The sequence below is a fragment of the Acidobacteriota bacterium genome, assembly GCA_030949985.1.
In the GTDB taxonomy this organism is placed as follows: Bacteria; Acidobacteriota; Polarisedimenticolia; order J045; family J045; genus JALTMS01.
Map to the genome: position 1 here is coordinate 172,137 of JAUZRX010000023.1, position 57,671 is coordinate 229,807.

At 69.8% G+C, this 57,671-nt stretch carries 49 protein-coding genes and 1 tRNA gene (2 of these 50 cut by a window edge); 16 read left to right on the forward strand and 34 right to left on the reverse strand.

Translation table 11 applies throughout. The features are described from left to right. Positions 1-1,675, reverse strand: the 5' portion of a protein-coding gene (gene nifJ / locus Q9Q40_06500) for a pyruvate:ferredoxin (flavodoxin) oxidoreductase (protein ID MDQ7006865.1). The gene continues 1,898 nt to the left of window position 1, outside the view; only the first 1,675 of its 3,573 coding nucleotides appear in the window; the start codon lies at positions 1,673-1,675; its stop codon lies off the left edge, out of view. A 278-nt stretch (positions 1,676-1,953) separates the two neighbouring features. Then, positions 1,954-2,253 carry a hypothetical protein gene (locus tag Q9Q40_06505; protein MDQ7006866.1) on the reverse strand — a complete coding sequence of 100 codons (300 nt, stop codon included), beginning with the start codon at positions 2,251-2,253 and terminating at the stop codon, positions 1,954-1,956. A gap of 299 nt (positions 2,254-2,552) precedes the next feature. Between Q9Q40_06505 and Q9Q40_06510 the strand changes: the two genes are divergently transcribed. Next, positions 2,553-3,233 (forward strand): SOS response-associated peptidase, encoded by a 681-nt coding sequence (locus tag Q9Q40_06510; GenBank protein MDQ7006867.1) that lies wholly within the window; start codon positions 2,553-2,555, stop codon positions 3,231-3,233. Positions 3,234-3,272: 39 nt separating this feature from the next. On the opposite strand, the gene Q9Q40_06515 is transcribed toward Q9Q40_06510, so the two are convergent. Then, positions 3,273-4,061 carry an SDR family NAD(P)-dependent oxidoreductase gene (locus Q9Q40_06515; GenBank protein MDQ7006868.1) on the reverse strand — a complete coding sequence of 263 codons (789 nt, stop codon included), beginning with the start codon at positions 4,059-4,061 and terminating at the stop codon, positions 3,273-3,275. 84 nt (positions 4,062-4,145) lie between these two features. Between Q9Q40_06515 and Q9Q40_06520 the strand changes: the two genes are divergently transcribed. Further along, positions 4,146-4,649, forward strand: a complete 504-nt coding sequence (locus tag Q9Q40_06520) for an EVE domain-containing protein (GenBank protein ID MDQ7006869.1) — start codon at positions 4,146-4,148, stop codon at positions 4,647-4,649. Between the two features lie 117 nt (positions 4,650-4,766). Next, positions 4,767-5,159 carry a hypothetical protein gene (locus Q9Q40_06525; GenBank protein ID MDQ7006870.1) on the forward strand — a complete coding sequence of 131 codons (393 nt, stop codon included), beginning with the start codon at positions 4,767-4,769 and terminating at the stop codon, positions 5,157-5,159. Between the two features lie 63 nt (positions 5,160-5,222). On the opposite strand, the gene Q9Q40_06530 is transcribed toward Q9Q40_06525, so the two are convergent. From Q9Q40_06530 to Q9Q40_06550, 5 genes are all read right to left on the reverse strand, one after another. After that, entirely contained in the window at positions 5,223-5,771 is a 549-nt protein-coding gene (locus Q9Q40_06530) for a 4Fe-4S dicluster domain-containing protein (GenBank protein MDQ7006871.1), read from the reverse strand. 16 nt (positions 5,772-5,787) lie between these two features. After that, positions 5,788-8,022 (reverse strand): molybdopterin-dependent oxidoreductase, encoded by a 2,235-nt coding sequence (locus Q9Q40_06535; GenBank protein ID MDQ7006872.1) that lies wholly within the window; start codon positions 8,020-8,022, stop codon positions 5,788-5,790. An 87-nt stretch (positions 8,023-8,109) separates the two neighbouring features. Continuing rightward, positions 8,110-9,831 (reverse strand): DUF3373 family protein, encoded by a 1,722-nt coding sequence (locus tag Q9Q40_06540; protein ID MDQ7006873.1) that lies wholly within the window; start codon positions 9,829-9,831, stop codon positions 8,110-8,112. A 28-nt stretch (positions 9,832-9,859) separates the two neighbouring features. Further along, positions 9,860-10,213 (reverse strand): cytochrome c, encoded by a 354-nt coding sequence (locus Q9Q40_06545; protein MDQ7006874.1) that lies wholly within the window; start codon positions 10,211-10,213, stop codon positions 9,860-9,862. Between the two features lie 196 nt (positions 10,214-10,409). Further along, positions 10,410-12,164 carry a sigma 54-interacting transcriptional regulator gene (locus tag Q9Q40_06550; protein MDQ7006875.1) on the reverse strand — a complete coding sequence of 585 codons (1,755 nt, stop codon included), beginning with the start codon at positions 12,162-12,164 and terminating at the stop codon, positions 10,410-10,412. Positions 12,165-12,287: 123 nt separating this feature from the next. On the opposite strand from Q9Q40_06550, the gene Q9Q40_06555 reads away from it, so the two are divergent. The 8 genes from Q9Q40_06555 to rpsT all read left to right on the forward strand — a co-directional run bounded on the left by Q9Q40_06555 (position 12,288) and on the right by rpsT (position 18,281). Then, positions 12,288-12,959 (forward strand): molecular chaperone TorD family protein, encoded by a 672-nt coding sequence (locus Q9Q40_06555; protein MDQ7006876.1) that lies wholly within the window; start codon positions 12,288-12,290, stop codon positions 12,957-12,959. A gap of 121 nt (positions 12,960-13,080) precedes the next feature. Then, positions 13,081-13,791, forward strand: coding sequence for a MotA/TolQ/ExbB proton channel family protein (locus Q9Q40_06560; GenBank protein MDQ7006877.1), 711 nt, complete (start codon positions 13,081-13,083; stop codon positions 13,789-13,791). Continuing rightward, a complete protein-coding gene (locus Q9Q40_06565) occupies positions 13,792-14,250 on the forward strand; it encodes an ExbD/TolR family protein (GenBank protein MDQ7006878.1) in 459 nt (152 codons plus the stop codon). It begins immediately after the preceding gene. Continuing rightward, positions 14,247-15,011 carry a TonB family protein gene (locus Q9Q40_06570; GenBank protein ID MDQ7006879.1) on the forward strand — a complete coding sequence of 255 codons (765 nt, stop codon included), beginning with the start codon at positions 14,247-14,249 and terminating at the stop codon, positions 15,009-15,011. The genes Q9Q40_06565 and Q9Q40_06570 overlap by 4 nt, the downstream gene beginning before the upstream one ends. 14 nt (positions 15,012-15,025) lie before the next feature. Further along, the gene (tolB, locus tag Q9Q40_06575; GenBank protein MDQ7006880.1) at positions 15,026-16,348 is read left to right on the forward strand and encodes a Tol-Pal system beta propeller repeat protein TolB; all 1,323 of its coding nucleotides are present in this window, start codon (positions 15,026-15,028) and stop codon (positions 16,346-16,348) included. A 77-nt stretch (positions 16,349-16,425) separates the two neighbouring features. Continuing rightward, a complete protein-coding gene (locus Q9Q40_06580) occupies positions 16,426-17,055 on the forward strand; it encodes an OmpA family protein (protein MDQ7006881.1) in 630 nt (209 codons plus the stop codon). After that, a complete protein-coding gene (locus Q9Q40_06585) occupies positions 17,052-17,903 on the forward strand; it encodes a tetratricopeptide repeat protein (GenBank protein MDQ7006882.1) in 852 nt (283 codons plus the stop codon). The genes Q9Q40_06580 and Q9Q40_06585 overlap by 4 nt, the downstream gene beginning before the upstream one ends. Positions 17,904-18,017: 114 nt before the next feature. After that, positions 18,018-18,281 carry a 30S ribosomal protein S20 gene (gene rpsT / locus Q9Q40_06590; protein MDQ7006883.1) on the forward strand — a complete coding sequence of 88 codons (264 nt, stop codon included), beginning with the start codon at positions 18,018-18,020 and terminating at the stop codon, positions 18,279-18,281. Between the two features lie 27 nt (positions 18,282-18,308). On the opposite strand, the gene Q9Q40_06595 is transcribed toward rpsT, so the two are convergent. The 4 genes from Q9Q40_06595 to Q9Q40_06610 form a co-directional block, all read right to left on the reverse strand. After that, the gene (locus tag Q9Q40_06595; protein MDQ7006884.1) at positions 18,309-19,766 is read right to left on the reverse strand and encodes an RtcB family protein; all 1,458 of its coding nucleotides are present in this window, start codon (positions 19,764-19,766) and stop codon (positions 18,309-18,311) included. Beyond that, positions 19,766-20,197, reverse strand: coding sequence for an archease (locus Q9Q40_06600; protein MDQ7006885.1), 432 nt, complete (start codon positions 20,195-20,197; stop codon positions 19,766-19,768). The genes Q9Q40_06595 and Q9Q40_06600 overlap by 1 nt, the downstream gene beginning before the upstream one ends. After that, positions 20,194-22,422 (reverse strand): ribonuclease R, encoded by a 2,229-nt coding sequence (gene rnr, locus Q9Q40_06605; protein MDQ7006886.1) that lies wholly within the window; start codon positions 22,420-22,422, stop codon positions 20,194-20,196. The genes Q9Q40_06600 and rnr overlap by 4 nt, the downstream gene beginning before the upstream one ends. Before the next feature lie 177 nt (positions 22,423-22,599). Further along, positions 22,600-23,127 carry a porin family protein gene (locus tag Q9Q40_06610; protein MDQ7006887.1) on the reverse strand — a complete coding sequence of 176 codons (528 nt, stop codon included), beginning with the start codon at positions 23,125-23,127 and terminating at the stop codon, positions 22,600-22,602. A gap of 544 nt (positions 23,128-23,671) precedes the next feature. Between Q9Q40_06610 and Q9Q40_06615 the strand changes: the two genes are divergently transcribed. The 3 genes from Q9Q40_06615 to Q9Q40_06625 all read left to right on the forward strand — a co-directional run bounded on the left by Q9Q40_06615 (position 23,672) and on the right by Q9Q40_06625 (position 27,939). Then, positions 23,672-26,509, forward strand: a complete 2,838-nt coding sequence (locus tag Q9Q40_06615; GenBank protein ID MDQ7006888.1) for a fused MFS/spermidine synthase — start codon at positions 23,672-23,674, stop codon at positions 26,507-26,509. 209 nt (positions 26,510-26,718) lie between these two features. Next, positions 26,719-27,387: a hypothetical protein gene (locus Q9Q40_06620; protein MDQ7006889.1), complete on the forward strand. Its 669-nt coding sequence runs from the start codon at positions 26,719-26,721 to the stop codon at positions 27,385-27,387. Positions 27,388-27,852: 465 nt separating this feature from the next. Further along, positions 27,853-27,939 (forward strand) — tRNA-Leu (locus Q9Q40_06625). A gap of 115 nt (positions 27,940-28,054) precedes the next feature. Here the strand turns inward: Q9Q40_06625 and Q9Q40_06630 are convergent. The 4 genes from Q9Q40_06630 to Q9Q40_06645 form a co-directional block, all read right to left on the reverse strand. Next, positions 28,055-28,606: a DUF4388 domain-containing protein gene (locus Q9Q40_06630; protein ID MDQ7006890.1), complete on the reverse strand. Its 552-nt coding sequence runs from the start codon at positions 28,604-28,606 to the stop codon at positions 28,055-28,057. A 68-nt stretch (positions 28,607-28,674) separates the two neighbouring features. Continuing rightward, positions 28,675-29,268, reverse strand: coding sequence for a class I SAM-dependent methyltransferase (locus Q9Q40_06635; protein ID MDQ7006891.1), 594 nt, complete (start codon positions 29,266-29,268; stop codon positions 28,675-28,677). Positions 29,269-29,290: 22 nt separating this feature from the next. Next, positions 29,291-29,683: a polymer-forming cytoskeletal protein gene (locus Q9Q40_06640; GenBank protein ID MDQ7006892.1), complete on the reverse strand. Its 393-nt coding sequence runs from the start codon at positions 29,681-29,683 to the stop codon at positions 29,291-29,293. Positions 29,684-29,909: 226 nt separating this feature from the next. After that, a complete protein-coding gene (locus tag Q9Q40_06645) occupies positions 29,910-30,977 on the reverse strand; it encodes a HEAT repeat domain-containing protein (GenBank protein MDQ7006893.1) in 1,068 nt (355 codons plus the stop codon). Positions 30,978-31,072: 95 nt separating this feature from the next. Between Q9Q40_06645 and Q9Q40_06650 the strand changes: the two genes are divergently transcribed. Further along, positions 31,073-32,608 carry a GWxTD domain-containing protein gene (locus tag Q9Q40_06650; protein MDQ7006894.1) on the forward strand — a complete coding sequence of 512 codons (1,536 nt, stop codon included), beginning with the start codon at positions 31,073-31,075 and terminating at the stop codon, positions 32,606-32,608. On the opposite strand, the gene Q9Q40_06655 is transcribed toward Q9Q40_06650, so the two are convergent. From Q9Q40_06655 to Q9Q40_06675, 5 genes are all read right to left on the reverse strand, one after another. Next, entirely contained in the window at positions 32,589-33,173 is a 585-nt protein-coding gene (locus tag Q9Q40_06655) for a hypothetical protein (protein MDQ7006895.1), read from the reverse strand. The genes Q9Q40_06650 and Q9Q40_06655 overlap by 20 nt on opposite strands. Next, positions 33,173-34,759: a GldG family protein gene (locus tag Q9Q40_06660; GenBank protein MDQ7006896.1), complete on the reverse strand. Its 1,587-nt coding sequence runs from the start codon at positions 34,757-34,759 to the stop codon at positions 33,173-33,175. The genes Q9Q40_06655 and Q9Q40_06660 overlap by 1 nt, the downstream gene beginning before the upstream one ends. A gap of 4 nt (positions 34,760-34,763) precedes the next feature. After that, positions 34,764-35,525, reverse strand: coding sequence for an ABC transporter permease (locus Q9Q40_06665; protein ID MDQ7006897.1), 762 nt, complete (start codon positions 35,523-35,525; stop codon positions 34,764-34,766). Next, positions 35,522-36,523, reverse strand: a complete 1,002-nt coding sequence (locus Q9Q40_06670; GenBank protein ID MDQ7006898.1) for an ATP-binding cassette domain-containing protein — start codon at positions 36,521-36,523, stop codon at positions 35,522-35,524. The genes Q9Q40_06665 and Q9Q40_06670 overlap by 4 nt, the downstream gene beginning before the upstream one ends. 87 nt (positions 36,524-36,610) lie before the next feature. Beyond that, on the reverse strand, positions 36,611-37,057 hold the full coding sequence (locus Q9Q40_06675) for a DciA family protein (protein MDQ7006899.1): 447 nt from the start codon (positions 37,055-37,057) through the stop codon (positions 36,611-36,613). A gap of 72 nt (positions 37,058-37,129) precedes the next feature. Here Q9Q40_06675 and Q9Q40_06680 point away from each other — a divergent pair, with 72 nt between their 5' ends. Next, on the forward strand, positions 37,130-37,357 hold the full coding sequence (locus Q9Q40_06680) for a hypothetical protein (protein ID MDQ7006900.1): 228 nt from the start codon (positions 37,130-37,132) through the stop codon (positions 37,355-37,357). Positions 37,358-37,420: 63 nt separating this feature from the next. Here Q9Q40_06680 and mltG read toward each other — a convergent pair whose 3' ends face one another. The 13 genes from mltG to Q9Q40_06745 form a co-directional block, all read right to left on the reverse strand. Then, on the reverse strand, positions 37,421-38,452 hold the full coding sequence (gene mltG, locus Q9Q40_06685) for an endolytic transglycosylase MltG (protein ID MDQ7006901.1): 1,032 nt from the start codon (positions 38,450-38,452) through the stop codon (positions 37,421-37,423). After that, complete coding sequence (ruvX, locus tag Q9Q40_06690; protein MDQ7006902.1) at positions 38,449-38,880, reverse strand: Holliday junction resolvase RuvX; 432 nt, start codon at positions 38,878-38,880, stop codon at positions 38,449-38,451. Before ruvX ends, mltG begins: the two co-directional genes overlap by 4 nt. Before the next feature lie 63 nt (positions 38,881-38,943). Further along, positions 38,944-45,090 (reverse strand): translocation/assembly module TamB domain-containing protein, encoded by a 6,147-nt coding sequence (locus tag Q9Q40_06695; GenBank protein MDQ7006903.1) that lies wholly within the window; start codon positions 45,088-45,090, stop codon positions 38,944-38,946. Further along, entirely contained in the window at positions 45,087-46,262 is a 1,176-nt protein-coding gene (locus Q9Q40_06700; protein MDQ7006904.1) for a class I SAM-dependent rRNA methyltransferase, read from the reverse strand. The genes Q9Q40_06695 and Q9Q40_06700 overlap by 4 nt, the downstream gene beginning before the upstream one ends. A gap of 11 nt (positions 46,263-46,273) precedes the next feature. Then, on the reverse strand, positions 46,274-46,663 hold the full coding sequence (locus tag Q9Q40_06705) for a TraR/DksA family transcriptional regulator (GenBank protein ID MDQ7006905.1): 390 nt from the start codon (positions 46,661-46,663) through the stop codon (positions 46,274-46,276). A 138-nt stretch (positions 46,664-46,801) separates the two neighbouring features. Beyond that, complete coding sequence (locus tag Q9Q40_06710) at positions 46,802-48,136, reverse strand: PhoH family protein (protein ID MDQ7006906.1); 1,335 nt, start codon at positions 48,134-48,136, stop codon at positions 46,802-46,804. Positions 48,137-48,214: 78 nt separating this feature from the next. Beyond that, positions 48,215-50,971, reverse strand: a complete 2,757-nt coding sequence (ppdK, locus tag Q9Q40_06715) for a pyruvate, phosphate dikinase (GenBank protein ID MDQ7006907.1) — start codon at positions 50,969-50,971, stop codon at positions 48,215-48,217. Between the two features lie 73 nt (positions 50,972-51,044). Next, entirely contained in the window at positions 51,045-53,156 is a 2,112-nt protein-coding gene (glyS, locus tag Q9Q40_06720; GenBank protein MDQ7006908.1) for a glycine--tRNA ligase subunit beta, read from the reverse strand. Further along, complete coding sequence (locus tag Q9Q40_06725; protein MDQ7006909.1) at positions 53,153-54,064, reverse strand: glycine--tRNA ligase subunit alpha; 912 nt, start codon at positions 54,062-54,064, stop codon at positions 53,153-53,155. Before Q9Q40_06725 ends, glyS begins: the two co-directional genes overlap by 4 nt. Before the next feature lies 1 nt (position 54,065). Continuing rightward, the gene (locus tag Q9Q40_06730; GenBank protein MDQ7006910.1) at positions 54,066-54,812 is read right to left on the reverse strand and encodes a DNA repair protein RecO C-terminal domain-containing protein; all 747 of its coding nucleotides are present in this window, start codon (positions 54,810-54,812) and stop codon (positions 54,066-54,068) included. Continuing rightward, positions 54,809-56,194: a magnesium transporter gene (mgtE, locus tag Q9Q40_06735; GenBank protein ID MDQ7006911.1), complete on the reverse strand. Its 1,386-nt coding sequence runs from the start codon at positions 56,192-56,194 to the stop codon at positions 54,809-54,811. The genes Q9Q40_06730 and mgtE overlap by 4 nt, the downstream gene beginning before the upstream one ends. 69 nt (positions 56,195-56,263) lie before the next feature. Then, on the reverse strand, positions 56,264-57,181 hold the full coding sequence (gene era / locus Q9Q40_06740; protein ID MDQ7006912.1) for a GTPase Era: 918 nt from the start codon (positions 57,179-57,181) through the stop codon (positions 56,264-56,266). Further along, positions 57,174-57,671: the 3' portion of a hemolysin family protein gene (locus tag Q9Q40_06745; GenBank protein ID MDQ7006913.1), read on the reverse strand. 792 nt of this gene lie beyond the right edge of the window; only the last 498 of its 1,290 coding nucleotides appear in the window; its start codon lies off the right edge, out of view; the stop codon is at positions 57,174-57,176. Before Q9Q40_06745 ends, era begins: the two co-directional genes overlap by 8 nt.

Here is a 57,671-nt window from a genome sequence, read left to right on the forward strand (position 1 = left end):
CTTCTTCGGCCACCCTGTAGGCATCGATCACGTAGACCTTGAGCTGCTTGTCGAGGATCCGCTTCTGGTGGATGCGCTGCAGGTGGGACCAGGTTTCCTCGGGCGAATAGGGGCTGTTGAGCAGGAACGTCGCCCCCTTGCGGGCCTTGTCCAGCAAGTCGAAGCGCTCGAGGAAAACCCACTGGTGACAACCGATGAAGTCGGCCTTCTCGAGCAGGTAGGTCGAGCGGATCGGCTCAGACCCGAAGCGCAGGTGGGAGACGGTGACCGCCCCGGCCTTCTTCGAGTCGTAGACGAAGTACCCCTGGGCGAAGTTGTCCGTACCCTCGCCGATGATTTTCACGGAGTTCTTGTTGGCCCCCACCGTACCGTCGGAGCCAAGGCCGTAGAACAGGGCCTGAACCATCTTCCCCCGCGGAATCTCGAACGCCTCGTCGACCTCGATGCTGTTGTGGGTCACATCGTCGACGATACCCACGGTGAAGTGGTTTTTCGGGCGTTCCGCGCTCATCTCGTCGAAGACGCCCTTGATCATCTGCGGGGTGAACTCCTTGGAACTCAACCCGTAGCGGCCGCCGATCACCAGCGGCTGGGTTTCGAAGGGCAGCTCGCCCCGGCCCGCCGCCTCGAGAATCGTGGTCGCCACGTCCTGGTAGAGGGGTTCGCCGACGGCGCCCGGTTCCTTGGTCCGGTCGAGGGTGGCGATGATCCTGGTCGTGGCCGGCAGGGCCGCGAGAAGGGCCGAGGACGCAAAGGGCCGGTAGAGCCGGACCGCCACGACCCCGACTTTCTCACCGCTGGAGGCGAGGGACTCGGCGGTCTCTTCCGCCGCCTGGGCTCCACTTCCCATCAGGATGATCACCCGCTCGGCGTCCGGTGCCCCGTAGTAATCGAAAAGGTGGTAGGAGCGCCCGGTCACTTCGGCGAAGCGGTCCATCGTCTTCTGCACGATGCCGGGACAAGCCTGGTAGAAGGGGTTGACCGCTTCACGGGCCTGGAAGAAGACGTCCGGATTCTGGGCCGTCCCCCGCACGCAGGGACGATCCGGATCGAGGCCGCGCCGGCGGTGCGCGATGACCTTGTCTTCGGGAATCATCGCCTGGATCTCGTCATCGCCGAGGGCGGTGATCTTGTTGACCTCGTGGGAAGTGCGGAACCCGTCAAAGAAATGCACGAACGGCACCCGCGCCTCGAGGGTCGCCGCCGTGGCGATCAGCGCGAAATCCTGCACTTCCTGCACCGAGCCCGAAGCGAGGAGCGCGAAGCCCGTGGTGCGGGCCGCCATCACGTCGCTGTGGTCGCCGAAGATCGACAGCGCGTGAGTCGCCACGCTGCGCGCCGAGACATGGAAGACCGTCGAGGTCAACTCGCCGGCGATCTTGAACATGTTGGGGATCATCAGCAGCAGACCCTGGGAGGCCGTGAAGGTGGTGGTCAGCGCTCCGGTCTGCAGGGCTCCGTGCACCGCGCCGCTCGCCCCACCCTCGCTCTGCATTTCCATGACGTGGGGAATGGTGCCCCAGATATTCGTCTGCCCACGGGCCGAAAACTCGTCGGCCAGCTCACCCATGCCCGAAGACGGCGTGATGGGATAGATGGCGATGACTTCGTTGACCTTGTGAGCGATTCGTGCGGCAGCCTCGTTACCATCGATGGTGATCATCGGCCGATGCATCTTCGCGGCCCTCCCAGCCCCCGGCGTGCACCTGCCGATCGCGGATCGCGGCCCCGCCTCCGGTCCTCAGCAGCCCGCACGCGGAGGCGCCAGCCGCGCCGCGTCGCGCTTGGGGGCAGGGACAAGGGGCAGTCTCGCCTGATCTCGAGCCAATCTCCGCAGCCTGGCCGGCCTTCCGGTGCTGTTACGCAAAGGAAACGGTAGGTCAGTGACAAACTAAACAGTAATGCAACTGCCCTGCCCCGTCAAACGCCCGGAGGGCATCATTTAGCGCCCGGCTACCCCGGCGTTCGCCGCACCGCCCTGACCTGTTCTTCCTCTTCCGCCGTGATCCGCGCCAGTTCTTCCTCCAGTTCGCGGCTGCGCCGCTCGAGGACCTCGGCGTCGCCGTCCTTGCCCAGTTCGGCCAGTTCCCGCTGTCCCTGGAAACGCACCTCGTCACGGCGGGCCGCAGCCTGCCTGCGGATGCGCTGGATCTCTTCCTTCTGGGCCCGGCTCAGGCGGGCTCCCTCGTCGCCCCCGGCTCCCAGGCGTTCGAGGGCCAGTTCGTAGGCCGATTTCAGCTTCTTCTTCGCCATCGCGTACGTTTCTCCTCTGGAACTCCCGTCTGGGACTCCCGGATCGCGTATTCTAACCGGCGAGATTCATGAGCCCCGCGGCCGCAACGTCGCCAGCGCGCGCTGGCCGGACCCGCCCGGACGCGATACCGAGGGTCGGGCGGAGCCCGGGTTCGGTCGCGTCCCGGCGTTGGCCTCTGCCCGCAGGCCTCCAGCATGCGACGTCGGCCTCGGCAGCTCGAAAGGTTCAGGAATCCCGCGGGGCGACCTGCCGGCGGCGTCGCCTCGCCGACGCGCCCCGCCCCGGAGGGAACACTCTCGTGTGCGGCCGCTTCGTCCAGTCCTCTTCCGCCCGGTTGCTGGCCCGGTTGCTGGGCCTCGACCCCCCGGCCCACCTCGCCCCGCGCTACAACCTGGCCCCGACGGAAACGGCCGCCGTGATTCTCTGGGAGGAAACCGGACCCGCCTTCGCGCACCTGCGCTGGGGATGGCCCGCCGGCGGGGAACGCCCGCGAATCCTGCACCAGGCCCGGGCCGAGACGGTGGCCCGGCTCCCGGCTTTCCGGCAGGCCTTGGCCCGTCGGCGGGCCCTGGTCCCCGCCGACGGCTTCTACGAATGGAGTGGCCGCCGGGGTCGGCGCCAGCCCTGGTGGATCCATCCGCCCCGGCCGGGCACCTCCCTCTGCTTCGCCGCCATCTGGGCCGACCGACCGGGGTCCGGCGGCAGCTTCGCCCTGCTCACCCGACCGGCCGCCGGCCCCCTCCGCCGCCTTCATCACCGGATGCCGCTGATCCTCCCGACCTCCCGCCTCAACGCCTGGATCAACCCCCGGAGCGATCCGCAGGCCCTCGTCGACAGGATCTGCCGGGAGGATCCGCCGCCCCTGGAGTTCTACCGGGTATCGCCGGAAGTCAACCGGGCCGGCCCCGACCACCCGGGTCTGACGGCGCCGATCGCCCCCCACCACCCTTCCCTCTTCGACGCCCCCCCGGGCGGATGAAGCCGCGCCCCCCGCGCGAAGGAGCTTTTCAACGGGCTGCTAGCCGCCGGAGGAGGACAGGAGACGTCGCGCCAACGCCAGCTGGAGGCCCACGGGAAGCACTCTCGGCCCCCAGGTCAGGACCTTGTTCACCAGACCGGGAACCACCTCCCGCCGTCCCCTGGCGTAGGCCCCGAGCGCGGCTCCCACCACGCGCTCGACCGCCATGAAGGGCTTGGGGTAGTCGAAGCTCATGCGGGCATGTTCACCGAACTCGGTGGCCACCGGACCGGGGCTCAGGCACAGCACCCGGGTTCCGTTCTCGCGGCCCTCGGCCGAGAGCGCCAGCGACCAGCTCCGAACGAAAGCCTTGGTGGCGGCGTAGACGGCGAAGTGGGGCAAGGGCTGGAAACCGGCGACACTCGCCACGTGGATCACCCCCCTCCCCGGCACCCGGCCCAGGTCGGGCCACAGGGCGTAGGTCAACCCCGCCATGGCCGTCACGTTGAGTTGGATCATCTGCTCGTAGTCGTTCCAGGGGAAGCGCTCGATCGGCCCGAAGCGACCGAAACCGGCGTTGTTCACCAGCAGGTCGACCTCCCCTTCGACCCGTCCGATCAATCTCTCCACGCCGTCCGGAGCGAGCAGATCGCAGTCTATGGTGGCCACGCGCACCGGGCCTCGCGCCTCGAGCGCTTCGGCCAGCCGGCGCAACCGATCGCCCCGCCGGGCGGTGATCGTCAAGCGCCGGGCGCGGGGAGCCAGAGCCCGGGCGAAGGCCTCCCCGATCCCCGCGGAAGCTCCCGTGACCAGGCAATGTTCGTACCGGGGTGCGGGCCACTGGCTCAAGGCTGTTCCTCCTGCATGATCGTCTCCGCGCGGTAGTATGCGCCCTGGCGTCGGCGGCGTCCGCCGCCGGAAAGGGAGGAAAGCGTGGCTCGCGCCCGACATTACTGGCTTGTCAAGTCCGAACCGGCCAAGTACTCCATCGACGACCTGGCCGCCGAGGCGGGTCGCCGAGCCTGCTGGGACGGCGTACGTAACTACCAGGCGCGCAATTTCATGCGCGACGGCATGCGGCTGGGAGACCAAGTGCTGTTCTACCACTCGGCTGTGCAGCCTCCCGGGGTCGCCGGCTGCGCCCGGGTCGTCCGCGAGGCCTACCCCGACCCGACTCAGTTCGACCCCGCCTCCCCGGCCTACGATCCCCGATCCCGGCCCGAAGACCCGCGGTGGCTGATGGTGGACCTGGAACTGACCTGCCGCTTCGACCGCCTGATCCCCCTGGCGGAACTGCGCGCGACCCCCGGCCTCGAGGAGATGTTGCTGCTGCGTCGGGGCCAGCGTCTGTCGGTGATGCCGGTGACCCCCGCCCAGTGGCGCATCATCCTGGGCCTGGCCCGGCCCGCGCCCGGCAGCACGTTGCCCCCCGTCTAGCAGCTTGCAGGCAAACATCAAGCGAAAGCACCGCGCCCCCCCACACCCCCGGCCGATTCGGTTAGAATGACCGAGGAAGAGCCCATCCGGGCGGCGTCCAGCTTCAGGGGGAGCCTCGTGGAACCCACGACCCTCAGCCTGGTTCTCGTTACGCCCCGCCAGCACCTCTTCGAACGCACTCTCGATCTGCTGGCGGAGGCGCGGGACGCGTGTTTCCGCCTCTCCTGGGTCCGCGACCTGACAGAGGCCGAAAAGGCCCTGACCCACGGCTGCGATCTCTGCCTGGTGGACGCCTACTGCTTCGACGCCGGCCCCGGCCCGCGGATGGCCATTCAGCGGCGGCAGGTCCCGATCGTCGCCCTGGTCACCGGTGAAGACCACCGCCGTCCCATTCCGCCGGACCTGCCCCGCCTCGAACTCGACGGGCTGACCCCCGTCGACGCGGCCCGGCGGCTACGGCAGGTGGCCCGCCCCGCCCCGCCCATGGCGGGCCTCGCCTCGGCGGAGTAAACGGGCCCGGTCGCCCCCCCCCGGCCCCTCTCCGAACCCACCGCCCGCCGGCATGGACCCCGCTCAGTCGACGATGTAGTGGTTGTTGGGCCGGGTCTGCGCCTCGGGCTTGGGGACCACCGTCCTGCGGGTCGCCAGCAGCCTGGCCGCCGCGCTGGAGGGGTCGTTCAGGTCGCCGAAGACCCGGACCTTGGTCGGGCAGGTCACCACGCAGGCCGGCTCGAGCCCCTGCTCGACCCGGTGCCGGCAGAAGGAGCACTTGTCGACCTTCTCGGCCTGTTCGTCGTAGTAGCGCGCCCCGTAGGGACAGGCCTCCATGCAGAGCTGGCAGCCGATGCACTCTTCCCGCGTGATCTGAACCATGCCCCCCTCGGCGAAATGGCTCGCACCGGTGGGGCAGACATCGACACAGGGAGCCTCGCTGCAATGGTTGCACTGGCCGGGCTCGATCACGGCCCGCAACTCGGGGAACACACCCTCCAGGGTGTGATGGACCCAATCCCGGCTCGCTCCCGGGGGAACACCGTTTTCCGCCTTGCAGGCGACCACGCAGGCCTTGCAGTCCAGGCAGGAGCGGGCGTCGATCACCATACCGTATTGCGTTTTCGCCATGGTCCCTGCTCCTCTCTCAGGCCTTCTCGACGGTGACGAAAGTCTCGTGCAGCGCCGCGTTCCCCGTGATCGCATCGGTGGCCGAGGCGATCAGGTCCTGATCCGAGGCTCCCTTCCCCACGGCCTGGTGCAAACCGGCAGAACGCTGACCGAAACCATGGGGCAGGTGGACGCAGTCTTCACGAATCCCCTCGGTCACGTGGGCCTTGACCCGCACCTGGCCGACGGAACTCTTGACCAGCACCTCGTCGCCCTCGGCGATACCCCGACGTCCGGCCACCTTCGCGTTGATCCACAAGGCGTTTTCCGGACACAGCTCGTGGAGCCAGAGGTTGTTCTGGTTCGCCGCGTGGGTGAAGTAGGACTGCTTGGCCGGGAGGAGCCGGAAATGCCCCTCCGGTGGCTGTGCCGGCGGAACGTAGACCGGCAGGGGGGCGTAGCCCCGGCGGCGGAAACGCTCGTTGGCCAGCTCGATCTTCCCGCTCGGCGTGCGGAAGCGATAGTCCGGGGACAGGGTCTTGCCGTAACTTCTCGCGCTGCGGTCGCTCCAGACGCCCGTCTCGTCGAAGACCTCCCGACTCAGCCCCGGCTTGGCGAGCTGGATCGAGACGTACTCGTCGATGTCGTAGTCGAAGTACTTCTCGATGCCCAGCCTTCCCGCCAGGCCTTGCATGATTTCGAGGCAGGAGCGGGTCGCGAACCGGGGCCGGACCACCTGCCGGCGCCAGGCCAGGAAGGCATAGGGCTGGTGAAAGCCCTCGACGGGATCGGTACGTTCGAGATAGGTCGACTCGGGCAGGATCACGTCGGCCATCCAGGCCGTGTCGCTGGGCACGATGTCGATCACCGCCACGAATTCCATCTGCTCGAGCATCTTGCGGGTCCTGGCCCGATCCGGCAGCGCATGCAGCGGGTTCTGCTTGTAGATCATCCACCCCTTGACCGGGTAGGGCTGGCCGGCGAGCACCTGCTCGCGCAAATCCACGTAGACACCGTCCTCGATTCGGGCCAGGGGGTGTCGCTCTTCGATACCGTCGACCCGCTCCTCGTCGGGCCAGGGCAACTCGGGGATTTCGGGCTTGCCCAGCGCGATGGACTCCTTGGGCACCACGCCGCCCTCACGGTCCCAGTTGCCGACCAGGGCATTGACCAGCGCCATCGCCTGGCGCATGTGGGTATCGTTGCCGTACCACGAGGAGCGACGACCTCGATAGACCACGGCCCGCGGCGCCGCGGCGGCGAATTCCCGCGTGATGCGGCGAATCTCACCCGCGGGAATCTCGGTTTCCCGCTCCGCCCATGCAGGCGTGAAGGGCTTGACATGCTCCACCAGCTCGTCGAAACCGTGGGTGTAGGCCGCGACGAATGCCGCGTCGTAGAGCTTCTCGTCGATCAGCACGTGCAGCATGGCCAGGTAGAAAGCCATGTCGGTGCCGGGCCGGATCGGCAGCCATGTGCCGGCCCGGGCCGCGGTCACGCTGAACCGGGGGTCGAGGTAGACCAGTCGCATCTGGCCCCGGCGCGCTCGAGTCATCATGTCGATGGTGTCGGGAGTGATGAAGGCCTCGGCCCGATTGGCCCCCGAGACGATCACATACTCGCAGTGCTCGAGGTCGTACTCGGGAACCGTGCCGAAGGTGGCGAAAAAGGCCACGTTGCCCGAGGCCAGGCAGAGACTCGGATGCCGGACCACGTTCGGCGAACCCCAGGCCGCGCCGAAGGTGCGGAAGAAGCGTTCCTGGAAGCCCTCGGTGGAACTGAAGAGCATCCCGTGGGGACCATACTTCTCCTTGATCTCCATCATCCTCCGGGCGGTGAAATCCAGCGCCTCGTCCCACCCGGCCTTGCGCCACTGGCCCGAACCCCGCGGCCCGGTGCGGATCAACGGATGCTTGAGCCGGTCCGGATCGTGGACCACCTTCACCCCGGCATTCCCCTTGGCGCAGAGCATGTTGCGCGACTTCGGGAAGTGCGGATTCGGCTCGAGCTTGACGACGCGCTCTCCCTCGACCCGCGCGATGAAGCCGCACTTGTTGACACAATTGCCGCAGATGCTGGCCACCTGCCGAACCGCGGCCGGAGAGACGCTCTCCGACGCCGGATCGGCGACTTCGAGCAGCCGCTGACGCCCGGCGCAGCCGTAGAGCGTGGTCCCGAGAATCCCGGCGCCGAAGACGCCCAGGAAACCCCGCCGATCCAGCGTCAACGTCTCCCGGCGCCGCCGGGGATGGGGCCCCCTTCCGACAGGCATTCGCGGACTCGATGACATCTCGCCTCCCATTTTTCACGGACCCGGCATTCAGGCGGGGAGGCGGCAGCCGCCGCCTCCCCGACGCCGCTAGTATTTGATGGTCAGCGCCAGCCGGACGTTGAGCACATCGTCGTACGTGGGAAAACCCAGTATCGGCGTGGCCGAAAGATCCTTCGGAGCGCCCACGTGCCAGCCGGAGCCGGAATAGTCGTACTTGTAGTCGAGCACCGACAATCGCAGCCGGGCCCGGCTTGCCAGCTCCTGGTTCCAGTAGAACTCCCAGACATCGCCGCGGGTGGCCAGCTTGGAAAGCACGATGTCGTCCGCGGCGTGGGTGAAGTTGAACCAGTACTTGGAACCGTGGTTGTACTCCACACCGAGCTGGGTCGAACCGTTGGGCAGATCCCAGCGGAAACCGGCATAGACCGACGAACCGCTATGACTTTGCGGCGTCTCGAAGGGGTCGCTGAAAAGACCACCGAAGGGCGTCGTGACGTTCTTCGGATCGGAAGAGACGCTGGCCATGGAAACGAACCAGTGCACGGGGCCGTCGTGGCGCTCGACGAGCAGGGCCAGCAGATCCAGATCACCCAGGTTGGCACTGGGAGTCATGCGCATCACGGCCGGACCGGGAGCCGGGTTGCCGGTGACCGGATCGACCGGCATGACGATCAGGGCGTTGAAACCGTCGGTGACGTCGAACGCCCGAAACGCCGTGGCCTGGACGAACATCCGCGGCGAGCTGAACACGTCGATGTTGAGTCCACCGAGGTTGACATCCTTGAGCCTGTCGGCCGGGGCCTGGAGTTGCTCACCGTTGCCGAAACCGCTCTCGTAACCCACGCCGTAGCAGAAGCGCAGAACGCTGTTCCACTTGTTGCCGACCACCCAGCCGAGGGTAGCCCCGTCGAACTGGTAATCCACCACGTGGCCGGTCGGTGTGCCACCCCGCAGCCGGCCCTCTCGAATTTCCAGCGGCGGGCCCGCCGTGGAAGGCCGCCTGCCCAGGGAAAGATAGAACCCGGTGCCCCCGATGTGGTTCCAGGAGAAGAAGGCCCGGTCCACGTGCACCAGGTCGCTTCCCGGAACCCCGACGGTGGTGCCATCCACGTTCATCGTGTTGGGCTGGCCGTTGAAGACCTGCACCCCGGTGCTGTCACCCCAGACCTTGTACATGGTCAGCCGGCCGTGGAACTTGAGATTCGGGCTGATTTCGGCCTGCATGTTCATCCGCAGGCGGGTGGTGTACATGATGTCATTGGTGTAGTCCCGAGCCGGGACGTAGGTCCCCGGAGTCAGAAGCTCCATCAGCGCGGCGACCTCGTCGGGCGGAAAACCGCCCACCGCCTGCTTGAGGTCATCGAAACCCAGGCGGCTGGTGAAGTAGAGATACTCGCCATAGTTGGCGGCGACATTCTGTTCGAGCAGTTGGTAGATCGACTGGGGATCGGCGGGATCCCAGGCCGGGTCGTAGACCGGCGATCCGTAGGGGCTGGTCTGGGTGTAGAACAGGGTATCCACCAGCCCCTTCTGCAGCATCATGCCGTTGTAATAGGCCGGCTGAGTGCCGTCGATGGAATCGGCGGCGATGCGCAGTTCGCCCGTGAAGAGCAGGCGATCCATGGCGCTCTTCCGCTCCACCTGGTCCAGGCGCGCCGGGATTTCCTCGTCCTCGATCAACTCCTTGAGCTGCTGAATCTGCTTTTCCAGTTCCTCGATCTTGCGGGCCGTCCCGTCTTCGGCGGCGAGACTCGGGCCGAAGCCCCATGGCAGGGCCAGTGCGAGCAGCAGAGATACGCTTCGTTTCATGCTTGCCTCCCTCCTTACTTCTGCCGGGCTACTCTCCGCAGGTCTCTGGCTGGTCCGAATCGGCGGCATGGGAAACCAGGAAGAACGACATGTTCCTCAGGTCCTCTTCACTGAGCTTGGTCCCGCTTTTCTGCTCCACCCGCTCGACACAGGCGCCGATCTTCTTGGAGTTCTTGAAGAAGCGTTCCCACTGGGCCTGGGTCTTGCTCAGGGGCGCGAGGTTCTTCGCCTCGCCGCCCTCCACGTGGCAGAGCTTGCAGGTGGCCTTGTAGACCGATTTGCCGCGATAGGGATTGGGGCGCTTGCCGGCCCAGGCAGTGGTGGTCGCCAGGGCGAGGGAGGCCAGGAAAAGGACTCCCACGACAAAGGGCTTGGTCTTCATGGTGGCTCTCCTTGGGCCTTCGGGCCCACGGCCCCGTCTTGGGGCGGGCCAGCTTGAGAGCAAGGGCCATGCCAATCAGGAGAACCGGCACGATAACCTAGAAGCTACTGAAAACAAAAAACTTGATATTCTGGCACGGGTCCCGGGCGGAGGCCCCGGCGAGCCGGGAAACAAACCGTTCAGTAAGTCTGAAACATCACATTTCACAGCCCGGGTCGTAACGCCGGACCCCGTAGCGCTTCATCCGGCGCCACAGGGTGGTGCGGGAAATGCCCAGTTCACGAGCGGTGCGGCCCACGTTCCACCGATTGCGCTCGAGAGCCTCCACCAGGGCCGCCGCGCCGTTCCCCGGGCCCGAGGCCACCCCGCCCCCCGCTCTTCGAGGACCACCGACGCCGCGGATCACGGCGGGCAGAAAGGCCCGCTCGATACGATCCTCCCGAGCGGAGATCAACGCGTATTCGATAGCGTGCTCGAGTTCACGCACGTTCCCCGGCCAGGGATACTCCAGCAGCATCGCCAGCGCACGGTTCGAGATGCCGCGAAACGCCCGGGAGCGTTCACCCAGGTAACGCGGGGCGTACTTCGCGATGAAGTGATCGACCAGCAGGGGAATATCGTCCCGCCGCTCCCGGAGCGGCGGGACCCGGATCGGCACCACGGCCAGCCGGTAGTAGAGATCTTCCCGGAAGCACCCGGCGGCGACCCGTTCCCGCAGATCCCGGTGAGTCGCCGCCAGAACCCGCACATCCGCCTTCCGGGTGCGGGCGTCACCAACCCGCTCGAAGGTCTTCTCCTGGAGGACCCGCAAAAGCTTGGCCTGCATGGCCGGCGAGGTGTCGCCGATCTCATCGAGGAAGACCGTCCCCCCTTCCGCCATCTCGAAGCGACCGACCTTGTCCCGCACCGCCCCCGTGAAGGCGCCCTGCACATGACCGAAGAGTTCGCTCTCGAGCAGGGTCTCGCTGAGCGCCGCACAGTTGATCACCACGAAGGGGGCCTGGCGCCGGGAGGAACCGTAGTGAATGGCCCGGGCCACCAGTTCCTTGCCCGTGCCCGACTCTCCGCTGATCAGCACGGTGGCATCCGTCCCGGAGACGGCCTCCACCACCTGGAAGAGTTCCTGCATCGCCCGCGAGCGCCCGATGATCTTGCGGAACGAATAGCGTTCTTCCAGTTCGCGGTGCAAACGCTCCACTTCGCTGCGATCGCTGACGACACCGGTCAGGCCGACCCGCCCCCCCTCGTCGTCGAGAAGAAAGGCCGTGGTGATCGCCACCGGAAGATCGCGTCCACCGACCCGCAACACCTCCCGGCAGCCATCGACCACCCGGCCGTGCTCGATCGACCAGGTCAGGGGACAGTCGCTCTCGCACTTGGTGCCACGCAGAACTTCCCGGCAGGGCCGGCCCACGGCGGCCTCCCGCGGAATGCCCGTGATCTCTTCCATCTTGCGCGAGAAGGAGAGAATGTTGCGCTCTTCGTCGACGGTAAAGATCCCGTCGCCGATGGAGTTGACGATCTGCTCGGTCCGCCTGCGCTCGGATTCGACGGCGGCGTTGACCTCTCGCAGGCCCAGGATCACGTCGCGCAAGCGGTCCATGCCGCGGAAATTCTCGAGCAGAGCCACCAGCCGGCCCTGGTCGTCCCGCACCGGGCAGGCGGTAAAGCAATACGAGCCCTGGCCACCGTCGGGCCGGGAGAGGCCCACGTTGAAGTGCGCGACGGGCTCGTCGCCCAGGGGCAGGAGATTCCGGGGAGTCACCTGCCGGACCTCGCTCCGGGGAAACAGGTCGGCCAGGCGAAGCCCGGGCAACGCCTGCCGGCTTCGGCCGACCATTTGCCCGAAGGCCTCGTTGGCGTAGAGAATCTTGCCGTCGAGGTCGACGAGAACCAGGCCATCGCTGATATGGCGCAGAATCAGATCCGCGGAAAGGAGCAGGTTTTCCACGCCCAAGACCGGCCTCCCGCCCCGGGGTTTCACCGGGGGCCGGGATCATGCTATCAATGGAAGCTTTCCCGGGCACGGGCTCCGGTCGGCATCCCGCCGGCCAGGGTCCCCAAAGGAGCAGGCATGAACGATCGAACGGCGGCGGAGCTGCCGCCGGACCTGGAATTCGACCTGAGGATCCGCATCTGGGTCTACGAAAACGTGGGTCCCCTCTTCCACGAGCTTCCCGAACCGACGGACGACGACGCGGAGAGCCCCGGGGAGCGCTATCGCCAGTCCAAGTTCGATCGCCGGATGACGGCCTACTCCGGGACCCTCGAGGCGGTCGAGAGCCTGCTCGAACTGTTTCCGATCCGCGACCTGACCAAGGCCCGCAACGAACAGGTTCGACTGTTCGTCAACACCCGCAAGGGTGTACCGGCCCCGCCCTACGCTTCGTGGTACATCGACGGCAAGCTGCTCGGCCCCTCGACGGAATGGGTCCAGGAGCGCTACAGGGAGCAGGGCCTCGACGCCTCCGGCGCGGACGAGCCCGTGGACTTCATCACCACCGAGTTCGAGTTCATGGAGCACCTCTGCCGTCACGAGCTGGCCGCCCGTCAAACCCAGGACCGCCAGGCCCTCCAGCAGGTCCTGGACGCCCAGGGCCACTTCGTCGGGGAGCATCTCGCCCGCTGGCTGCCCCTCTTCGCCCGGGCGATCCGCAAGGGGGAGCCGATTCCACTCTTCGCCCGCCTGGCACGCATTCTCGAGGTCTTCGCCGAAGAAGAAGCCGCCCGTTCCTTCTCTCCCTGAGAGCCGGCCCGGGGCTGTTCCGGTTTGCCCGATTCCCGGCGGCCATGCTAGCTTCCGAACGGTCCGGGTGGCTTCGCCCCATGAGCGCGAAGATGGCACCTGCGGCTCGTGGAGAGGCAACGTGCTGAGTGCATTTCCCCTCGCCCAGGCGGGTCCCAGTGTGCTCGACCTGGTACTCGACGCGGGCATCGTGGCCAAGTTCGTCCTGCTGCTGCTGCTGGCGGCCTCGATCGCCAGTTGGGGCATCATCGTCGCCCGGGCGCGGGTCTTCCGGGCCGCAGCCCGCGAAACCCGTTCCTTCCTCGGCCGCTTCCACGGCGGCGCGCGCCTGGCGGAGTTGCGGGACCTCGCGGAGAAGTGGCCCCATTCCCCCGTCGTGGCCCTGTTCAAGGCCGCCTTCCACGAAGTCAGCCAGCTCTCCCTCGAGTCTCCCCAGGGGGGCGGCAGGGTCCTCGACGAAGAAGCCATCGCCGACGTGGAGCGCATGATCGCCCGCACGGCCGCGGCCAACACTCGCGACATGGAGCGTTCACTGACCTTCCTGGCCACCACCGCGAGCACCGCCCCGTTCGTCGGCCTGTTCGGCACGGTGTGGGGCATCATGAGTTCGTTCCAGAGTATCGGCATGACCGGGGCGGCGAGTCTCGAAACCTACGCTCCAGGCATCGCCGAGGCCCTGATCGCCACCGCCGCGGGACTGGTCGCCGCCGTCCCCGCCGCCGTGGCCTACAACTACTTTCTCCGCCAGGTCCGCGTACTCGGCATCGAGATGGAGGAGTTCCAGTACGACTTCACCCATCTGCTGCAGAAGCGGCGGCGGCGGGTGGGCTGAATGATGGCCGGCCCCGGCCGATCGGGCCCCCGAACCGCACTGGCCGAAATCAATGTCACCCCGCTGGTGGACGTGATGCTGGTGCTGCTGATCATCTTCATGGTCTCGGCGCCCATGCTGACCCGCGGTATCGACATCAGCCTGCCCCAGGCCGTCTCCGCCGAAGCCATCGAAGAAGAGCGGGTGACGATCCAGATCGACCGGGCCGGCCAATACTACGTGGCGGGCTCTCCGGTGGTGGACGACCTGCTGATCGAGGAAGTCCGCCGGCGGGGCGGTGACCGCCCGAACGCCGCCGTCTTCCTCGAGGCGGATGCGGCCGTGGCCTACGGACGCGTGCTCGCCGCGATGGACGCTCTGCGCACGGCGGGCATCTCCCGGGTCTCGATGGTCACCGAGCCGATCGTGGGCCCGCCGGCCGCCAATCCCTCTCGAGGAAGCGCCGCCGGTCGCCGATGAGGGTTCGCCTGCGAATCCTGCTGCCCTCGCCGATGGAGGCCGGCTCCGTCGGGATCTCCCTCGCGGCCCACCTGCTGCTGATCACAGCGGTCTTCGTCGCCGGGTCCCGCCAGGGCCTGACCGGACCGCCTCCCCCGGCGATGGTGGTGCGCCTGGCCGCCGCCCGGCCCGCGACCCCGGCCAAGCCCCGGGCCGCCAGGCCGGCGGCGGCGACCCGGGCTGCCCGCCCCGTCCCCAAGCCCAGAACCCCACCCCGGAAGGCCCCCCGGCGGCGCCAGGCCGACGCGCCCCGGACGGTGGTGAAAAAACCCCGGGGCGTCACCGCCCAGCCGGAGACCTTGCCGGTGGAGAAGGAAACGCCCCCCCCGCCGAGCCCCGAGCCCGCGCCGGAGACGCCGCCCCCCGGACCGACGGACGGCACGCCGATCCCCGGTGGTGTCGCCGGCCTGGAGACCGACGAGCCCTTCACCGCGGACTGGTACGTGGGATTGATCACCGCCCGCCTGGGCGAGGCCTGGCGCGACCGCCCCGTGCTGCCGTCCACCTCGGCACCCCGGCGGGTGGTCATCGCCTTTACCATCGACCGCAGCGGAACCGTCAGCGGCGCGCGCGTCCACGTGCCCAGCGGCTACGCCCCCCTCGATTTCTCCGCCCTCCGCGCGGTTCGCTCCCTCGGCCGCTTGCCGCCCCTGCCCCGCAGCTACGAGAGAGAGTCCCTCTCCGCCCGCTTCGTCTTCGAGTTGATTCCCTCCGGACCGTGACCGGGAGACCCACGATGCCCCCACTGCGCCACATGCCCCGCCCCCTTCCTGGATGGATCGTCGTCGGCCTGCTCTGGTTTCTCCCGCCCTGGATGCTGGCCCAGGGTGATCCCGGCGAGCTGACCGGAGTGATCTCCGGCCGCGCCGCCGCGAAGATCTCCATCGCGGTTCCTCCCACCACGGTGACCGGTGGAGCCCGCGCCGCCGACGCCGCGGAAATGGGCCAGGTGCTCAGGGACGACCTGGATTTCTCCGGCTGGTTCGGCCTGCTCGACCCCCGGGGAGAAGGGCGCATTCCCGCCACCCGTCTCGACGACGCGGCGGCCTGGAAGGAGGTTGGCGCCGCCTACCTGCTCAGCAGCACCCTGCGCCAGCGGGAAGGGCGGGCGGTGTTCGAGGTTCGACTGCTGGAGACCGGCGGCGGTGAGAAGCTCCTCCACCGCCAGTGGGGCGGCCTTCTGCCCGACGATCTGCGCCGGCTGGCCCACGCGGCCTCGGACGCGGTGGTGACGGCCCTGACCGGCCAACCGGGGCTGGCGAGCACCAAGATCGCCTTCGTCTCCCGCCATGGAGAGGGCAAGGAGGTCTACCTGATGGACTACGACGGCGCCCGGGTCCGCCGCCTGACCACCACCGGGGCGATCAACCTCTCCCCGTCGTGGTCCGCCGATGCCCGCCGGCTGACCTTTCTTTCGTACCTGGGCCGCAAGCCATCGATCTACCTCCTCTCCGAAAAGGGCGAGGTGACCACGCTCCATCCCAAGGGCGGCGACCTCAACGCGGCTCCCGACTTTTCTCCCGACGGACGCCAACTGGTTTTTTCCTCGGACCGGGACGGCAACACGGAGATCTACCTCTACGACCTGGAGACCGGCAGGGAAACCCGGCTGACCCGCAACTCCGCCATCGACACCGCCCCGTGCTGGTCCCCGTCCGGCCGTGAGATCGCCTTCACCTCCGACCGTTCGGGAACCCCGCAGATCTACCTGATGCAGGCCGACGGCAGCAACCAGCGGCGTCTGACCTGGGAGGGCCGCTACAACGAATCGGCCGCCTGGTCCCCGGACGGCAGTCGCCTGGCCTTCGTCAGCCGCATCGCCGGGAGATTCGAGATCGTGATCCACGACCTGGCTTCGGCCCGCGAGACGGTGATCACCTCCGGCCCCGGCAACAAGGAGAACCCCCGCTGGGCGCCGGACGGACGCCACCTGGTCTTCGCCTCCGATCGGACGGGAATGTACTCGATCTACACCATCCGCGACGACGGCAGCGATTTGCGGCGGCTGACCCGGGGCCGGGAGTCTTTCACCCCGGATTGGAGCCCTCTCCGCAAGTAGACGATTGCATCCCGTGGCGAGGCGGCCAAAATAGGGCGGTCCGGGCGCGATTCCCGATCGCTCCCCAAGGAGGACAGATGCTTTCAGAGCGCAGGATGCGGGGCGGGGTCATGGTCGTGGCCCTGCTGGCCCTTGTCATGGTGGGATGTCCACGCCCCTCGACCACACCCGTGGTGGACACTCCGTCGCCCTCCGACGGCCCCGGTGCCGAGGGCGCCCCGGAGTGGGGCACGCCGGCTTCCGCCGGCGCCGACGCGGCCGCCGGGGAAGAGAAGCTGGCCGGCGAGGGCTTCGCCGAACCGGAACTGGTTCAGCAGGGCATGGACGAAGCCGTCCAGAGCCTCGACGAGGAAGTGGCGGAAGCCCGCCAGGTCCTGCAGCCGGTCTTCTTCGCCTTCGACAGTTCCTCCCTCTCGGACGTCTCCCTCCGGACCATCGAGGCCAACGTGCGCTGGCTGACCCTGCACCCGGACCTGCGGGTCGTGGTCGAGGGTCATTGCGACGAGCGCGGCACCATCGAATACAACCTCGAGCTCGGCGCCCGGCGGGCACGGGCCATCCGCGAGCACATGATCCGCCTCGGCCTCGACGCGGCACGCATCGAGACCCTCAGCTACGGCGAGGAGCGCCCGGCCGACCCCGGCCACGACGAGGCGGCCTGGGCCCGCAACCGGCGCGCCGAGTTCCGCGCGGAGCCCCTCCGATGAGCGTCCCCCGTGTCGCCGGCATCCTGCTCCTGGCCCTCGCCCTCGGAGCCTGTGTCCCTCCCGTCCCCGGAGGAGCGACCACCGCCGACGCCGGAGAGATCCGCGATCAGCTCTTCAAACTGCAGAAAGACTCGGCCCGCATCCTCGGTGAAATCGAACAACTCAAGCAGCCCGCAGGGCAGGGCGAAGAGCGCCCCCTGTGCGCGGAAGCCGTCACCCGGATCGGCGAACTCCAGCACCGGCTCCAGGTGATCGAAGAACAGCTCCTGGCCACCCAGAAGCGTCTCGACGAGACCCTGGCCGAGGTCCGCCTGCTGCGCCGCACCCCCCCGCCCTCCTGGCTGCCCCCCTCCGCCGACGGGGCCCGGCCCGGCGCCGAAGCTCCTGCCGCGCCCCCGGGAGCCGCGACCGAGCCCCGGGCCGAGACCGCGACGCCCGCCCCCGAAGAGTCGACCGCCGCGATCGCCCCCGAAGACCTCTTCCACGGGGCCTACGCGGACTACTCCCGGGGCCGCTACGAGTTGGCCCTGGCCGGCTTCGAGGGCGCCCTCCGGGCCGATCCGGCCGGCCCCCTGGCCGATGACTGCCAGTACTGGATCGGCGAGTGCCTGGTGGCGCTCCACCGCTACCCCGACGCGGTCAAGGCCTTCGAGCACCTGATCACGGCCTATCCCGAGAGCGACAAGCTGGCCCGGGCCTGGCTCAAGAAGGGTATCGCCCAGTTCGAGGCCCGGCGGCGGGTGGAGGGTGTCGAGACGCTGGAGACCGTCATCGCCACCTGGCCCGACTCCGACGAGGCCCGCATCGCCCGGGAGTACTTCCGGCGCAAGGGGATCCTCGACGATTGACCTCGCCGGCGGCTTGACAGCCCCGGCCGCTTGACCCACAATACCGGCTCTCCGCGCGGGGCCCTTGTCTGCGCTCTGTGGTGGTGTGCCCGTAAGTCGCAAGGATGGAAGAAGATGGCGAATCACAAGTCGGCGGCCAAGCAGGCCAGGAGAAACGAAGCTCGGCGCCTTCGCAACCGTTGGTGGCGCTCGCGTCTGCGTTCCGCGCTGAAGACCTATCGCGCCGCCGTGGAAGCCGGAGAGAAAGACCGGGCCGGATCCCTGCTGGCCTCCACCCTCGGCCTGGTGGACCGCACCGCCAAGGCCGGCGTGATCCACGACAACGCCGCCGCGCGCACCAAGTCCCGCCTCCAGGCCGCCTACAACAAGCTGGGCTGACCCTCTCCCGCCCCGGGGACCCGGCCGTCAGCCCTTGATCACGGCGACGGGCCGGAGGCGGGCGACCGGCGCCGCCAGGCCCGCCCCCTCCACGGCGGCGACCACCCGGGCCACGTCCTTGTAGGCCTCGGGGATCTCCTCGACCACCGTCCGGGCACCGGCGGCCCTCAACTCGATGCCCCTGTCCTCCATCTCGCGACGGATCGCGCGCCCCCTCGCCGCCTTGCGCGCCGCGCCCCTCGAGAGCCGGCGCCCGGCGCCGTGGCAGGCCGAGCAGAAGGCTTCGGCGGATCCCTCCCGCCCCGCGAGGACGAAGGAGTAGCGCCCCATGTCCCCGGGAATCAGCACCGGCTGTCCCCACGGCCGGTAAGCCTCCGGCAAGCCTTCGCGCCCCGGGCCCCAGGCGCGGGTGGCCCCCTTGCGATGCACGCAGAGGCGACGCAGACGGCCCTCCACCCGGTGGGTCTCCAACTTGGCGATGTTGTGGCAGACGTCGTAGACGGTCCGCAGGCCGTGGGTCGCCGGGGGAAGGCCCAGGTCTTCCTCGAACACCCGCGCCACCTGGTGCGCCATGATCTGGCGGTTGGCGAAGGCGAAGTTGGCCGCGGCGGCCATGGCGCCGAGATACTGCCGCCCTTCGGCGGAATCGAGGGGCGCGCAGCAGAGCTGCCGATCCGGCAACTCGATGCCATGGCGCCGCGACGCGGCCAGCATCACCCGCAGGAACTCGTCGCAAACCTGGTAGCCCAGCCCCCGGGATCCGGAATGGATCGAGACGGTCACCTGCCCTTCGAACAGGCCGAAGGCCGCCGCGGCGCCCGGATCGAAAATGCGATCCACCCGCTGCACCTCGAGAAAGTGATTCCCCGAGCCCAGGGTGCCCAGCTGGCGACGACCCCGCTCCCGGGCCCGCGGGGAGACCCCCGCGGGGTCCGCGTAGGTCAGACATCCGCCCTCTTCGATCCGTTCGGCCTCTCCCGGATCGCCCATGCCCCGCCCCACAGCCCAACCGGCCCCCTCGGTGAGCACGCGGTCCATCTCGCGCTGGCCCAGGTCCAGGTCCGGCCGCCGGGAGCCGACTCCCGCCGGCACCCGCCGGTAGAGGGCGTCGGCCAGGACGCCGGCCCGCGACTCGATGGCGTCGCATGCGAGATCGGTGGCCAGCAGCCGCACACCGCAGTTGATGTCGTAGCCCACGCCTCCCGGCGAAATCACCCCCGTATCGGCGTCGAAGGCCGCCACGCCGCCGATGGGAAAACCATAGCCCCAGTGGATGTCGGGCATGGCCAGCGAGCGGCCGACGATGCCCGGCAGACAGGCGACATGGGCGACCTGCTCGACCGCTTTCTCGCCCAGCACGTCTTCGATCAGCCCCGCGTCGGCGTAAATCAGCCCTTCGACCCGCATTCCACCCTGCCGTGGAATGCGCCAGCGCCACGGGTCGATCGGCTCCACGCCCCATCCCGCTTTCCGCGAGGCACTCATCACAGGTCCACGATGACCCGGGCGCGCCAGCCGTCACCCCGCGGCTCGAGAACCAGGCCGTGATGGGTGACGGCCTTGATCTCCGTGCGAAAAGCATGACGCTCCACGTCGAGGGCCTCGCCCCAAGCCCTGCCGGAAACCCGCCCGGAATCGAGACTCTGCACTTCGAAGGCGCAGAAAACCATGTCGCGGCTCATGGCCACCGACAGCAGTTCCGACAGCCAGGCGACCAACAGCGCGGCGAGGTCGGGGCCGGCGGCCCGCACCGCCACGGGCTCGGGGTCCATCCCTACCCGGGAGAGATCCGCCATCATGCCGAAGAGGGCCGCGGCGGCGGTTTCGAAGAGCGCGCCGATCCCGGCGGCTTCCACCGCGAAGCCCGCATCGGCCGTATGCTCCACCTCGCGCCACGGCACGGGACCACGGATCACCGCCGCCTTCCCTTCGGCCGGGGTGCGCGCCGCCGGGCCCCGGCGCGGCCGCCCCGCCGACCCCGGCCCCGACCCTGCCCCGGACGCGTGGGCCCGGGCAGCCGGGCGGGAGCGAAATCCACCAGGTGCCGCAGCAGGTCCACCCGATCGACCCGAATGCGAATCGGCTGGCCGAGGCGATAGACCGTGCCTGTGTCCTGGCCTACCAGGCGCCGTCGAGCCGTGTCGTAGCGGAAGTACTCCTGGCCGAGGCGGGCGATGGGGATCATCCCCTCCACGTAGGGCTCGCCGAGCAGGACGTGCACCCCGTGGGGAGCCACCTCGACCACGGTACCGTCGAACTCTTCCCCCAGGCGGTCGGCCATGAAGGCGGCCATCTTCCAGGCGATCGCCTCCCGCTCGGCGGCCTCCGCCTCGCGCTCCAGCCGCGAACATTCCACGGCCAGTTCCGGCATCCGCGCCTCCCTCTCGGCCCGCGCGCCGCCGCTGCCGGGATCGGAACGCAGCACCCGCCGCAGCGCCCGGTGAGCCAGCAGGTCCGGGTAGCGCCGAATCGGCGAGGTGAAGTGCAGGTAGCGGGTCAGGGCCAACCCGAAATGGCCCAGGCAGGCCGGGTCGTAGCGGGCCAGGGCCATCGCCCGCAGCACCAGGCGCTGGACCAGGGGATGCTCCGGCCGTCCCTCGCTGGCGGCGATCACTTCCTGCAGCCGACCCGGCTCGATCCGGCCCTGGCGGCTCACCGGAAAGCTGTAGCCCAGTCCGTCGAGGGCCTCGGCCAAGCGCTGGAGCCGATCGAGGGGCGGCTTTTCGTGGACCCGGTAGAGCACGGCCTCCTGGCGGGCGAGCAGGACTTCGGCCACCGCCTCGTTGGCCGCGATCATGAATTCCTCGATCATCCGGTGGGCCGGATTGCGGCCCCGGGCCTCGATGCCGATGGTGGCGCCCTCCACGTCCATCAGGATCTCCGGCTCCGGCAGGTCGAAGTCCACCGCGCCCCGCCGGGACCGGGCCCGCTCCAGCCGGGCGGCCAGCGCCAGGGCTCTTTCGAGCATCGCCACCACCTCGGGGTCCACGCCGGCCAGGGACTCGCGCCCGCCTTCGGCCAGGGCGGCCACCTGCTCGTAGGTCAGTCGCGCCCGGGAGCGAATCACCCCCTGGTGGAAACGGGTGGCCAACCGCCGGCCTTCTCCGTCGAACTCGAGGGTCACGCCCTGGGTCAGGCGCGGCCGGTCCGGACGCAGAGAACACAGATCGCAGCTCAAACGTTCGGGGAGCATGGGTACGGCGCGGCCGGGGAAGTAGACGCTCGTGCCCCGGCGCAGCGCCTCCACGTCGGTCGCCGAACCCTCGGGCACGAAGGCGTCCACGTCGGCGATGAAGACGTGCAGGAGGGTCTTGCCCTCCCGCTGCTCGACGCAGATCCCGTCGTCGAAATCCCTGGCGGTGGCCCCGTCCACCGTGGCGACGATCCTGTCCCGGAAATCCTCCCGCCCCTCGAGAGACCAGCCCGAAAGATCTCCCGGCAAAGACGCCACTTCCTCCAGCACCTCGGCGGGAAACTCCGGATCGAGACCGTACTTGCGGATCAGGACCTCGACCTCCACACCCGGGTCGTCGGGCCGGCCGAGGCGCTCGACCACGGTGCCCGTGGCCGGCTGCCCGGGCTCCGCGAAGCGCTGAATCTCGATTCGCACCAGCTCGCCGCTCCGGGCGTCGGCGGTCTTCTGGGCCGGCACCAGCACTTCGAAGCCGAAGCCGCTGTCGAGGGGGTCGACGATCGCCGCTCCCGAATAGGTCCGCTGCAGCAGGCCCACCAGGCTCCGCGATCGGCGCTCCACCACCCGCAGGATCCTGCCCGCCTGCCTCCCGTCGCGCTGGATCTCCACGATCTGGGCGGCGACCAGGTCACCGTGGAGGGCGTCGGCCTGGGCATGGGGAGGAATGAACAGATCCTTCTGCTGGGGATCGTCCGGCGCCACGAAGCCGTAACCCGCCGGCAGCCGGGTGAAACGGCCCACCACCTGCCCCAGGTCCCGCACGGCTCCGAAACGCCGCCCGCGGGCCATGACCAGGGATCCTTCCTTGACCCATTGCTGCAGGCGGCGGCGCAGGGAGGGGCGCTGTTCGGGAGACAGCCCCAGCCGGTCCGCCAGTTCCCGGGCGGTCAGCATCTCCCCGTCGGCGAGGAGCGCCTCGATCTTCTCGATTCCAGGCAAGCGCAACATGGCCGTAGGGTACTCCGAGCCATGGCGCCGGGGAAGAGCCGTCCCCGCCTCGAGGCATCCGTCCACGCGGCGCCGGAGCCGGCCGGGACGGGGAAGTCCGGCTCGGCCTGGAGTCGTCGGCCCCCACGAAGGAGCCGCCCCGCGTGCGGGGCCGACGACGCGGTTCGCAGGCCCCTGCTAGAGGGAAAACTCCAATCCAACGCTCACCGTCCACAGCGTGTCGATGTCGGCGTCGAACCAGTCGAACTCACCACGAATCGCGATGCGGTCGGTGCTCTGGTAGCGCAGCCCCGCCCCCAGCGTCAAACCGCTGTCATCTTCGCTCAGGGTCACCCCGAGCACGGTGGCATCGGTGTCGTTCGAGAAGAAACCGCCCTTGAGAAACACGCCGAGCCGATCGCCGAGGGCCAGTGAGCCCCGGCCCACCAATGTGTAACCGGTCACCTCGACGTCGATCTTCTCGCCGAAAAGAGAGTCCGAAGCCGTTCCACTCTCGAAATATGAAAACTCCATCGCGAACATGTCGGTGAACGCGTATCCACCGAAGACCTTCCAGCCCATCGCACTGTCCGAGAACACCAAATCCACGTCCGTGTCATCGACCTTCGTAGAACCGAGACCCAGGCCGGCATAAGGTCCCTCGACCGCGAGGACCGGTGTTCCGACCAGGATCAGGACGACGAGAAACAAAGAAACTTTCCGCATTGTGACGTACCTCCAACCATGCGCCGGTAAGACCCGAAGCGACCTCACCGGCAACCACCATCAAACAAAAAAACCCGCGAACCGCAACGGTAGGCTATCCAGCGCGGAAAAGAATGTCAACGCTCACGACGCACGCGGCGCCCCCCGGTCACACTTTCTCCTCCGCGACCGGGGCCACCCGGCCGGCGGCCCCGCGCTCCCTGGCGCAAGGCCCATGCGTCTTGCGTCGCTCCCGGTTCGAACACCCCCGGTCACGGAGCGGAGAGGTCGAGCCGGCCGAAGCTCCGGTGACCGTCTCCATCCTTCTTTTTTGCATGTCGTCGACCGCTCGGCGTCACGGCTTGCGCGGACGCGCGCCGAACGGATCGCGAGCCGGAAAGCCTCGCCGCCTGGCCGCGCCACCAGCCCGGGAAAGAGAACGCGGGTCTCCCGGCGCCGGGAAGCCGGGGCACTCCGGCGGCGCCCTCTCCCGGTCACCGCCACGGCGACGAGAGCGCCGATTGGGTAGGATGAAGTCCGTTTTTCAACAGGGAGCGAGCCGAGCATGGGGCGCAGCCAACCAAGCCGGAAACCGAGAGCCGCCGTCGGCGTACGCCTGGCGGTCGCCCTGCTCTTCGCCGCCAGCGGCGTGGCGGCGCTGGTGGACCAGGTGGTCTGGACCCGCTGGATGGCACTCTCCCTCGGCGCGAGCAGCTACGCCGCCGTGGTGGTCCTGGCGACTTTCATGGCGGGTCTCGGCCTGGGCTCGGGTATCGCCGGCTGGATCGGCGACCGCCGGCCGGAGCGCGACCTGGCTTTCTTCGCCGCCGCCGAGGCCGTGGTGGGCCTGTGGTCCCTGCTCTCCATCCCCCTGGTGGGGCAGATGCTGCCCGGCTGGGCGGCGCGCCTGGCGGGCCCCGGAGGTCTGCCGGCCGGCGCGCGGGGCCTTCTCGCCGCCGCCTGCCTGCTGATCCCCACCCTGGCCATGGGAGCCACCCTTCCCCTGTTGGCCCGATGGGCCGTACAGGCCGGCGGCCTGCCCGGGAGCGACGTGGGGCGGCTGTACACCCTCAACACCCTGGGGGCCGCCGCCGGCGCCCTGCTGGCTGCCTTCGTCCTGATCGACGCCCTGGGCCTCTCCGGTTCGGTCGCCCTGGCCGGCGGGATCGACCTGGCCGTAGCGGCGGGAGCCCTGCTTCTCGCCCGCCGGGCCAGGCGCCAGTCCCTCTCCCCGGCACCCGCCCCCCCCGTGGCCCTGCACCCTCTGCCCCGGGGAGCCTTCGCCCTGACCGCCGCGGCTTTCTGCGTCAGCGGCCTGGCCGGCCTGGGGCTCGAAGTGGTCGCCCACCGCATCCTGGCGGTGCTGGCCGGGTCGAGCGCCTACGCCTTCGCCACGATGCTGGCCGCCTTCCTGGTGGGCATCGCCCTGGGATCCCTGGCGGCGGGCCGCCTGGCCGACCGCACGGCCTTCCCCGGCTGCTGGGTGGCCTACTCCCTGGGAGCCCTGACCCTGGGCCTGGGCCTGGCCCGCCTGAGCTTCGACTCCGGGTTCTACCGCAGCGCCGGACGGGGGCTGGCCCGGCTCGTCGGACTGGGTGCCTGGGCCTGGGGAGGCGAGCTGGCCGGGAGCTTTCTCGCCCTGCTGCCGGCGAGCCTGACCCTGGGCTTCGTGGTGCCCATGGTGGCGCGCATCGCCGCGGCCAGGCCCGAAAAAATGGGCCGACGCTTCGCCCTGGCCTACGCGCTCAACACCCTGGGAGCCGTGGCGGGAGCCCTGGCCGGCGGCCTGTGGGCCCTCCCCCGCCTGGGCAGCGCGGGCACCCTGAGCTGTCTGGCGGCGCTGACGGCGGCGGCGGGACTGGCCGTGGCCGCCGCCGCCGTGCCCGCCGTCCGGCGCCGCCGGACGCTGGTGATCACCGCCGCCCTCTGCCTGGGGGGCGCTCTGAGCGCCCGGGGCACGGATCCCGTGCGCCACGGCCTGCTCGGTCGCTTCGCCGCCGACCAGGTGCTGACCTTCACCGAGGGGCCGGTGCAGACCCTCGCCGTGGTCGAAGAGGACAACCCCCAGCAACTCCGCTTCCGGCGACTGATCACCAACCAGACCAGCCTCACCGGCACCCACCTCTATGCCCGCCGCTACATGCGCCTGCTCGGCCACCTGCCGGTGCTCTACGCCCGCACGCCCCGCCGCGCCCTGGTGATCTGCCTGGGCACGGGCATGACCGGCGCGGCGGTGGCCAGTCACCCGCAAATCGAACGCATCGACATCGCCGAGATTTCCCCCGGGGTGGTCGACGCCCTGCCCCTGTTCGAGGCGGTCAACGGCGATCTTCTCTCCGATCCCCGCACGAAGCTCTGGGTCGAAGACGGCCGTCACCTGATGCTCTCGCGACAGCGGCGCTGGGACCTGATCACCCTCGAACCGCCGCCGCCGCGGGATTCCGGCGTGGTGGCGCTCTACACCCGTGATTTCTACGAACTCGGCCTCGAGCGCCTCAGTCCCGGCGGCGTCTTCGCCCAGTGGATCCCCCTCCACTCCCAGTCCGACGCGGAAGTCGCGATGCTGGTCCAGGCTTTCCTCGGGGCCTTCGAGCACGTCCTCGGCTTTCTGCCGGTGGAGCGCGAGCTACTGCTGCTGGGCAGCGCCTCCCCGCTGAAGGTCGACCTCGCCACCCTCGACCGGCGCCTGGCCCCCGCCCCGGTCCAGGCTTCGCTGGGAGAGATCGGCCTGGCCGACGGCCCCTCCCTGCTGGCCGCCGCCTGGCTCGATCGCCGGGGACTCGAAGCGATCGCCGGGGATGCGGCGATGGTCACCGACGACCGGCCGCGGGTGGAGTACTTCGCCCGCCACGGCCGCCGCCCGGCCCTGCCAAGGGTCAGCGACTGGATCGGCGCCCCGCCGGCGGCGAAGAGCCTGCTGACCGCCCCTCCCCCTCCGGGCTGGACCCGGCGCCTGGAAGCGGCCCGGACGGCCCTCGGCGAGATGCTCCGCGGCGCGTGGGCCACCGAAAGCGGAGATCGCCGCCAGGGTGAAGCGTTGCGGCTCCGCGCCCTCGCCCGGCGCCCCCGCGACCCCTACCTGCAGTGGGTCGCCGGGGTTTCCGACGAACACCTCGAGCGCCTGCGTCGGCGCACCGAACGCCGACCGAAGAGCGTCGCAGCCTGGCGCCTGTACGCCCTGCGCCTGGGAGACCGGGGCCGGCTCGACGCCGCCTTCGAAGCCTACAAGACGGCCCTCGAGCTGAATCCCGACGACCCGGAAACCCTGCTCGCCTTCGGCAATTTCCTGATGGGCCGCGGCCGTCGCCCGGACCTCGGCCGACGGGTCCTCCGCCGCTTGCTCGCGGTGGCGCCCACGCACCCCGCGGCTCCCGCGATTCGGCGCCTGCTCGGCGGTCGCTGAGTCCGGCGCCACGCCCCCGCCCACCGGCTCCCGGTCGCGCCCGCCGGGCGCGTTGACAGGGTCGAGCGTTTCCCCAGAAAATGGGCGGGGCCATCGTCTCCCGGGGGAAAGCACACATCGCTCGGTCCGTCGGCCCGCCGATGGGAGCGGCCGATGGAAGTGGCCGATGGAAGTGGCCGTCTTCGAACCAGGGGTCTTGGAGGACAGACGTGAGCACCCTGCCGCTGCGCTGGCGTAACGACCACATGTTTCTCGAGGTGGAGGACGGTTTGTGGCTGCTGGACACCGGGGCGCCGACCAGTTTCGGCGCTTCGTCCACCCTGGCCTTCGCGGGGGAGGAGTTTCAACTCGACAACAGCTATTTCGGCCTCACCCCCGACACCCTTTCCGGCTACGTCGGCATGGCATGCGCCGGCCTGTTGGGCGCCGATGTCCTGGGGCGCTTCGACTTCATCTTCGATATTCCCGGCGAGCAGGTGGTCCTTTCCGGCCAGCCGCTGGAGCACGACGGCGTCGCCGTGCCGCTGGACTCGTTCATGGGCATCCCTGTCGTCTCGCCCCGTATCCGGGGCACCGCCTACCGGATGTTCTTCGACACCGGCGCGCAGGTCGGCTATTTCCAGCACGATTCCCTCGCCGACTTTCCCTCCGCCGGACGCATCGACGACTTCTACCCCGGCATCGGGTCATTCGAAACCGAGACCTACCACGTGGACGTCCAACTCGGCGGCATCGACTTCACCCTCCGCTGCGGCGCCCTCACCGGCCTGCTCGGCGCGACCCTCGAGCTCGCCGGAACCCAGGGCATCATCGGCAACCAGCTACTCCGCGACCGCCGGGTCGGCTACTTCCCGCGCCGCCATCTGCTGGTCCTTTGAGCCGCGGGGAGAAACCCCCGGGATCTCTCTCCGCGCTCCGTGAAAGCGCCACCGGATCCTTGCCCGCGGAGGATGAAGACAATCCGCTGACAGGGTTTTCCGTATTCACGCATATATTTCATTGATAAATTCAAGAATCGCTCGCACGAACCCCGAAACGCGTTGCCCGGACAGAGACCGTCCTCGACCGCAAGACCGGCGGACCCCATGGCAGGACCCGCCGGCGGGAACATGAAAAACCCGGCAACGGGTCCGCCGCCCCCTCGAGATCGGCATCCCCGGCTGATGGGCTCGAACCGCATGCGGCGGTTTTGGCGACATAAGCGAGCCATGCCGGGGAAGAGCACGGAAGCCTGACCTCGCCGCCATCCCGTGCTGGCAGGCTCGGCCCCCCGGAAAATTCACGATCCTCGTCTGCGCCAAGGTTGACGAGTGCGAGAGCCCCGTCTAGACTCTGGCGTCGTTGCCGAAGTGGCGGAACTGGCAGACGCGCATGGTTCAGGTCCATGTGGGCGCAAGCCCGTGGAGGTTCGAGTCCTCTCTTCGGCACCATGAAGCGGCAGCACCCATCGGCCGGGGCCCCAGCGGGCTCCGGCCTTTTTCGTGAGCCCGCGCCGGCCGGAGACGGGTCCCGGCCGCAAAGCCCCTCGCCTCCCCTCGCTCAAGCTCAGTGCAGGACCCGCTCCCGGCAGAGGTCCTCGTCCCAGCGGCGGGCGGCCTCCAGCAGGATCTGCTGGGTGTCGAGAGCCACACCGAGCACGGTCTGCTCTGGGCGCGGCCGGGTCGGGGCCGGCGTGCGGAAACGGAACACGCCGCTCTTCCAGGAGAGGATCACGGCCACGGCCTCTTCGATCTGCTCGGCCAGGCCCTGGGCCAGGTCACCCGGCTCGAGGGCGCCCATTTCCAGCAGCACCGTCCCCAGGGGTTTCCACGGGGCGACGGCGGCCTGCCGCTCGAGAGCTTGTCCGAGGATCTGGGGGTCCACCGCCCGCCGCCGCAGCAGGACGGCGCCGAGACGCTCGGGCGCCGGCGAGAGGGCCGCGCGCACGATGCGGCCGTCCTCCATTTCGATTTCTCCCCGCTCGGGAGGCTCCTCCTGCTCCACCTGGAGGATCCCGCTGCGCCGGGTGGCTCCGAGGATCTGCAGGACCTCGGCCAGGCCAATGGCCTCGAGCCGACCCGCAAAGGCCAGCGAGGGGTGAGTCGGATTCGGGGACATGGATCGTTTCCCTCCTGGACACTCCGAAAGGAAACGTAGGTTGGGAAGGATGGGCGGGCAAGGCCGGCTCAGGTCGGCCGCTTGTAGACCACCTCCCGCAAACCATCCCGCCGCAGAAGGATCTCGTCGACGATCAGCGGCTCGAGCAGGCGCTCGAGGGCCCGGTTGCCCCGGCTGATCAGGCGCGAGCGGGTCCCTGCCCGGGGCAAGGCCCTTAGGGAGGCGTCTTCCAGCACCTCGAGGCGCTCTGCCGACGACAGCCGCGCCGCCCCGGTCCGGGAAACCAGGAAGACCTTCCCGCCGGGGACCAGCACGCGGGCCCACTCCGCGCCCAGCGCGGCGGCCGTCTCGTCCTCCAGCAGGTCCACCAGGTCCAGCCCCACCACCAGGTCGAAAGCGGCGTCGGCATGGGACAGGGGCAGTTCCGGCCAGTCCTCACCGTCCACCGTCACCCGGGCCCCGTGCCGCGAGAAGGTCTCGATGGTCCGGCCGGAAGGCGGCCCCACGATCAGCACCCGGTAGGCAGAGCCCTCCTCGCTCCGACGCTCGATCTTCTCGAAGACTTCCAGCAGGAAGCGGGAAGCACCGCCGGTCACCGGCGCCGCGGGATCCTCACCCGGGGGAGAGGAGCCCGAGGACCGGCGACGCAGCCATGAACCCATGGCGCTCGGACCCCGGGGCCGGTCAGTGGCTGACCGAGGCCGACTTGGGCGCCGCCGCGGTCTTGTCCTTGGCGGACGCCTGGGGAGACTTGGAGCGATCCATGTCGACGCTGCCCTTGAAGCGCGCTCCGTCGGCGATGCTGATCCGCGGCGAGGCGATATCGCCCTTGACAGAGCTTCCAGCCATCAGCTCGACACGCTCGCCGGCGACCACGTCGCCGATCACGCTGCCCTCGATGCGGATCGCCTTGGCCTCCAGCGTCGCCTCGATCTTGGCCTTGGAGCCGATGGTCAGGTGATGGTCCAACAGGCGCACCACGCCTTCGACGTGCCCTTCGATGACAAGGTCTTCCTTGCCGATCAGTTCGCCCTTGATCTGGATCGACGGTCCGATGATCGCCTTGGTCGTGTCCATCACTGCTCCCTTTCTCGGAGACGCCGCCTGGGGCGCCTGCCGGTCGGCCGTGGGTGCCGGTGTCGGGCTACTGGGGGTGTTCACCGGCCTGATATCGTCCTGGTCCTTGCGGCCCCACATACCCATTTGCGAATCTCCTCGTGGAACGGAAAACCGGCCGCTTTCCTGCGGCGGCTTTCCCTCCACCGACGTTGCCCGACCCTCGAGCGAGAGATCGGGAGCTGGATCAACCGGCGTCGCTGCCGTCGGACGGGAAGCGCGCCAAGAGTTTCTTGATCGCCACCGCGGCCTCGCGCTGGACCAATCCGTCGCGGTCCTCGCGGAAGGCCCGGTCGAGCACGGAAATCGTCTCCTTGCGGCCCACCTCTCCGAGCACCCGGGCCGCCTCGGCGCGAGCGAAGTTGTCCCGGGCGTGGAGGGCCCTGTCCTCGAGGAAGGGGACGGCCTCCTTGCGCCCCAGCAGGGCCAGGGCGTGAGCCATCACCACCGCGGGCATGTCGTCTTCTTCGACGGCCAGGCGCTCGGTGAGCACCGGGGCCGCCTTCTCGCCGTCCATCTGCATCAGCGCCCAGGCGGCCTTGCCGCGGCAGACGGGGTCGAAGTCTTCCAGCGCCTCCAGGATCACCTTCCGGCCCCGCTCGTCGCCGATCTCGCCCAGCGCCTCGACGGCCCACGAACGGTTCTTCTGGTTGTCGGTGTGGAAGACGTCGATCAACACGTCCACCGCCCGGGGGTCGCCCAGGCGGCCGAGGGTCTGTACCGCGGCGTTGCGGATGCCCTCGTCGGCGTCCTTCTCGAGACGTTCGACCAGGAATTCCACGCCCACCGGCTGCTGCACCACGGCCAGCGAGGTCACCACCGCCGCCCGCACGAGCAGGTCGGGATCCTTGTCGGGCCCCTGGGGCAGGGTCTTCTTGCCCATTTCCACCAGCACCTCGGCGGCCTGGGGATAGGCCGAGGGATCCACGTCCCGCAGGGCCTGGGCCACGGCCTGGCGCACCAGCCGCGAGTCGGCATCGATGAATTCGGAGAGGGCCGCGACCGCCTCCACGGTGCCGATCCGGCCGAGGGAGGTCGCGGCCTGGATCTGGACCATTTCCTGGTCGCGGCGCAAGGCCTCGACCAGTGGGGGGATGTTCTCGTTGGCCCCGTTGACACCCAGCTCGGCGGCCGCCAGCGAGCGCGCGTCCGGCGTATCGCCGGGCAGCCCCTGGGGCGCACACGCGACGAGCAGGGCCGCCGCCAGCACCCAGGCCGCCAACGCCGCACTCGGGACAGGTCGGTTCACTTTCATTCGGTCGACTCCTCCAGGGGTCCGGTATCGAGAGCGTGAAGGCCCCCCCGTCCCCTGGACCGGCGGGCTGCCTCGAGAGGGGTTATCTTAGGCCCGTGAATCGGCGAGGGTCAACATTTCGCGGCCTGGTCGGGTCCCTGGTCCTGCTGGCGCTGCTCCTCGCGGCCCCCTTCGCGCCCGCCGCGAAAGGCCGCAAGGGACACCAGCCCACCAGCCTGCGGGAGTGGCACAAGGGTCCCGTCCGTTACCTGATGAACCGCAGCGAGGCGCGGCTCTACCGCCGGCTCGACAGCACCGCCGAGCGCCTGGCCTTCATCCGCCGCTTCTGGGACCGCCGGGATCCCGATCCCCGCACCCCCGCCAACGAGGCCCGCCTGACCTTCTGGGCCCGCGTGGCGGAGGCCAACCGCAAATTCGACGACACCCCCCTGCCCGGCTGGAAGACCGACCGGGGCAAGATCTACATCCTGCTCGGCCCTCCCAACGACACCGAACAGCGGCAGGACTACGACACCGGGGAGCGCAACACCATCAACCGCGGCCTGCTGCGCTGGCACTACCAGGGCCTGCAGAACGCGGCCACCCGGGCCCACACGGTCATCGCCTTCGTCCGCGACGACGACAACGACTGGCGGCTGACCCGCGATCCCCGGCTCAACAGCGTCTTTCTCGACATCAACGACGTCAACTCCACCGAGGGACTCCCCAAGTCGATCGAGCGCCTGATCCGCAACGTCCCGTGGGGCGGCGGCACCCTGGCCACGGCGATGGACCTCGGTCGCCTGCAGGAGGTTCCCACCGAGGCCGACCTGCTGCGGGCGGTGGTGCGGGCCGAAGCCTTCGTCGGCTCCTACCAGGGCACCTTCGTCGCCACCCCCATCACCACACCGGCGGGAGACTCCCTGCTGGCGCTGACCCTCGCGGTGGCGCGCAGCGACCTGGCCCCTGCCTGGGACGGCTCGGCGATGGGCCTTTCCAGCCGCCTGGCCGCCACCGCCGAATTGCGCCCCCTCGGCGAACCGGACGGCCGGCCCGCCCGCATCGAGTTCGACGAGGCCGCCTTCGGAACCGAACCGGCGCCCGCAAGCCGCGGAGACGCCTGGCTGCGGCTGCAGGCGGTCAAGGTCGTGCCCCCGGGTCGCTGGAAACTCTCGGCCCTGGTCTTCGATCGCCGGGGCGGAGGGGCCGCGCCGATCTACGGTGAGGTGCGCGTCCCCGCGCCGCAGCCCGCCGCGCCCCGCTTCACCGGTCCGCTGCTGGCGCGTCGGATCGAAGATCCCGCCCGCGACGGGCAGGAATACTCCCCCTTCCGGATCCACGGCAGCCTGGTCGTCCCCCGCCTGGACACCGAACTGAGCGCCGACGATCCCTTCGCCCTTTTCGTGGAGGTCACCCCGCCCCCGGACGCCCCGCAGGTGCCGATCCTCGAATGGCAGCTCGAGCGCGCCGACAACGAACAGGGGCCCTATCAGCCCCTCGGTGCCGCCGGCCGGGACCCCCACGGTCTCGGCCCGCGCGCCTGGCGCCTGCCGGCGGGCAAGCTCGAGCCCGGCCACTACCGGATCCGCTTCGGAGCGACCCTCCCCGGCGGGGAACGAACCGAGCGCGTGATTACCTTCGTGGTTCGCTGATCAGGCTCGGCAGGCCGAGGGCCTCCCGCCCGGAGCCCTGGACCAGGTCCGCCGCGTCCGCCGAGATCAGCACGACCCGGGGAAAGCCGTCGATGCGCGCATAGAACGCCGGCTTCAACGGCGAAGGCAATCCCACCTCGAGCCGCGCTTCCCGCGCACCCTCGCCTTCCCCGCCTTCGGGGGCGCTCAGCTGCGCCACCAGGGAAACGATGGGCTCCGCCAGGCCGTAGCGTTCGAGATCGTCCCCGGTGGGATGCTCGTCGACGCTCTCGACGAAGCGGATCCGGCTCCAGGCGCTCAGCAGGTCGGGAGCGAAGGTCACGTCGGCGCCCGGCGTGCCGGAAGCCACTTCCCAGCCCTCGGAACCGCGTCGAAAATGCACCTTCCCGCCGGGCTCCGAACGCAGCTCGAACTCGTAGTCCGTCACCCGGTAGGTGCCCCAGGGAAAGATCACCTCGGAGGGCTTGAGGACGCCCTCCTCCACGTCCCGGCGGCGTTCGCGGGCGACGAAGACCACCAGCAGGGCCAGGACGATCACCGCCGCCAGAACGCCCTTGCTGCGCATCAGCGGGTCCTCCGGAAGAACCAGACGATCCAGCCCACCAGGAAGATACCCAGCGCCTCGAGGACGACGATCATCCGCACCAGGCGGCGCTGGCCCGGCTCGATCTGCATCGCCAGCTTGGCCACCTTGGCCTCCCCCTGGCGGCGGATCAGCACTTCCTCCCCCGTCAGCCAGCGCACCAGGTTCATCGCCAGCTCCGAGTTGGACAGGGCATCGAAGAAATCGTCTTTCAGGAAGTCGGCGTCACCCACGACCACCATCCGCGCCACACGGCCCAGGTCACCGGGGTCACGCTCGTCGGTGTACTTGCGGAAGGCCGCCACGGCCAGTACCGGTGGACGGTCCAGCCAGGGCTCGAGGGCCTGGGGGTCGATCTCCCGCACCCGTCCCGCCCGCTCCAGGTCACTCTCCACGTAGGTGCCACGGCCCGCGCGCAGCAGCACGTGGTGGAAGATCTGCTGATCGCTCATCACCTGCGAAAACTCGACGGGGCGGACCACGTTCATCAGCACGCGCTGCCCCTCGAGCCCCTGCACCGTCTCGTGCACACCGAAACGATCGGCGATCACCGTCAGAGGCTCGGGATAGTCCGCCAGCTTCGACTCGCGGGCATCGATCACCACCGCCGGCATCGCCCGGATGCCCCAGCGCTCGAGCAGTCCCGCCAGGGGGTGGGGCTGGCCGTCGGCCTGCTTGAAGTCCGCGTCGACCAGGGCCAGCAGGCGGCCTCCCGCCCGCAGGTAGGCGTCGTAGAGCGCGGTCTCCTTCTCGCCGACCGGACGCCGGGGATCGGCCAGCACCAGCAGCGAAGCGTCCCCGGGCACCGGCTCGCCCGGCCCGAGGGAGATCGTGCGTAACTGGAGGAAGTTCTTGGTCAGCTCGCTCTGCAGCCGCAGGTAGCCTTCCCCGCCCTGGGCGTCGACGCTCCTCTCCCCGTGCCCGATGACCCAGTAGACCACCTTGGGCTCGTCCCGGGCGACTTCCATCAACGCCGCGACCAGCTTGTCCTCGCCGTAACCCGGGAAATAGCTCACGCGCTCGCCGTACTTCACCACCGTCATCCGGTTGCCGCTGACACCGGCCTCGGACAACAGGTCGGGCCGCTGGTTGGGATCCGCCATGGTCAGGTGGATCTTCGGCTGGTGAAAGACGAAGGTCCCGTAGAGTTCCTTGACCGCCCGGAACTCGAGGGCATTGCGTTCGGGGAAGAAAGCGTAGACGTCCACGTCGCCGCTGATCTTTTCGAGCACCCGCAAGGTGGCCGGGTGCAGCGAGAACGAACGGGTCCGTGTCAGGTCCCAGCGCTGGTGATAGCGGGCCGAGATGAAGTTGATCAGCAGCACGATCAACAGGCCGACCACCGCGGAGAGCAGGAAGCCGGCGCCGAAGCGCACCCGCTTGCCCCCGACCCGGTCGAAGAGAAAGGCCCGGCCGCCCCACAGGCCGGCGGCGGAAAGGAGGAGCCCCAGCCCGATCAGCGCCTGGTAGGCCACCGGCATGACCCGCGACGCCATCACCCCCCAGCCCACCCCGACCACGAGAAGAGCCAGGCCGAACGGCCATGCCGCGTAGAGAAAGCGTTTCATGCCCTCACCTCCACCGCTGGCTGTCGACGACCCGCGAGGTCAGATCGAGAACGAAGACGATCGCCGCGGCGAAGAAGACCAGCGGCTGGGTGTCGATCACGCCCCGGGCCAGCAGGTTGAGATTGGCCGAGGGGGTGAACTGCTCGAGATTTTCACCGATGAAGGGAATCTTCACCGCCAGCACACCGCCGAGATTGACCAGCGCGACCATCGCCAGGGCCAGGAAGGCCGCGATCATCGAGCTGTCGGTCAGGCTGGAGGCCAGCAGGCCCAGGGCCAGGAGCAGCGCACCGTAGAGAAACGCGCCGAGATAACCGCTGATCATCGGCGCGGGATCGATACGCCCCCAGGCGAGCAGCAGCGACGGCATCCAGGTGGTGATCAGCAGCATCACCGCCAGCACCGCGCAGGCCCCGAAGAACTTGCCCAACACCAGGTGCCGGGTCGTCATCGGCGCCGTCAGCAGCAGTTCGGCGGTGTGCTGTTTCTTCTCTTCGGCCAGCAGGCGCATGGTCAGCAGGGGAACGATCACCAGCAGCGTCCAGATCAGGTCCTGCCCGAGGAAGGAGCGCACGATCATCTCGCCGCCGGGCACCTCCATCAGGGGGTTCGACGCCGCCCGCAGGCGCAGGCTTTCGTACTGGCCGAGAGCCATGAAGAAGAGCACTCCCTGGAAGGCCACGAAGACGGCCATCGCCGTGTAGGCCAGGGGGGAAACGAAGTAGGACTTCAGTTCCCGGCGGAAGATCGCCCAGACGAAGTTCATGGAGCCGCCTCCTCGAGGACCACGTCGCGAAAGACCTCTTCGAGGCTGGTGGTCTCCGAACGGACCTCGTACAGCCCCCAGCCGCTGGCGGCGAGGGCGGCCACGACGGCCTCCCGCCGCTCGGCGCCGGCTTCCAGTTCCAGGCGGAACAGCCCCTCGCCCTGGTCCTCGACACTCTCGACACCATCGAGGGCTTCGATGGCCTTCCCGTCGTCCGGTGGACGCCGCAAGCGCACCAGGACCCGTTTCTCGCCCCCGGTGGCGAGGATCTCGTCCATCCGACCGTCGGCCACCAGGCGACCACGGTTGATGATCACCACCCGCTCGCAGGTGGCCTGCACCTCGGGGAGGATGTGGCTCGAGAGAATCACCGTCCGTTCCCGACCGATGTCGCGGATGATGCCGCGGATCTCCACCACCTGGGTCGGATCGAGACCGACGGTGGGCTCGTCGAGAATCAGGATCCGCGGCTCGTGGATCACGGCCTGGGCCAGGCCGGTCCGCTGCCGGTAGCCCTTCGACAGGTTGCCCACCAGCCGCCGATGCACCTCCTGCAGGCCGCACAGCTCGATGGCCGCGTCCACCGCCGCCTGGCGCCGACGCCGGGGGATGCCGCGAATCTCGGCGGTGAAGGAAAGGTAGTCACGGACGATCATTTCCGGATAGAGCGGCGGGTGTTCGGGAAGGAAGCCGATGGCCCGTCGCACCTCTATCGGATCGTCCAGTACGTCGTGCCCAGCCACCCGCGCCGTCCCCGCGGTGGGCGGCACGAGGCCGGTCATGACTTTCATCGTCGTGGACTTGCCCGCGCCGTTGGGCCCGAGAAAACCGACCACCTCTCCTCGATAGACCGTAAACGAGATACCGCGCAGAGCCTCGAACTGTCCGTAGAGCTTGCGCAGACCGTCGATCTCGATCATCGGCACGTGGCCGCCGCGGGAGGAGACAGCGCCCGCACCTTCCCCACCGAGCCCGCCCGTGGTCGGCGTGAGTGGCATATCGTTACCCCTGGTGCGTTGGTCGGTTAGCCCCCCGGTGCGGGGACTCTCCCCGGCGCACGCAAAGCACCGGGGGGAAGGCAGTTTCTACTTTCCTTCCGGCCCGCTGTCAACGCGACGGATCCCGCGCCGGGCCATCAGTCGCCGCGCCAGGGCCCGCAGGCGCTCGCTCCCGCTCCCCTCCCGGCGGGCTCCGGCGCCCCGTCGGCGCGGCTCCGCCGCCACCTCCACATCCGGCCGGGAGAGCACCCGGAGCTGCAACCGCGGGCTGGCCAGGCGCTGCCGAAGGCGTTCGGTCAGCACCGGCAGGTCCGCCGCCAGCGCCCGCTCCCAGCCACTGCCGGCCAGTTCCAGCACCAGGGTGCCGTCTTCCCAGCGGGCCCCTACCAGGTGCCGGGCGAGATCCGCCCCCAGTTCTTCCCGGAGCCGGGCCACCCGGGACGCGGCGTAGAGCGCCGCCGGCCCTCCCCGCGGAGGGGGCAGGGCGGCCAGCGAAACCAGTCGACCTCCCGTCTGACGGCGACGCGCTGCCAAATCGTCCCCTCCTTGCCTACCCGGCTCCACCGGGCCCGTGTAGAATACGCCCCTTGCCAGGAGGCTTCCAAGGTGGCCACCCAGACTCGCACCTGCTCTTTCCGTTCCAGCCTCGGCGGCACCAGCCGCTGCCAGGATCCGGTCTACGCCGAAGACTTTTGCCGCTTCCACTACGAGTGTCTGCTGCGGGGTGAGGTGCTGCCCAACGGCCAGATCAACGAGATGCTCTTCGACCAGGACCGGCGCCGGACCATCAACTTCCACGGCATCCACGAGGACGCGGCGAACCACGGCGTCTAGCCACCGGCCGGCGAAGTCTTCCCGACGCCGGACCGCGCCGGGATCCCGCGGGCACGGCTCCCGTCACCGGCTCCCGCCACCGCTCCCCCGTCGCCACCGGAGGTATCGCCGTACCGCCCGCTGGTGGTCGGCCAGGTTGCGCGAAAAGACGTGACCCCCGTCGCCACCGGCGACGAAGAACAGCTCGCCCCGCCGCTCCGGCCGCAAGGCCGCCTGGAGGCTCTCGAGGCCGGGCGAGGCGATGGGCCCCGGGGGCAGGCCGGCCCGGGTGTAGGTGTTGTAGGGATGATCCCAGGCCAGGTCCCGGCGGCGGATGTCGCCATCCCAGCGGCCCGCCCGCCGCAGGGCGTAGATCACCGTGGGATCGCACTGCAGGCGCATGTGGCGCGCCAGGCGCTCGACGAAGACCCCGGCGATGCGTGAGCGTTCGTCCCGTCGGGCGGTTTCCCGCTCGACCAGCGACGCCAGGGTCACCAGTTCGCGCAGGTCGAGGGAGGCGCCGGCGATCTCGTCGGCGTAGACCTCCACGAAACGTTTGCGGAAGGTGCCCACCAGTTCCGCCGCCACCTTCCGCGGGTCGTAGTTCCGGGGAAAGGAGTAGGTCTCGGGGAAGAGGTAACCCTCGAGGTCCGTCGCCCTCGGATCGAGATCGGCGATGGCCGCGGGGGAGGAGAAGGCCGCCAGCAGGCCGCCGGCCCCGGCCACCCCCGCCTGGGCCAAAAGCGCCGCCGTCTGGTGCAGGTCGAGTCCCTCGGGCACGGTCACCCTGAGCGGGACGATCCGCCCCTCGCCGAGGATGCGAATCACTTCGGAAGGCGCCAGGGGAGGCTCGAAACGGTACTCTCCAGCGTGGATCCTGTGCTGCACACCCAGCAGCCGCATCGCCCGCGAAAGGGCCCAGGCGGGGCGCACCACGCCCCGCTCCTCGAGGGCCCGAGCCACCTCGGCGGCACTGGCGCCCGGCTCGACGGTGATGCCGACCGGGGCCGCGCCGGGCTCTCCCTGGGGCAAGTGGAGGAAGAGCGCGGTTCCGGCCGCCGCGACGACAGCCAGCGCGACAACCACCGCCGCGACCGGCAGAAGGCGGACCTTCATCGCCCATCACCCCCGAGCGCGCGACGATCGAGAAACCCCTGGAGGATCAGCGTCGCCGCCAGCTTGTCGATCACTTTGCGCCGCTTGCGACGGGACACGTCCCCTTCGAGCAGGGCCCGCTCGGCGGCCACCGTCGTCAGGCGCTCGTCCCAGCGATGCACCCTGACTCCGAAGCGCGCCTCGAGCGCCGCGGCGAGCTTTTCGGAAGCCTCGCTCATCGCGCCGGGAGTGCCGTCGAGATCGAGGGGCAGGCCGATCACCACCTCCCGGATCTCACGTTCACCGAGCACCTCGCCGAGGGCGGCCAGGTCGGCGCGAAAAGAGCGCCGCTGAAGGGTCTTGAGGGGGAGCGCCACCGTCTGCCCCGCGTCACTGACCGCCAGCCCGAGGGTTTTCGTACCCACGTCGATGCCCAGTATCTGCCCCATGAGTCCATTGTCCTGCTTTTTTCCGGGGGCCACCAACCGGCGGCCGACGCTCCGCACCGCGGCTCAGAAAGCCTCGCCGATGGAGAGGACGAAGCGACCGGGCGATTCCCCTTGCCGGCGGTCGAGCTTGAAGCCGTATTCGATCCGCAGCGCTCCCACCGGCGTGTTGTAGCGCAGGCCCAGTCCCGCCGCCCGGCGCAGGTCTCCCGGATCGAAGCCACCCGTGTCGAGCCACACGTTGCCCGCATCGACGAAGAGCACCAGCAGCAGATCGCGCCACAGGGGGGCCCGCGCCTCCAGGTTGAGCACCAGCGACGCCTCCCCCCCCAGGGGCTCACCGCCGGGACCGTCGAGGGGGCCGACCAGGTCGCGGCCGAATCCACGCAGGCTCGATGCGCCCCCGGCGAACAGGCGCTCGGAGAGGGGGATGCCGGAAGTGCCGGCGAAAGGCCACTCGAAACCGACCCGCAAGCTGCCGGCCAGCACCCTTCCCTTGCCCAGACCCCGGTAGAGCGCCCCCTGGCCGCGCCAGCGCAGGAAGCTGGCCTCCGAGCCCAGGGGGCGGGCGAAGATCCCCACGTCGCTGCGCACGATGCCGCCGCGGGTCGGCAGGAAGGGGTCGTTGCGCCGATCCAGGCTCCAGGTCAGCCCCACCGAACCCAGTCGCACCGGCTCGAGCCGCCCCCTTTCGGCCTGGAGTTCCCCCTCGAGAGCCGCGGGATCGAGGTTCACGTCGGTGAAGCGGTTCGCACTCAAGGCGTAGATCCACTGCCAACGATGGTCCCGGCGGGCCGTCGAACCGATCTGGAGGGCGATGCCGGTGCTGCTGACGGTAAAGCCTTCCCGCTGTTCCCGCTGCATGTCGAAGCTGAGCAACCCCTCGAGACGGTCACGAAAGATGCGGGGCTGCTCGAAAGTCAGACGCCCTCCCCGCCGTCGCGCGGTGGCGAAGGCCTGCACCGATGCGCGGCGTCCCTTGCCGCCCACGTTGTCGTGGGAGAGGGTCACGCTGCTGCCGAATTGCTCCTCCGTGTCGTAGCCCGCCGTCAACCGCAGGGCCAGCGCAGGCGTCTCGCGCACGCGCAACACCACCCGCCGCCACCCGGGCTCGCCCTCCACCGCTTCGTGAGTCACTTCCACGTCGCGGAACAGGCCCGTGCGGAAGAGTTCCCGTTCGAGGGCGCGCAGGCGCTCACCGCTGACGGGATCGCCCCGGCGCAGGTCGACGTAGCGCTGCACCAGCTTGCGGCTGGTGCGCTCGAGGCCCTCGTAGCCGATCCCGGCCACCCGGGCGCGCTCGCCGCTGCGCACGAGAAAGGTCACGTCCACCTTGTCGCCGTCGAGCCGGCTCCGGCTCGAGACCCGTGCCCGGTAGTACCCGGCCCGGTCCAGACGCCTGCGCAGCTCGAGCAGGTCGGCGTCGAGCAGGGAGGGCAGGAAGGGCCTGCCGGGAACGAGGTCCAGTCCGTCGGTCGCCGGACCGAGTGCGGCGGGCCAGTCGCCGCTGACCTGGACCCTTCCGGTGAGCGCCGGTTCGCCCTCCTCGATGCGGAAGAGCAGGTCCACCGCCTGACCGGAGGTGTGAAAGAGGGCCTTCTGCTCCACCCGCACCCCGAGAAAACCCTTTTGCTCGTAAAGACTCTGGACGGCGATCCGGTCCTCCTCCGCCAGGCGCGGCCGATAGATCCGCCGGCGCGGTCCGGTCAGGGCGGGCGAAGGCCGCGAGAGAATCTGCGCCAGCACTTCCTCGGTGGAGAGCGCCGACACGCCCTCGAGCACGACCCGCTCCACCACGACCCGCGGACCGGGATCGACCTCGAGCAGCAGGCTGTGGCTTTCGGGAGGCTCGCGGGTCAGACGCACCACCGCCACCGCCCGCCCCTCGTCGGCGAGCCGTTCGCGCAACACCCGCTCGGCTTCCCGCAGGGCCGCCACGCGGAACTCCGTCTCGCTCCACAGCCCCGTCAGGACCTCGCGGGCCGCACGCACCGCCCGGGCGGGCCCCTGCCCCGCCAGCGTCCATCGCGGCCCGGGATCCACCCGTACCACCAGCCGCTCCCGCCCGGCCGCCTTCTCCCGCCGGGAGTCGAGCCGGGCCTGGATGTAACCGGCTTCCACCAGCGCCCGCCTGACGCGATCCTGGACGTCCAGCACGGCCGCCCGGGTCAGGGCGCCCCGACTCAGCCGGCGCGGGTCGAGCCGCCGGGTGCGCCGGAGAGCCTCCGGCCATCCCTCGATCACCACCTGCCAGCGCCCGTCCGCCCCCCTGCCGTCGCTGCCCGCCGCGCCACCACCTCCGCCGAAGCGGGTCAGCCAACTCACTCCCGCCCCCAAGCCGCCGAGGATGTTCTGTCCCACCTCGAGACGCATCCGCCGGCCGAGATCCCGTTCGATCCGGTAGACGTCCCGCCCCGCCCCCGAGAGATCACGGGAATAGAGCACATAAGTCTGCTCGTCGATCCGGCGGCCCAGGGTGACCCGGGCGGTGGGCGAGGTGCGGGAGTCGACCTGGGCCGGAGAGATGCGAAAGTGCGAGACGCCCAGCCACCGGCGAGCCGGCCCGGAGAGCAGCAGTTCACCGAGCTTGGTGCCGAAATAGGCGCCCGCCAGGTCCGCGGGATCGCCGCCGCCCGTCCCGCCGCCCGCGTCCCCGGGCGCCTGCCCGGTCAGCAGCAGGAGGAGGATGTCCCGCGAGGCCAGGGCCGGTGCCGAGGTCAAGCGGTAGTCCAGATCTTCCGGCGAGGCGTCCAGGTCGAGCTGGATGCGGTAGCCCCTCAGTTCGGTCTGGGCCCGCAGGCGCAAGGTGACGGGCTCGCCCCGGGCATCGTCGAAGAGCAGTTGCCCGGAGAGCAGTTCGTAGTTCACGTCCCGAAAGCTCAGGCGACCTCCGTCGAGGAGGTTGACCTGTCCGGAGAGCAGGGGCCGGGCCATGGTGCCACCCACCTGGATCCGCAGTCCGGCTCCGGCCAGGGCCATCGAGTTGCGGATCGTCAGCGAATCCTCGGCCACCAGGGAGAGGTCCAGCCCGACCCGCGAGAGCCAGGACGAGAACGGCGAGCCCGGATCCACCAGCCGGGTCCGCCCGGAGAGGGGATCGAGAAAATCGAATTCCCGGCCGTAGCGCCCCGCCAGCAAGGTGGCCCCACCGGCCAGGGTCAGGGATTCGAGAGGCCCGGAAAGCTCCAGCGACGCATCGTAGCGCCCCCACAGACCCCGGGGAAAACTCAGGGCCACGTCCCGCGCCTCCACCGCCAGATCCAGGTGATTCGGCTGCCAGTGGTCGATCTCCAGGCCACCTTCGAAACGCACCTCCCCGCCGCCCAGTCGGCAGCGCGCCCCGGCCAGGCGCAGGCTGCGGTCTTCGGCGATCACCTCGCCGTCGATGGCCTCGAGAGTCACCCCCGTGCTCAACCAGCGGGCCCGGCCGCCTTCCACCCGCAGGCGACCGGCAAAACGGGGGTTGGCCGCCGCGCCCACGACCTTTCCCTCCCCCTCGAGGCGGCCGGCCGCCACCATGTCCGGGGCGAGGATCTCGAGCAGCCCCAGCTCCGCGTCGCCCCCGAAAGCCAGGTCCAGCTCGGCCCCCCGCGCCCCCCCCAGGTGCACCGCGCCGGAAAGCTGGAAACGCCCGGAGGGGTAGCCCTCGAAAACCAGCGGTCGGGACCCGGGCAGGACCAGGGTCCGACCGGAGCGGTACTCCAGGCCCGCCGGCTCGACCAGGCTCGCACTGTAGGACGGCCCCAGCAGGTCCAGGCGCTCGACGCGCCCCTCGCCGACCCAGTTCCGGGGTTCGGCCAGGGGCCCGGCGACGCGGATCCAACCATCGCTCCAGGCGCCGAGCCCCAGCTCCAGCGGCCGCCGCAAGCGCGCTTCGACCAGTTGCAGGAGTTCCAGGTCGCGCCACTTCAACTCGAGGTCGAAGTCCGGCGCCTTCAGCCGGCCGCCGAGCCGTGCCACCGCGTCGAGGGCGGCGACGGTGGCATCCACCCGGACGCCCCCCCCGGCCAGGGGCTCGTTCCGCGCGCTGCTATCGGGAACGCTGACGTCGGCCACCTCGCGGCCTTCCCAGCCCACCCAGCCCAAAGCGCCCCAGCCCTCCGCCCCCCACGCCACCTCCTCGCGCAGGGCCACCCGACCGCGCCGGACCCTCTCGAGTCCCAGTTCCGCGGGCAGGCGGGAGAGGTCGGCATCCAGTTCCACCCGCCCCCGGGCCTCGACCGGCCACGGATCCGGGCCGTCGGCCAGCAGCACTCCGCCGGCCAGGCGCCCCCTCAACGAGCCCCAGCGCCCCTGCGAGCGGCGCACTTCCAGCCGCGCCCCGGACCAGCGGCCCTCGGCCTCGAGCGTAAAGGGCGTACCCAGCGGGGACCAGCCTTCCACGGATCCAGCGAAGTCCAACTCCGCCCCGCCCGCGGGCGACCAGCTTCCCGCCAGAGCCAGCGCCGCCCGCCCGCCCAGTCCCGCCGGCCAGGAGGAGGGTTCGAGCAGAGGCTCGGCCAGGGCCAGCGGCACCTCCCGCCCCTGAACCTCGAGCCGCCATACCTCGCCGCCGGCGGCCCGGCGGGCCTCGAAGAGCAGGCCGCGGCCATCGGCCAGGGCCAGGCGGCCCGTCACCGCCAGCGGCCCGGCGGCGTCCTGCTGCCGCAGCCGCAGGGCGAGCCGGTCGAAGCGGGCCCGGGAGTAGCCCGGCCCCTCGATCACCACCTCGCCGTCGAGGAGATCGATCCGCTCCCCGCGGCCCGCCGCCGTGAGCGCCAGGGCCAGCCCCCGGTGCGGGACGGGAACCAGCAGCGCGGGCCAGGTCCCGCCGCGGGACTCGAAGACTTCCCGGGCGACTTCCAGCGCTTCACCGGCCGACGCCGAATCGGGGGCCTCGACATCCAGGTCCAGGTTCCACGACCGCCGCGCCGCGGGCCCCGACCAGGCCACCCGTGTGCGGACCCGCCGCGCGCCCCAGTCACCGTCGTAGGACAGCTGCCCCCCGTCCCCCGCCAGGGCCACGTCGAACTTCCCGTCCAGCGCTCTCGAACTCCCCGCGCCGACCACCCGCCCCCAGGCCTCCAGGGCGGGGGCCTGCCCGTCGCGCAGCCGGCCCCGCAGGAGGAGATCCCCCTCTCCGGAAGCCAGCGCCGGATCGAGCCCCAGCCGCCGGGCCCACTCCGCCGTCCGGACCCGCAGAGGGCCTTCCACCGTCCAGCCCCCCTCCTCCCGCTCGATCCGCAGTCCGTCCAGGCGGGTCCCCCCCGGGCTGCGCCCGGCCACCCGATCGACCCGCACCTGGTCCGGCTCGAGATGGATCCGGCCCTCGAGGGCCTCCCAGTCGAGCCCGGCCAGGCGCAGCGGGCCGAGGGCGCGGAAATCACCGTCCACTACCCACGGGCCGGGCAACTCCCCGCTGAAGGCGAGCTGGGACTCGATCCATCCCTCCGCCTCCGGGTCGTCGGCGATCCACCGCTCGAGGGCCACGCTCACCGTCGCGCCTCCGGAGAGCAGCCAGCGCCCATCGGCCCACTTGAGCGACGCCGACGCCCCGGCGCGGGTGGCCCCGTCGGCGACGAAGATCCGTTGCAGATGCAGCCGCCCCCGGTTCCACGACAGGCGCGCCGAGACCCGCCGCACCTCCACGGGCGGGCGATCACCCACGGTGATCGTCCCCGGGCCTGCGGCGGCGCTTCCACGCACCTCGCCGTCATGGCCGGCCAGGTTCAACTCCAGGCCTTCGAAATCCAGTTCGAAGGGCCAGCGGCCGCGGGCGGTGAGCAGTTCGCCTCCCTCCACGGTGACCCGTTCGAGGGCGGAGAGCAGCGCGGGGTCGAAGTCCGGGGGCTCGCCCCCCCCCTCGCCGGGCCCCACCTCGAGAACCAGGCCGCGCACCGCGATGGTCACCGGACGCACCTCTCCCCGCAGCAGGGGCGGCAGGGCCAGGCCCAGTTCGAGACGTCCGACCCGCAAGCCGCGCAAAAACCCCGGCGCGTCGGCGAAGACCAGTCCGTCGACCGTCACCGTCCCTTCGAGAGGGTGCAGCCGGGCGGCGGCGACCTGCACGTCGACGCCGACCTTCCCGGCGACCGCCGCGGCGATCCTGCGCGCCAGCCAGCGCTGCCCGGGGGGCCCCAGGCCGACCACCCCGGCGACGGCGACCAGCAGCGGGAGGGAGACGAGCAACAGGTGGCGGCGCGAGAAACTTCGACCGCCCCCGGCAGGAGTCACGACTCCGCCCTCCGCTCGAGGAGCAGGCCGCGCAGATAGCGGCTCTCCGGCACTTCGAGCGCTTCCGGGTGGTCCGGCGCCGGCCCCGGACGACCCAGCACCGCCAGGCGCACGCCGGCCTCCTCCGCCCCTGCGCGGACGGCCGACTCGAAGGCTTCCTGGCTGACCGCAAACGAACACGAGAAGGTCAGCAGCCGCCCCCCTGGAACCAGCCGCCGCAGGGCCCGCCGATGCAGGTCCCTCAGTCCTTTCAGCCCCCCGGCCAGGGCCTTGCGATGGCGCGCGAAGGGGGGGGGATCGAGAACGATGCCGTCGAAACACCGGTCACGGCGATCGGCGTCCGCGAGGAAATCGAAGACGTTGGCCTCGAGCCACTCGATGCGCCGGTCGAGACCCGCCGCCAAGGCGGCCCTGTCGGCCCGATCCAGTCCGGCCCGGGCCTGGTCCACCGCCACCACCCGGGATCCGGCGGCCGCCAGCGGCAGGGCGAAGCCCCCTTCGCCGCAGAAGAGGTCGAGCACGCGGCCGCGGATCCAGCGCGACGCGGCCCGGTGGTTCTCCTGCTGGTCGAGATAGAGCCCGGTCTTGTGCCCCCGCCGGGGCGAGACGATGCGGAGCTGGCCGGCCTCGTCCACGACGATCTCGTCGGGAACCATCCCTTCCACCGCGTCGACACCGGTCTCCAGCCCCTCCCGCCGACGCACATCCACGTCGTTGCGGGCCAGGATCCAGCGGCACCCGAGGCGGCGGCCGAGAAACGAGACGATCTCCGGCGCCGCCCGATCGGCCCAGGCGGTGGTGGCCTGGAAGACCAGGCCCTCGCCGTAGCGGTCGACGGTCAGCCCGGGAAACCCGTCGGCGTCGGCGTGGACCAGGCGCCGGCAAGGCCCCAGGCCCACCTGGCGCCTCCGGGCCAGGGCCGCCTCGGCCCGCTCGATCCAAAAGGCCGATCCCGTTTCGGTGCCCGCCGGCGCCACGCGGCGCAGGGCGATGCGGGAAGTGGAAGAGTAGACCGCCCGGGCCAGGCAGGCGCCCCCGCGATCGCGCACGTCGACCACCTGGCCGGAGACCGCCTCGGCCCGCACCACGTCGTCGGAGAAGATCCAGGGGTGGCCTCTCCTCGCCCTTCGGGCTCCCCGTCCGTTCACCATCACGAAGGCGCCCGGTTTCACCGCCGGTCGCCCTATCGAGGAGTGCGTGGGGTCACGATGGCGCCATCGGGGGGGGACTCCTGTTCGACCTTCTCCTGGCAGCGGATACAGTACTCGGCCCAGGGTACGGCCTTCAGGCGGGCGGAGCCGATCTTCTCGCCGCACATCTCGCACTCGCCGTAGCTGCCGTCCTCGATGCGCTCGAGGGCGTCCTCGATCATGGCCAGCCGCTTCTGCTCGAGAGAGGAGAGCGAGAGCAGGAACTCGCGGGTGTAATTCGTCACGGCGTCGTCGACATAATCCTCGCCACCCTGGATGACCGTGCTGCGGCCTTCCCCCGCGATGCGGGCGGCCTTGTCGACAACCTCAGCGCGCCGTTCTTCGAGCAGTTTGCGGTAGCGATCCAGTTCGCGTTTTCTCATAAGATTTCACGGTCCGTCGTTCCGGCGGTGCCGTTGGGCCGGGTCCGGGGCCCCCGGGGAGTAGGGGAAACTAACACCCGCCCGCCCCAGCGTCAAGGCAGGACGGCGCGCTCGCAAGCCCCGGATCGACTCCCGCCCTCAGAGCCGGTCGGCGGCCATCTCCGCCAGGGGGGACCGTTCGCCGCGGGTGAGGGTCACCGAGCCCGCCATGGCCTCGCCCTGGAGTCGCTGGATGGCGTAGCTCAGGCCGTTGGAAGCCGCATCCACGTAGGGGTTGTCGATCTGGTCCGGGTCGCCGGTGAGCACGATCTTGGTGTTCTCCCCGGCCCGGGTGATGACGGTCTTCACCTCGTGGGGCGTGAGGTTCTGGGCCTCGTCGACGATCATGAACTGGCCCGGCAGGGAGCGACCCCGGATATAGGTCAGGGCCTCGATCTCGAGCAGCCCCTGGTCGATCAGCAGGTCGATGGGGTGGGAGCCCCGACCGAACATCTCCTGGTCTTCCGAGCCGCTGAGCAGGTACTCGAGATTGTCGAAGATGGGCTGCATCCAGGGACGCAGCTTCTCGTCCAGGTCGCCGGGCAGGTAGCCCAGGTCCCGCCCCATGGGGTAGATCGGCCGGGCCACCAGCAGGCGCCGGTAGATCTTCCGATCGAGAGTCATCAGCAACCCCGAGGCCAGAGCCAGCAGCGTCTTGCCCGTCCCGGCCTTGCCCACCAGGGTGACCAGGGGGAGATCCCGGTCGAGGAGCATGTCCACGGCGAATTTCTGCTCCACGTTGCGCGGCGTGATCCCGGAGATCGTGCGGGGCAGTTGCAGGGGCTGGAGACGCGGCTCGGTGGGACGGCGGCGCGCCAGGGCCGTGTGCTGGAGGTTCTCCACGTCCCGCAGAAGCAGGCAGGCGTTGGGCCCCGGATCGCCCCCTTCGAGCTCCCCGGCGTCCACCCCGCCGTCGTCGGCGAACAGCCGATCGAGCATTTCCCGGGGAACGACGATTTCCTTGTAGGAATGCTCGTCCAGTTCGACCTCTCTGTGACTCTCCCGGTAGTCTTCCGCCATCACTCCCACGGCATCGGCCTTGATCCGCAGGTTGGTGTCCTTGGTGACGAAGATCGTCGGCGGCTGCGTGCGGGCCAGTTCCCAGGCCAGAGCCAGGATCCGAATGTCCGCCGTGTGGTTCTCGAGGAACGGGAAGTCCCGCGGCGTGGGCACCCCCAGGTGAATGCGAATCGTGCCGCCGTCCGCGGTGCGCACGCCTTCGGTGAGGTCCCCCTCGCCCCGCAGGCGGTCGAGGTAACGGGAAACCTGCCGCGCGTTGCGCCCGACCTCGGTCAGTTCCTTCTTGAAACGGTCGACTTCTTCGATCACCGCGATCGGAATCACCACCTGGTTGTCGCCGAAGCGAAACAGCGCCTCGGGCAGGTGGAGCAGCACGTTGGTGTCGAGTACGAAGGTCTTCCTGGTCTCGCTCATCGCGTCGCGCCCCGCAAAAAGGCGCGGGCCGGAGGGTGTAGCCCGGCACCCCCCGACCCGCGCGAGCCTCTCAGTCTTTCACTCCCGCCCTTCGGCGATGGCCGCCTGGGCGGCGGCGATCCGGGCGACGGGCACCCGCCGCGGAGAACAGGAGACGTAGTCCAGTCCCACCTTGTGGGCGAAGGCGATCGAACGCGGGTCCCCTCCGTGCTCGCCGCAGATCCCCACCTTCAGCTCCGGCCGGGTATCCCTTCCCTTGCGTGTGCCCATTTCGAGCAACACGCCCACCCCCTCCTGATCGAGGGTCTGGAAGGGGTCCGCGGGCAGGATGCCGGTCTCGATGTAGAACGGCAGGAACTTGCCCGCGTCGTCCCGGGAAAGGCCATAGGTGGTCTGGGTCAGATCGTTGGTACCGAAGGAGAAGAAATCGGCCTCGTGGGCAATGGCGTCGGCGGTCAGGGCGGCCCGGGGCAGTTCGATCATGGTGCCCACCAGGTAATCGACCTTCGCGCCCTTCTCGGCGAAGACCTCTTCCGCGACCCGTTCGACCACCTGCCGCTGGGCCGCCAGCTCGCTCCGGCTGCCCACCAGGGGAATCATGATCTCCGGCCGGACCGGAACGCCTTCCCCCTGCACCACCAGCGCCGCCTCGATGATCGCGCGCGCCTGCATCTCGGTGATCTCGGGGTAGAAGATGCCGAGCCGGCAACCCCGGTGCCCGAGCATCGGGTTGGCTTCCTGCAGGGCGTCGATCTTGGCTTGCAGTTCCGCGGCCGGGACTCCCAGTTGAGCCGCCAGTTCGGTGACCTCTTCGGCGGTGTGAGGCAGGAACTCGTGCAGTGGCGGGTCGAGGGTGCGAATCGTCACCGGCCGCCCCTGCATGGCACGGAAGATGCCGATGAAATCTTCCCGCTGCATGGGCAGGATCTCCGCCAGGGCCCGGCGACGGCCCTCGGCGCTGTCGGCGATGATCATCTTGCGCACCGCGTCGATGCGCTGCCCCTCGAAGAACATGTGTTCGGTACGGGTCAGGCCGATGCCCTCGGCGCCCAGGGCCACCGCCTCGGCCGACTGGTCGGGGGTGTCGGCATTGGTCCGCACCCCCAGGCGACGGAACTCGTCGGCCCACTCCAGCATCCGCACGTAACGCCGGGCGATATCGCTGGACTCGAGGGAAATCGTCCCCTGCACCAGGGCGGCGACCACCTCGGAAGGATTGGGGGCCATCTTGCCGGAATAGACCTTGCCGGTGGTCCCGTCGAGGCAGATCCACTCTCCTTCGGCCAGCACGCGTTCACCGGCCTTGAGGGTTCCCGCCTGGTAGTCGATCTCGATGCCCGAGCAGCCCACCACGCAGGGCTTGCCCCGCTGCCGGGCGACCAGGGCGGCGTGGGAGGTCATCCCGCCGCGGGCGGTGAGGATGCCGCGGGCAGCCTCCATGCCGCCGACGTCCTCGGGGGAGGTCTCCACCCGCACCAGCACCACGCTCTCGCCCCTGGCGGCCATGGCCTTGGCGTCATCGGCGTGGAAGACGATCTTTCCCGTCGCCGCTCCCGGTCCGGCGGGCAGGCCGGTGGCCAGCAGCCGGCCGTCTCTTTCCGCCTGGGCCAGCTCCGCCGGCGCGAAGATCGGCGCGAGCAGGTGTTCCATGGCGTCGGCCTCCACGCGCCCCACGGCGGTCTTGGGGTCGATCAGGCCCTCGTCCACCATGTCGGTGGCGATGCGAATCGCCGCCACGCCCGTGCGCTTGCCCGAGCGGGTCTGCAACATGAACAGCCGGCCGCGCTCGACGGTGAACTCCACGTCCTGCATGTCGTGGTAGTGGGCCTCGAGCTTGGCGGCGATGTCCAGCAACTGGTTGTAGGCGGCCGGCATCACCTCCTCGAAGGAAACCGACTCGCCCCGCCCCGCATCCACCTGGGTGCGACTGATGGGCTGGGGCGTGCGGGTGCCGGCCACCACGTCCTCGCCCTGGGCATTGATCAGGAACTCGCCGAAAACCCTCCGCTCGCCCGTGGCGGGATCGCGCGTGAAGGCCACGCCGGTGGCGCAATCCTCACCCAGGTTGCCGTAGACCATGGCCTGGACGTTGACCGCCGTGCCCCAGTCCGCGGGAATGTGGTACATCCGCCGGTACTCGCCCGCCCGGGGATTCTCCCAACTCCGGAACACCGCCGCGATGGCGCCCCAGAGCTGTTCGGAGGGATCTTCGGGAAAGGGCTGGCCCGTGCGCTCGAGCACCAGGGCCTTGAACTGTCCCACCAGCTCTTTCAGGTCGTCGGCGCCCAGCTCGGTGTCGAGACTCACGCCGCGCTTTTCCTTCATCGCCTCGAGCAGCACCTCGAAGGGGTCACGCTCTTTCTTGGAGGTCGGCTTGAGTTCGAGCACCACGTCACCGTACATCGCGACGAAACGGCGATAGGCGTCCCAGGCGAAGCGCGGATTGCCGGAAGAGGCCGCCAGCCCCTCCACCGTGGTGTCGTTGAGTCCCAGGTTGAGCACCGTGTCCATCATGCCCGGCATGGAAACCCGGGCGCCGGAGCGCACGGAGACCAGCAACGGTCCCGCGGCGTCGCCGAACTTCTTCTCCATCAGCGCCTCGACCCGTTCGAGGGCCGCGGCCACCTGTTCGCGCAAGGTTTCCGGAAAGCCGCCTCCGGAGGTGGTGAAGTGCGTGCAGACCTCGGTACTGATGGTGAAGCCGGGGGGAACGGGCAGCCCCAGCTTGGCCATTTCCGCCAGGTTGGCCCCCTTGCCGCCGAGAAGTTCGCGAAGGGAGGCGTCACCTTCGGCATCGCCGCCGCCGAAGGAATAAACCCACTTGTTGTCAGCCATCTGTTTCTCCTCGGGTTCGCGCAGAACCCCGCGGGGGATCGGCCGGGTGGGCCCCCCTCCCCCGTTCATGACCTCAGGCGACCAGCTCCGAGAGCTGTACCACCGAGTGGGCCAGGTCGTGGAAGCCGGCGAGCAGGCCGAGCCTGGCCCGGCGCAGGGATGGATCTTCGTCCATCACCATGATCTCGTCAAAAAAACGGTCGATGGCGTTTCTTAGTCCCGCCAGCGCTTCGAGGGCCGCCCGGTAATCCGCCGCGGCGGCCGCGGCTTCCACCCGCCCCCGCACCTGCTCGAGACGACCGGCCAGGTCGACTTCCGCGCTCTGGACCAGGGCCTCGGCGCCGGCGCCGGCCTCCACCGCCTGGCCCTTTTCCCGGGCCTGCGAGAGGATGTTGCGCACCCTCTTGGCCGCGGCGGCCAGGGCGTAGAAGTCGTCGCTGTCGCGGAAACGCCGCAGGGCCTCGAGGCGGGCCACCAGGTCGGCCACCACCAGGCGCTCGCGTCCCAGGGCGGTCACGGCGTTGATCTCGTCGTAGCGTGCGCCCCGACGCTCACCGAGCACCGCCAGCCGGTCGAGCAGGAAGTCGAGCACCGCCCGGCGGTGCCGCCCGACCGCTCCCGCCAGATCCGGCCCCCAGCTCCCGCCCCGGTAGCCGGCAAAGGCCTCGACGAGAGCCTCGGCCAGGTCCACCGGACCCAGGGCCTCGGCCAGTCGCACCGCGGCGGTGCCGGCCCGGCGCAGAGCGAAGGGGTCCCGGCTGCCCGTCGGCGCCAGGCCCGCGGCGAAACCGCCGGCCAGCGTGTCGAGACGATCGGCCAGGGCCAGGCAGAGCCCCTCCCGGGTGCGGGGGAGCGGATCGGTCGCCGAGGCGGGCAGGTAGTGGTCGTAGATCGCCGCCACCACGTCTTCGGCCACACCATCGGCCCGGGCCATCAGGCCGCCGGCCCGCCCCTGGAGTTCGGGGAACTCTCCCACCAGGCCGGTGACCAGGTCGCAGCGGCACAGTGCGGCGGCCCGCGCCAGGTGATCCCGCTGGGCGGCGCTGAATCCGGACGCGGCGGCCAGGTGCAGGCTCAGGGCCTGGACCCGCCGCACCTTGGCCGCGTAGGTGCCCAGTTTCTGGTGGAAGATCACCCCTTCGAGGGCGTCGCGCCGGTCTTCGAGGGGACGCCGCCGATCTTCGTTCCAGAAGAAGAGGGCGTCCTCCAGGCGACCGGAGATCACCCATTCGTGGCCCCGGCGGATGTGACCCTGGGGATCGGCGGGCATGTTGACCGCCACGGCGAAGGCCGGCAGACGTCTTCCCTCCTTGGCGATGGTGAAGGCCTTCTGATGCTGGCGCAGGCAGGTCTCGAGGACTTCCACCGGCAGGGCGTCGACGAAACGCCGGTCGAAACGGCCGCCCAGGGCCGCGGGCAGTTCCACCATGTCGGCGACTTCGGTCAGCAAGGCCTCGTCCTCCACCAGCTCACCGCCCTGTTCGGCCGCTACGGCGCGCAGGCTCTCGAGCAACCGCTCCCGGCGGCGCCGGGGATCGACCTCGACACCGGCTTCGGCCAGCGAGCGGCTCCAGCTCGCGGCGGCGCCGATTTCCACTCCCTCCGGGGAAAGCGCCCGGTGGCCGAGGCTGCGGCGACCGGCCTCGATGCCGAAGAGCCGGAGGGGCATGACCTGGTCACCGGCCAGGGCCACCAGGCTGTGCACGGGACGGACGAAGGTCCACCGGCCATCGGACCAGCGCATGGTCTTGGGAAAGGAGATGCGGGCCACCGACTCCTCGAAACCGTCGGCCAGCACCTCACCCACCCGGCGCGCCGGGCGCCGGACCTCGAGAGCGGCGTACTCGCCCCTTTCGGTCTTCTCGCGCACCAGATCCTCGACCCGGGCGCCGTTCTTGCGCGCGAAACCCTCCGCCGCCCGGGTCGGCCGACCCTCGGCATCCCAGGCCGCGCGGGCCGGGGGGCCGAGCAACAGGTCTTTCTTCTCGGGAGTCGCAGCCTGCACCCGCTCGAAAGTCACGGCGATCCGACGGGGGGTCCAGGCGCCCCGGGGGGCGTCGTGCTCGAGGCCCGCCCGATCGAGCAGCGCGGTCACCACCCGTCCCAGTTCCGCCGCGGCGCCGGGCAGCATCCGCGCGGGGATCTCCTCGCAACCCACCTCGATCACCACCGGCAACGTCTTCACCGCGAGCCCTCCCCGGCGCCGATCCACGCCTTGGCGCAGGCCACCGAAAGTCGACGAATCCGCTGGATCATGCCCTGGCGCTCGGTGACCGACAGCGCGCCCCGGGCGTCGAGCACGTTGAACAGGTGGGAGGCTTCGAGGACCCGCTCGTAGGCCGGGATCAACAGCGGCGCCGGTTGCTCTTGGCCCGCCGTCCGGGCCAGCAGACGCCGGGCCTCCTGCTCGGCCCAATCGAACAGCCGCCGGTGATGCTCCACGTCGGCCTCCTCGAAGCTGTAGGCCGACTGCTCCTGCTCGGCCCGCCGGCGCAGCACCCCGTAGGGCACGGCGGGCCCGACGGCGGTGGCCGGCGCCCAGGGGATGTCGAAAATGTTCCGGATATCGTTGATGAACATGCAGATCCGCTCGATACCGTAGGTCAGTTCCACCGGCACCGGTTTGAGTTCCACGCCGCCCATGACCTGGAAATAGGTGAATTGGGAAATCTCCATCCCGTCCATGGTCACCTGCCAGCCGACCCCCGCGGCACCCAGGGTGGGCGACTCCCAGTTGTCCTCCTCGAAGCGAATGTCGTGCACCCCCTGCTCGACGCCCAGGGCGCGGAGAGACTCCAGGTAGAGTTCCTGCACGTCCACCGGCGAGGGTTTGAGAATCACCTGGAACTGGAAATGCTTGTAGACCCGCATCGGGTTGTCGCCGTAACGACCGTCGGCGGGACGCCGGGAAGGCTGGCAGTAGGCTACCCGCCAGGGCTCCGGCCCCAGGCTGCGGAAGAAGGTCTCGGGGTGCATGGTTCCCGCCCCGACCTCCTTGTCGTAAGGCTGGTGGAGGACGCAGCCCTTCTCGCTCCAGTAGCGGGAAAGGCCGAGGATCATCTCCTGGAAACTCAAGGGCGCGGGTGCATTCATTTCAGGACCTCTCCCGCCCGAGGCGGGTCAGCGCCTGCAGGGCGCGCAGGGGGCGTCCGGTGAAGGCCGTCAACAGCGATCCCAGGGCGCGTCGCAACTGATCGTCGACCCCGGTATCGAGGGGAGCGAGTGTACCGGGGGCCACACCGCGGGTCCGGCGCAACCAGGCCGCCGCGCCGGCCTCCAGGGGCGTGGCGCCCGGCCCCCGGTGAGCCGCGCAACGGGCGCCGGCATCGGGGGCCAGGAAGAGCGTTCCAGGCCCCGCCAGGGAAGCGCCGCAGACCTCGCAGGCCTCGAGGGGCGGCAGGACCCCCGCCAGGCGCAGCATCCAGGCTTCCGCGTAGCGCAGCAGGGCGTCCACCGGCGCCCCGCCATCCAGGGCTTCGAGGCTGCGGTCCACCAGGCGGTAGACCCGCGGATCCACCAAGCCTTCCCGGCTGAAGTCGCGGGCCATTTCCAGCAGGTGGCAGGCGCCGTAGTAGCGTTCGAGGGGATCCGGCGCAGGGGCCGCGCGCCGGGGCTCGGCCTCGGCGAGCACGGCGCGACTCCCCTGGCGGGCATGGGTCCAGCGCGCCCGCACCTTGGTCCCCGGCTGGAGAGCGCCGCCGAAGCGCCGGCGGGAGCGGGCTCCCGCCGGTGCGTGGGCCACCACCAGTTCGCCGCTGCCCAGCAGCAGGGTCACACCCCGGTCGGCTTCCTCCCTGGATCGGATCTCGAGCACGATGGCCTCCGACTCCCGGTGTTTCACTGAAGCAGCAGCCAGCTCGCCAGGGTGACGTAGGTCAGCGAGCCGAGAAGGTCCGAGGAGGTGGAAACGAAGGGATTGGTGGAGACCGCCGGGTCGATCCCACCTTTCTCGAGGGCGATGGGCACCAGGGAGGCGACCATGGTGGCGATCAGCATCGAAGCCGACAGGGAAAGGCCGATGACCAGAGGGTACGACCAGCCGGGAAAGGCGTCCCAGCCGGCGAAGGAAGTCACCAGGACGATGCTGGCCAGACCCACCAGGCTGCCGTAGAGCAGGCCCAGCAGGCCCGCGACCCCCAGTTCTCTCAACACGGCGCTGGCGAAGACGCCCTCGTGGATGCGACCCGTGGCCAATCCCCGGATGGTGACCGTCGCCGCCTGGTTGCCCGCCGCGCCGCCCATGCCCAACACCACCGGCAGGAAGGCCGCCAACCCCCAGATGTTGGCCAGGGTGTCCTGGTGGGAGGCGATCACCATCGAGGCCAGGATGCCGCCGACACAGGTGGCCAGCAACCAGGGGAAGCGGCTGCGCACGGACTTGAGGATGGAAGGCTCGATGCGTTCCTCCTCCGAGGTTCCCGCCATGCGGAAGATGTCCTCGGTGGCCTCTTCCCGCAGCACGTCCACCACGTCGTCGATGGTCACCATGCCCACCAGCCGGCCCTGCTCGTCGACCACCGGGATGGCCAGCAGGTCGTACTTGGCGGCCAGCTTGGCCACCTCCTCCTGGTCGGTGCTGGTCTGGACCGTGATCAGGTCGCTGTTCATCAGCTCCCCGAGACGGGTCTCGGGAGGATGCAGCAGCAGTTCACGCAGGGAGAGCACCCCCACCAGGTGCTCCCGCTCGTCGACCACGTAAAGATAGAAGGCCATCTCCACGTCGCCCCCGGCCTGGAGGGCGGCGATGGCTTCGCCGACGGTGGTCTCTTCGTGCAGCGAGAAGACGTCGGGGGTCATGATCCGCCCGGCGGTCTCCTCTTCGTAGATCAGCAGTTGCTCGACGGCCTGCTTTTCCTCGGGCTTCATCGCCTCGAGGATCGCCCGCGCCTCGTCGTCACCCAGTTCCGCCAGCAGGTAGGCGGCGTCGTCGTCGGCACAGCGATCGAGCAGGGCCGCCGAGGCCGCTGGTCCGAGCCGGCGCAGCAGGGCGGGACCCTCGCCCTGGGGCAGTTCCGCCAGCAGGGCGGCCCCCAGTTCCTGGTCGCGACCGGCCAGGATGCGGAAGACCTGGGCCTGCTCCCGATCGGTCAGGTTCGCGTAGATCGGCGCGAAGTCCTGGGGCCGGGTCTTGGCCAGCAGGTTCAGCAGGTGCCCGGGAGCCGAACGCCGGAGAAAACGGCGGACCGACTCCAGGACCAGGCTCTGACGGCGGTCAAGCTGCATGGTGGAGGCTCCGGCCCGATGCTCCGGGAAAAGAAGCGTATTCTAGCGCGGTTTGCGCCGGTAGCCGCCCTACCCTCCCGGGTAGATCCTCAACTCGCGCAGAATCGCCAGTCGATTACGCCACCCCTCCCGAACCTTGACCCACAGCTCGAGAAAAACCTTCTGGCCCAGCCGCTGCTCGAGTTCCCGCCGGGCGGCGGTGCCGACCTCCTTGAGCATCCGGCCCTGACGACCGATCACGATGCCCTTCTGGGACTCCCGCTCGACGAGAATCGTCGCCCCGATACCGATCAATCCGTCCTCCCGCTGCTCCATCTGGTCGACCAGCACGCCGATGGCGTGGGGCACCTCCTGGCGCAGGCGGGTGAGCAACTTCTCACGGATCAGTTCGGCGACCTGTTCGCGTTCCCGCTGGTCGGTGACGTAGTCCGGCGGATAGAGGGGAGGACCCTCCGGGAGAAAGGCCAACACCCGCTCGAGCAGCCGCTCGCAGTTGGTCCCGTCGGTGGCCGAAACAGGCACCACCTCCCGGCAGCCCCACTCCTCCACGCCGGCCTGGATCATCGGCAGCAGTTTGCCCTTGTTGAGCTGGTCGATCTTGTTCAGCACCAGCAGCACCGGCGCCTTGCGGCGGGGGGGGTCGACCTGTTGGAGCACGAAGCGATCACCCGGGCCGATGCCCTCGGAGGCGTCGACCACCACCAGCAGCACGTCGGCCTCGCCCACCGCTTCCCGGGCCCGCTCGAGCATCACCTGTCCCAGCTTGTGCTGGGCCTTGTGGAAGCCCGGGCTGTCGATGAAGGCCACCTGCCCTTCCGGCAGGGTACGCACCCCGACGATCCTGTGGCGGGTGGTCTGGGGCACGTTGGAGACGATCGCGACCTTGGTCCCGACCAGTTGATTGAGCAGGGTGCTCTTGCCCACGTTGGCCCGGCCCACCAGGGCGGCGAAACCGCTGCGATGGCTCTCGCTCTTGGTCTCAGGCATCGTCGCCATCCTCGTCGGGGGCCGGGATCGCGGCACGGGACAGGATGCGCACCGCCGCAATGCGACGGCCGTCCATCTTCAGCACCTCCAGGGTCAGGCCCTCCACCTCCACGCTCTCCCCCTCCCGCGGGATCCGGCCCAGGCGCGAGAGGATCAGTCCGCCGAGAGTCTCGACCCCTTCTTCCGGCACGTCCACTCCAACCAGTTCCTTCAGTTCGTCGATCGCCACCAGGCCCTCGGCGATGAACCCCCCCTGGCCGTCGGACTGGATCGCGGTGCCCGGAGGCTCGTATTCGTCGCGAATCTCGCCGACGATCTCCTCGAGCAGGTCCTCGATGGTCACCAGGCCGGCCGTGCCTCCGTACTCGTCCACCACGATGGCGATCTGCTGGCGCTGGCGCTGAAACTCCCTGAGCAACTCCAGTACCCGCTTGGCCCCCGGGACCAGCTTGACGGGCCGCATCAGCTCCCGGGCGCGGGGCGCGTTTTC

Bases quoted from the DNA above. Each gene is read 5' to 3' on its own strand.
- Q9Q40_06530 (MDQ7006871.1), bottom strand. From the start codon at position 5,771: ATGGCGAAAACGCAATACGGTATGGTGATCGACGCCCGCTCCTGCCTG.
- rnr (MDQ7006886.1), bottom strand. From the start codon at position 22,422: ATGTTGCGCTTGCCTGGAATCGAGAAGATCGAGGCGCTCCTCGCCGAC.
- Q9Q40_06645 (MDQ7006893.1), bottom strand. From the start codon at position 30,977: ATGAAAGTGAACCGACCTGTCCCGAGTGCGGCGTTGGCGGCCTGGGTG.
- Q9Q40_06580 (MDQ7006881.1), top strand. From the start codon at position 16,426: ATGCTTTCAGAGCGCAGGATGCGGGGCGGGGTCATGGTCGTGGCCCTG.
- era (MDQ7006912.1), bottom strand. From the start codon at position 57,181: ATGCCTGAGACCAAGAGCGAGAGCCATCGCAGCGGTTTCGCCGCCCTG.
- Q9Q40_06505 (MDQ7006866.1), bottom strand. From the start codon at position 2,253: ATGGCGAAGAAGAAGCTGAAATCGGCCTACGAACTGGCCCTCGAACGC.
- Q9Q40_06595 (MDQ7006884.1), bottom strand. From the start codon at position 19,766: ATGAGTGCCTCGCGGAAAGCGGGATGGGGCGTGGAGCCGATCGACCCG.
- Q9Q40_06635 (MDQ7006891.1), bottom strand. From the start codon at position 29,268: ATGGGTTCATGGCTGCGTCGCCGGTCCTCGGGCTCCTCTCCCCCGGGT.
- Q9Q40_06545 (MDQ7006874.1), bottom strand. From the start codon at position 10,213: ATGAAGACCAAGCCCTTTGTCGTGGGAGTCCTTTTCCTGGCCTCCCTC.
- Q9Q40_06670 (MDQ7006898.1), bottom strand. From the start codon at position 36,523: ATGCCACTCACGCCGACCACGGGCGGGCTCGGTGGGGAAGGTGCGGGC.
- Q9Q40_06705 (MDQ7006905.1), bottom strand. From the start codon at position 46,663: ATGAGAAAACGCGAACTGGATCGCTACCGCAAACTGCTCGAAGAACGG.
- Q9Q40_06640 (MDQ7006892.1), bottom strand. From the start codon at position 29,683: ATGGACACGACCAAGGCGATCATCGGACCGTCGATCCAGATCAAGGGC.
- ppdK (MDQ7006907.1), bottom strand. From the start codon at position 50,971: ATGGCTGACAACAAGTGGGTTTATTCCTTCGGCGGCGGCGATGCCGAA.
- Q9Q40_06630 (MDQ7006890.1), bottom strand. From the start codon at position 28,606: ATGTCCCCGAATCCGACTCACCCCTCGCTGGCCTTTGCGGGTCGGCTC.
- Q9Q40_06660 (MDQ7006896.1), bottom strand. From the start codon at position 34,759: ATGAAACGCTTTCTCTACGCGGCATGGCCGTTCGGCCTGGCTCTTCTC.
- Q9Q40_06570 (MDQ7006879.1), top strand. From the start codon at position 14,247: ATGAGGGTTCGCCTGCGAATCCTGCTGCCCTCGCCGATGGAGGCCGGC.
- Q9Q40_06565 (MDQ7006878.1), top strand. From the start codon at position 13,792: ATGATGGCCGGCCCCGGCCGATCGGGCCCCCGAACCGCACTGGCCGAA.
- Q9Q40_06585 (MDQ7006882.1), top strand. From the start codon at position 17,052: ATGAGCGTCCCCCGTGTCGCCGGCATCCTGCTCCTGGCCCTCGCCCTC.
- Q9Q40_06555 (MDQ7006876.1), top strand. From the start codon at position 12,288: ATGAACGATCGAACGGCGGCGGAGCTGCCGCCGGACCTGGAATTCGAC.
- Q9Q40_06535 (MDQ7006872.1), bottom strand. From the start codon at position 8,022: ATGCCTGTCGGAAGGGGGCCCCATCCCCGGCGGCGCCGGGAGACGTTG.
- ruvX (MDQ7006902.1), bottom strand. From the start codon at position 38,880: ATGGGGCAGATACTGGGCATCGACGTGGGTACGAAAACCCTCGGGCTG.
- Q9Q40_06610 (MDQ7006887.1), bottom strand. From the start codon at position 23,127: ATGCGGAAAGTTTCTTTGTTTCTCGTCGTCCTGATCCTGGTCGGAACA.
- Q9Q40_06540 (MDQ7006873.1), bottom strand. From the start codon at position 9,831: ATGAAACGAAGCGTATCTCTGCTGCTCGCACTGGCCCTGCCATGGGGC.
- Q9Q40_06655 (MDQ7006895.1), bottom strand. From the start codon at position 33,173: ATGCGCAGCAAGGGCGTTCTGGCGGCGGTGATCGTCCTGGCCCTGCTG.
- Q9Q40_06615 (MDQ7006888.1), top strand. From the start codon at position 23,672: ATGGGGCGCAGCCAACCAAGCCGGAAACCGAGAGCCGCCGTCGGCGTA.
- tolB (MDQ7006880.1), top strand. From the start codon at position 15,026: ATGCCCCCACTGCGCCACATGCCCCGCCCCCTTCCTGGATGGATCGTC.
- mltG (MDQ7006901.1), bottom strand. From the start codon at position 38,452: ATGAAGGTCCGCCTTCTGCCGGTCGCGGCGGTGGTTGTCGCGCTGGCT.
- rpsT (MDQ7006883.1), top strand. From the start codon at position 18,018: ATGGCGAATCACAAGTCGGCGGCCAAGCAGGCCAGGAGAAACGAAGCT.
- Q9Q40_06725 (MDQ7006909.1), bottom strand. From the start codon at position 54,064: ATGAATGCACCCGCGCCCTTGAGTTTCCAGGAGATGATCCTCGGCCTT.
- mgtE (MDQ7006911.1), bottom strand. From the start codon at position 56,194: ATGCAGCTTGACCGCCGTCAGAGCCTGGTCCTGGAGTCGGTCCGCCGT.
- Q9Q40_06710 (MDQ7006906.1), bottom strand. From the start codon at position 48,136: ATGAGCGAGACCAGGAAGACCTTCGTACTCGACACCAACGTGCTGCTC.
- Q9Q40_06665 (MDQ7006897.1), bottom strand. From the start codon at position 35,525: ATGAACTTCGTCTGGGCGATCTTCCGCCGGGAACTGAAGTCCTACTTC.